This is a genomic window from Citrobacter sp. RHBSTW-00029 (assembly GCF_014104295.1).
Lineage (GTDB): Bacteria > Pseudomonadota > Gammaproteobacteria > Enterobacterales > Enterobacteriaceae > Citrobacter > Citrobacter youngae.
In genome coordinates, this window is sequence record NZ_JABXRT010000004.1 from 1 (window position 1) to 45125 (window position 45125).

Here is a 45125-nt window from a genome sequence, read left to right on the forward strand (position 1 = left end):
TTAGGTTTTTATTCGTTAGATCTCTGATCCAATGTGGGGCGATATCACAAGGCGCCCCTATCCTTTGGCAAAATAACTGAAACTGACGTGCAGTTACTTTTCCAAGAATGCGCCCGACCATATAAAATTTTGAGAATTCATCATCAATACATTCTTTAAAATCATTACAGAAAATTGGGAATGATGCCCTGGACCTTAATGCTGTGAGATGGCTGCGTGGATAATGATAACCATTGTGTACGCGAGCCTGGTTTACATACGAGGCACGCTCCATTAAAGACGATTCTTTTTCAAACAGAGTGACCTTATGTCCTTGGGAAGCTAAATAGTTAGCGATATAAACACCAAAAAAGCCTCCGCCAATAATGATAGAATCATTTGTTATGTTCATCAATTCTCCTATTTTTTATTATTGAATGGATAAAGTTAAGTAGATTGGCCTTATCCATTATTTTATCCCAGTTATATTCTTTAATGTGCGCCCAATACTCGCCATTTGATAAATAGTCCTCAGGTCTAAAATCAATTAGGCTTTCATTGAAAAATTGAATGTTATCAATTTTTTTATTTTTAGCAAAAGACTCAACCCATTCAATTCGAGTTGAGCATACGTTTAGTCCCATCGCTAAATACTCTAGTACCTTTGTTGATGTCTGATATTTATAAGGGTAAATATTAGGGGTGTAATTTATCCCACACTTTGCTTTACAGGCTAATGCTGGTATATCCTTGTAATTTAGCCGACCAGAAAATATTATATTAGGAAAGGCTTTAAAATCATTATATAAGTCATTAGGGCATTCGCCAATCACAAGTAATGTGTACTGATAATATTTTTCACTAAAACACTGCAGTAGTTTTCTTATGTTTCTTTTTGCTGAGAGACTCCCAATGTACACGAAATCATATTCTTTTGTTATATTATTATTTTTCCTAAAGAAGTGTTCGCTAACCCCCATATCTCTATATGTAAATGGGACATGGTCGTTAAAGAATGCCTTTTGTTTTATTGTTTCATTTAAAAACACTCTTCCATCTGGAACGATATTTATTAATCTTTTTATTTTGTCTTTTACAATTCCGTAGGGCGGAGTGGAAAGTGAAGCATATTCATGAATATGCAGTCCTGATACTTTCTTTTTATGTTCCACTCCCATAAAAAACCAATATATATCTGCATTTAATATATCTTCGGGATGTTCTACGATAGATACTTGTAACCCAAGGTTGGAGAAATAATCTTTGTAAATTTCGATCTCAGGTAGATACTCTAAACTATTTTTGATAAAAGCTATTCGAGACATCCTTCCACCTTAAAGATAAAAATATAAAGACTATTATTGCCAGTATGTACATGCTGACAGATGTCAAAGCTACAATGTTATGTAGCTTTATACCTATTACTGAGAGTGTTATATAGAAAATAGGTTTCAATCCATATCTCAATAAATCGATAAAGAAAATTTCCTTTGTAGCAGTAAAAAAAATAGCGCGATTATAACTGGGGGACAGAATTAATATTGCCGCAAGCCAGAAAGATAAACTCTGCAAGTATATAATACTACCACTCCATTTATTGCCAATTAGATAAACAACTGCAGGTAATATAAAGTACGATGATATTATATATATAACGCCTAATATGATGCCGATAATGCCATATTTAAATAATGCTCTTTTTTCTTTATTTGAGAGGCTATAAAGCACTGCGCGACTCATTGCCGAGTTCATTAGCGTGACAAAGACCGTGGTTATTTTTTCTGCGATTGCATACAGTGCTGAGGAATGATAGCCAAAGAAACTGGAAATAAATATTATTGGTAAATGAGTTCCTATAGATGGAATCATCGATGATGTTGTATGGATAATCATATATTTAGTATTTTTTCTGACAATACTTATTGACGCGCCTAACCATTTCTCTTTGCTATTATCAAACTTGATTCTACTAATAATCAGTACAATCGTTGAGCCAATGATTGTCCCGATAATAAGCCCATACTGAAACTTCATTAGTGCTAATTGTGATAAACCAACTAATATAACTCTATTTAGTTGCATTATATTTAGTTTTCGATGGTTACCGGTTGATGTGTGGTAATCATAGAGAATCTCAAATGAGTTGAAGCAAAAAATAAGGATTGGTATAGAAATATAAATAATTGATAAGTTGAAAAATAGAACACTGATAACCACTATTAGCGATGATACTATCGTTGTACTCAACGATAGTATCTGGCAAGCACGAAAGAGCAACCGCTTTTCATAGATATCACTGGTGATTAGCAAAAGATTCAGTCGTAATGCACCGACGTAGGATATCAGGCCTGACCATGCCATAATTGTTGCATAAAGGCCGAAAGCTTCTACTGAATAAAATTTCACAAGAGCCAGCATGATGCCTATTCCAAGCACTTGTGATAACAAACTGCCACTAAAAATTGATATGAAAAATTTCATTTTTTGATAATATGCAATTTACTAGTGCATTGAATAGTCGGTAAGTCTGTTAATATTGAATTCTTACTGTAAATGGCATCAATATTATAGTCGTGAATAAATCTATTGATATTATTTTTGTCAATATTAGTCGGAGACAAAAAATACAATGCTGTACTGGTTATAGCGTCTTCGGATACAGATACTTGTTCAAAGCCATTTTCTGTAATAAACAAAATCCTCTCCAAATTATGCTTTTCAACACATTGCCGTATGTTATCTTTATCTATCAGTGTTATATATTCTTGTGAGCTGTCAATTGATATGCTTTTTTTTACCGTTCTCCCGATAGTCCAGGCTGAACTAATTATAATTGTATAGATCAAACACAGTGTCGTTATCTTATTTTTACTGTAAATTGCAGGCGTTGTATAAAGTAAGAAAAGCGTTATTAATAAGTATAGGTTAAAGAAATATCTACCATCAGTATATCCTGTGAGTCCTACAATAGGCACTACTGAACTAATAGTAACGATCAGGAAAATTAGTTTAGTACCTATATATCCCTTTAACGTGATAAGCATATTTTTCTTATGAGAAATATACTTATAAATCAGATATGCTAATATTATAAATGTAGGTGTTAATGCCCCCCATAGTATAAATGAAGTAAATGTTTTTATTTCTTTTACTATGATATTTGTTATGAAACTTAAAAAACTATTATTTTCAATTGATGGTACATAATCTAGAGCACCAAACTGGGGTGGCATCAACACTAATTTAGAGCTTTCAGTTATCCATAACGTATTGAAATATCGCTCAGAATACGTTATCCATATTACAATAGATATTAGTGGTGGGACTAAGAATAAAATTTTCCCAATTACCTTTTTCTCTTTAAATAACACCCATAATGTGAAAATTATAAATGAGATGAGAAATTCAAAACGTGTCAGTATGGATACTGAAAAAATTAAGCCAATAGTAAATAATTGCTTGGTGCTAAGATATTGCTGCGAGATGAAAATATAGCTAATTAATAATATTTCTAGCGTCGCCAGTGGTATTGATCTTCCATAAGCCACCTCCTGAAAAAAGGGGGGGTATAATAATATAAATGAGATTATTATTAGTCGTTCTTGATTTAAATTTAATTTTTTTAATATTGCTCCTGAAACAATACAACAGGCTATTAATATTAAAATATTTAATACCAGTGAAGAGTAAATTCCGATATTTAAAATGGTGTCTATGAAGTGTATCAGTAAAGGATAGAAAAAAGGAAACGAAGGGCTATGTAACGAATTATATTGATACTGTCTGATGAAAGATGGTTCATATCCAGAAAATATTTGTTTTGATAAGTCATAATATGTCCAGCTATCAACCGTAAACCCTTTAAATAAAATAGCATCTAAAAAAATCTTACCAATAAATATCGCCAAACATAAATAAATGTTTATTTTGAGATTCAAATTTATTACCTCTGGTGTTAAAGGTATTTAATTCAATGTATATCTAATATGGGCTAAAACGAGATAATTCCTATTTGAAAAATTCTCTTTGTGTGATGTATAGATTATAGCAGTAAGCATTTTTGTTAAATTACAAATGAGGCATCAGGAGGTTATTTCTTAGTCTAAATTACAATATATGTGCTAAAAACGAGTTGAGGATGTATGTTCTGCCATCACCGAATGACCAGTATCTGGCATCATTCTGTTGCCTTCATGCTTTTTTTAGGAACGCTACCGCCCTAGCCATGCTTGTACAAGCGATGAAGGCTATAAGATTTTGAACTAAAAGTTAAGTGATGTTTAAACTTAACTTCACAACCGCTATTTTTAAATATGCAGATAGCTTCAGTATTTTAGACCTGTAATGGTCGAAAATCAGCATTTTCTTGCGGATCTTTTCTGTTGTGACTATTGCCATTCAACGTGTTGATTACACACATTTTTTCATGTAGAACTGGATGGCTATATTTTCAGTCAGTTAGGTGAAGTACCGCAGGAAAACCAGGCTGTGGGTTGCTTCAGCATAGTACTACAACCAAAATCAACTCGGGAGTTCTTCAGGAACGATGCCTTCAGATATGTTTTGTGAGTCACCATCTCATTACCTGAGTACGGCAAAATATCAAGTTTTTATATCATTCAACAGGTTACAAAACATGAAATTATACGGGTTTATCACTAAAGCATACCTGTTGTCTGGTAAGATTTTGCTTATTAAAACAAATGATAAATGCTGGAGCATTTTGCCGTTTGGCGGAGATGTTGTCAATACTGCGGCATTTAACCGGTTTGGCTACGTTATTTCACTCTTGATGAGTAAGTTCTTCCTTAGCGCGCAGAGGGGAATGGGGAGATACTATTAATCCTGGCGGTTTTATTAGCGGTTAATACGTGGTAAGTGAGATGTGTATTTTTACAGTTGAGTGAACAATCGGTTAACTAACTTTGAGCAATGTTAATACGCTTTAGCGAAAGGCTGAGGTATAAAACTGCATGAATACAAATCATCAATAGGTTGATTACTTTTATGCATTTACATATAGCTGCTGCGTTCATAAATTTTAAATGACAAAAGCCGCGCAAGCGGCTTTTGTCATTTATGTAAAGGGATTACTTCGCCTTGTTTTCCAGATTCTCAACCTGTGGCAGACCGGTTGCGGAAGAGGCGGTCAACAGGCCAGACTGTGCATAGCCGAACAGCTTTTCACGAGTATCGGTAATATCCAGGTTACGCATGGTCAGTTGACCGATACGATCGTCTGGCGAGAATACGGAATCACCTTTCTCCATGGTCAAACGTTCTGGCTTGTAGGTCAGGTTGTCAGACACGGTGTTAAGGATTGAATAGTCGTTACCGCGACGCAGTTCCAGCGTGACTTCGCCGGTAATCTGGCTGGCTACCCAACGTTGCAGACCATCACGCAGCATCAGCGCCTGTGAGTCGAACCAGCGCCCCTGATACAACAGACGACCGAGCTGGCGACCGTGCGCGTGATATTGCTCAATGGTGTCTTCGTTATGAATACCGGTCAGCAAACGCTCGTAGGCGATGTGCAGCAGCGCCATCCCCGGGGCTTCATAGATACCGCGGCTTTTTGCTTCAATAATACGGTTTTCAATCTGGTCGCTCATACCCAGACCATGACGACCGCCGATACGGTTGGCCTCCAGCATCATCTCAACGTCGTCACTGAAGGTCTTACCGTTCAGCGCAACCGGATGGCCTTGTTCAAAGCGTACGGTCACTTCTTCAGCCGGGATCTTCACGCTCTCATCCCAGAACTTAACGCCCATAATCGGGTTGACGATTTTGACGCTGGAGTTCAGGAATTCCAGATCTTTTGCTTCGTGAGTCGCGCCGAGCATATTGGAGTCGGTGGAATACGCTTTTTCGACAGACATCTTGTAGTCGAAGCCGCAGGCGATCATAAATTCGGACATCTCATGGCGACCACCGAGTTCGTCGATAAAATCGGTATCCAGCCACGGTTTATAAATCTGCAGTTCGGCGTTGGTTAACAGACCATAACGATAGAAACGTTCAATATCGTTGCCTTTATAGGTACTACCGTCACCCCAAATGTTCACGCCATCTTCTTTCATGGCGGCAACCAACATAGTGCCTGTCACTGCGCGGCCCAGTGGGGTGGTATTGAAATAGGTCAGCCCGCCGGTGGTGTTATGGAACGCACCACACTGAATGGCAGCGATCCCTTCGGCAACCAACTGCTTGCGGCAATCAACCAGGCGAGCATTCTCAGCACCATATTCCATTGCACGGCGAGGAATGGCGTCATAGTCATCCTCATCCGGCTGGCCCAAATTCGCAGTATATGCATATGGGACAGCCCCTTTTTGTCGCATCCACAGCAGTGCTGCACTGGTGTCCAGGCCGCCGGAAAAAGCGATACCAATACGTTGACCTACCGGGAGATGCTTGAGAATCGTCGTCATAAAATAAAACCCTGCTTGATAGACTGGTGAAGAGGTCGGCTTTTTATGTTAATTGCATTTTTATGCAAAATAAATGAGTTTTCATTTAATCACCTTTTAACGATGACAGGAAGAGTTTAGTGATAATTTCGTTAAATAACGCTGTAGATGGCGGATTTATCTTTCCTGTCTTCCGCCGTATTTGTGCTGGTTAGCATTCATTGATTTGCATAGTCGTAACAAGGTTGACATAACACATAGTGAATCAATATACTGTGCGCAGATTTTACGTCCCGTCCTCGGTACCAAATCCCAGCAGTATTTGCATTTTTTACCCAAAACAAGTAAAATTTGCCACGTTTCAGGCGCGGGGTGGAGCAGCCTGGTAGCTCGTCGGGCTCATAACCCGAAGGTCGTCGGTTCGAATCCGGCCCCCGCAACCACTTTCCCTTAGAGTTCTTTTTCAAATATACTGTGAAGACTTAGGCCTTCTTAGCTGGATTTGAAAAAAATTCTTTCGGAAGGTTCTCCGAACCGCAGGTGCGGTTATAGGGTTCAGTTATCTAAAACCCCGATTTATCGGGGTTTTTTGTTATCTGACTACAGAATAACTGGGCTTTAGGCCCTTTTTTTATGTCTTGGGGGTGGGCTTGTCCACATTAGAGCAAAAATTAACAGAGATGATTACAGCGCCGGTTGAAGCCCTGGGCTACGAACTGGTCGGCATCGAATTTATTCGCGGTCGCACATCCACACTGCGCATCTATATTGATAGTGAAGATGGCATCAATGTTGATGATTGTGCTGATGTGAGCCATCAGGTAAGCGCCGTGATGGATGTCGAAGACCCGATCACCGTTGCCTATAACCTGGAAGTCTCCTCTCCGGGTCTCGACCGTCCTCTGTTCACAGCTGAACACTACGTGCGTTTCCTGGGTGAAGAAGTCACGCTGGTTCTTCGTATGGCGGTACAAAACCGTCGTAAATGGCAGGGCGTTATCAAAGCGGTGGACGGTGAGATGATCACGGTCACAGTCGACGGTAAAGATGAAGTGTTCGCGCTGAGTAATATCCAGAAGGCGAACCTGGTTCCCCACTTTTAACAGTCTGGATTGAGGTGAAAAGCCCGCGATGAACAAAGAAATTTTGGCTGTTGTTGAAGCCGTATCCAACGAAAAAGCGCTGCCACGCGAGAAAATTTTTGAAGCGCTGGAAAGTGCGCTGGCTACAGCAACAAAGAAAAAATATGAGCAAGAGATCGACGTTCGCGTAGAAATCGATCGTAAAAGCGGTGATTTCGATACCTTCCGTCGTTGGGTAATCGTAGAAGAAGTTACTCAGCCGACCAAAGAAATTACGCTGGAAGCGGCACGTTTCGAAGACGAAAGTCTGAACGTGGGCGAATATGTTGAAGATCAGATTGAATCTGTCACCTTTGACCGTATCACCACTCAGACCGCGAAACAGGTTATCGTACAGAAAGTACGTGAAGCTGAACGTGCAATGGTTGTTGATCAATTCCGCGAGCACGAAGGCGAAATCGTTACTGGCGTGGTGAAGAAAGTAAACCGCGACAACATTTCTCTGGATCTGGGCAGCAATGCTGAAGCCGTGATCCTGCGTGAAGACATGCTCCCGCGTGAAAACTTCCGCCCAGGTGACCGTATTCGTGGCGTTCTGTACTCTGTACGCCCGGAAGCGCGCGGTGCGCAACTGTTCGTAACTCGTTCCAAACCGGAAATGCTGGTTGAACTGTTCCGCATTGAAGTGCCAGAAATTGGCGAAGAAGTGATCGAAATTAAAGCGGCAGCTCGCGATCCAGGATCGCGTGCGAAAATCGCCGTTAAGACCAACGACAAGCGTATTGATCCGGTCGGCGCGTGTGTTGGTATGCGCGGTGCGCGCGTTCAGGCGGTTTCTACCGAACTGGGCGGCGAGCGTATTGATATCGTCCTGTGGGATGATAACCCGGCGCAATTCGTGATTAACGCAATGGCGCCAGCAGACGTCGCTTCTATCGTGGTGGATGAAGACAAACACACCATGGATATCGCGGTTGAAGCCGGTAACCTGGCGCAGGCGATTGGACGTAATGGTCAGAACGTCCGCCTGGCTTCACAACTGAGCGGTTGGGAACTCAACGTGATGACCGTTGATGACCTGCAGGCGAAGCATCAGGCAGAAGCACATGCAGCTATTGACACCTTCACCAAATATCTCGATATCGATGAAGATTTCGCGACCGTTCTGGTGGAAGAAGGTTTTGCGACGCTGGAAGAACTGGCCTACGTGCCAATGAAAGAGCTGCTGGAAATCGACGGCCTGGATGAACAGACTGTTGAAGCGCTGCGCGAGCGTGCTAAAAACGCACTGACCACTCTGGCACTGGCCCAGGAAGAAAGCCTCGGTGATAACAAACCGGCTGACGATCTGCTGAATCTGGAAGGATTGGATCGTGAGATGGCCTTCAAACTGGCTGCCCGTGGTGTTTGTACGCTGGAAGATCTCGCTGAACAGGGCATTGATGATCTGGCTGATATCGAAGGGTTGACCGACGAAAAAGCCGGTGAGCTGATTATGGCTGCCCGTAATATTTGCTGGTTCGGCGACGAAGCGTAATAAACTGTAGCAGGAAGGAACAGTATGACAGATGTAACCGTAAAAACACTGGCTGCAGAGATACAGACCTCCGTGGATCGCCTGGTACAGCAATTTGCTGATGCAGGTATCCCGAAGTCTGCTGACGACTCTGTATCCGCACAAGAGAAACAAACCTTACTGGCGCACCTGAACCGTGAAAACGGCTCTGCGCCGGATAAGTTGACATTGCAGCGTAAAACGCGCAGTACTCTCAATATTCCAGGTACCGGTGGGAAAAGTAAATCGGTACAAATCGAAGTCCGCAAGACACGCACCTTTGTGAAACGCGATCCGCAAGAGGCTGAACGCCTTGCCGCGGAAGAGCAGGCGCAGCGTGAAGCGGAAGAGCAAGCCCGTCGTGAGGCAGAAGAAGCTGCCAAACGCGAGGCGCAACAAAAAGCCGAACGTGAGGCCGCAGAACAAGCTAAGCGTGAAGCCGCTGATAAAGCGAAACGTGAAGCTGCGGAAAAAGACAAAGTGAGCAATCAACAGACCGACGATATGACTAAAACCGCCCAGGCCGAAAAAGCCCGCCGTGAAAATGAAGCCGCTGAACTGAAGCGTAAAGCGGAAGAAGAAGCACGTCGCAAGCTTGAAGAAGAAGCGCGCCGCGTAGCGGAAGAAGCTCGCCGTATGGCGGAAGAAAATGAGAAAAATGGTGTGAATAACGCTGAACCTGTTGAAGATACCAGCGATTATCACGTCACCACTTCCCAGCACGCTCGCCAGGCTGAAGACGAGAACGATCGTGAAGTCGAAGGCGGCCGTGGTCGTACTCGCAGCACGAAAGCAGCGCGTCCGGCGAAGAAAGGCAACAAACACGCTGAATCTAAAGCTGACCGTGAAGAAGCGCGTGCCGCGGTTCGCGGTGGTAAAGGCGGTAAGCAGCGTAAAGGTTCCGCTCTGCAGCAGGGCTTCCAGAAGCCAGCTCAGGCCGTTAACCGTGACGTTGTGATCGGCGAAACCATCACCGTTGGCGATCTGGCGAACAAGATGGCGGTCAAAGGCTCTCAGGTCATCAAAGCAATGATGAAACTGGGCGCAATGGCGACCATTAACCAGGTCATCGACCAGGAAACCGCACAGCTGGTTGCCGAAGAGATGGGCCACAAAGTTATCCTGCGTCGTGAAAACGAGCTGGAAGAAGCAGTAATGAGCGACCGTGACACCGGCGCAGCGGCTGAACCGCGCGCACCGGTAGTCACCATCATGGGTCACGTTGACCACGGTAAAACGTCTCTGCTGGACTACATTCGTTCTACGAAAGTGGCCTCTGGCGAAGCAGGCGGCATTACCCAGCACATCGGTGCGTACCACGTTGAAACTGACAACGGTATGATCACCTTCCTGGATACCCCGGGTCACGCCGCGTTTACCTCCATGCGTGCTCGTGGTGCTCAGGCAACGGATATCGTTGTTCTGGTTGTTGCAGCAGACGACGGCGTGATGCCGCAGACTATCGAAGCAATCCAGCACGCGAAAGCGGCAGGTGTGCCGGTAGTGGTTGCAGTCAACAAGATCGATAAACCAGAAGCGGATCCTGATCGCGTTAAAAACGAACTGTCCCAGTACGGCATCATGCCGGAAGAGTGGGGCGGCGAGAGCCAATTCGTTCACGTTTCTGCGAAAGCGGGTACCGGTATCGACGAGCTGCTGGATGCTATCCTGCTGCAGGCTGAAGTTCTGGAACTGAAGGCTGTTCGTAAAGGTATGGCGAGCGGTGCGGTTATCGAATCCTTCCTGGATAAAGGTCGTGGTCCGGTTGCTACCGTACTGGTGCGTGAAGGTACGCTGCACAAAGGCGACATCGTACTCTGTGGCTTCGAATACGGTCGCGTTCGTGCGATGCGTAACGAATTGGGTCAGGAAGTACTGGAAGCAGGTCCATCCATTCCGGTGGAAATCCTCGGTCTGTCCGGTGTTCCGGCTGCAGGTGACGAAGTTACTGTCGTTCGTGACGAGAAGAAAGCCCGTGAAGTTGCACTGTATCGTCAGGGCAAATTCCGTGAAGTTAAACTGGCTCGTCAGCAGAAATCTAAACTTGAAAACATGTTCGCTAACATGACTGATGGTGAAGTTCACGAAGTGAACATCGTCCTGAAAGCCGACGTGCAGGGTTCTGTCGAAGCGATTTCTGACTCTTTACTGAAACTGTCTACCGACGAAGTAAAAGTGAAGATCATCGGTTCCGGCGTGGGTGGTATCACCGAAACCGACGCGACTCTGGCAGCGGCATCCAACGCGATTCTGGTTGGCTTCAACGTCCGTGCTGATGCCTCTGCACGTAAAGTTATCGAATCTGAAAGCCTGGATCTGCGTTACTACTCCGTCATCTATCATCTGATCGACGAAGTGAAAGCAGCGATGAGCGGCATGCTGTCTCCGGAGCTGAAACAGCAGATCATTGGTCTGGCTGAAGTTCGTGACGTGTTCAAATCACCGAAATTCGGCGCTATCGCAGGCTGTATGGTTACCGAAGGTACGATCAAACGTCACAACCCAATCCGTGTACTGCGCGACAACGTGGTTATCTATGAAGGTGAGCTGGAATCCCTGCGCCGCTTCAAAGATGACGTCAACGAAGTCCGTAACGGCATGGAATGTGGTATCGGCGTGAAGAACTACAACGACGTTCGCGTTGGCGATATGATCGAAGTGTTCGAGATCATCGAGATTAAACGTACCATCGCATAATCTTCGTCGTCTTTTGGGTCGCAACTTGCAGCCCAAAATCCTGAGAAGATGATTAAGCGTAGGCCGGGTAAGCGAAGCGCCACCCGGCAAGAAATTTAAAAAGGGGCTTATTGCCCCTTTTTTGTCTTTATTCTGGAGAATTTATTATGGCGAAAGAATTTGGTCGCCCGCAGCGCGTCGCGCAGGAGATGCAGAAAGAAATCGCACTCATCCTGCAGCGCGAAATCAAAGACCCACGCGTGGGCATGATGACTACCGTGTCTGGTGTTGAGATGTCCCGTGATCTGGCGTATGCCAAAGTATTCGTGACGTTCCTGAACGACCAGGACGAAGCTGCCGTTAAAAATGGTATTAAGGCGCTGCAGGAAGCTTCTGGTTTTATCCGCTCTCTGCTGGGTAAAGCCATGCGTCTGCGTATCGTGCCGGAACTGACCTTCTTCTACGACAACTCACTGGTCGAAGGGATGCGCATGTCCAACCTGGTGACCAGCGTGGTGAAACATGACGATGAGCGTCGTGTGAACCCAGCGGACGACAGCAAGGAGGACTGATGAGTCGTCCTCGTCGTCGTGGTCGCGACATTCACGGTGTTCTGCTGCTGGACAAACCGCAAGGCATGTCCAGCAATGACGTACTGCAAAAAGTAAAGCGCATCTACAATGCCAACCGCGCGGGGCATACCGGCGCGCTGGATCCGCTGGCGACAGGCATGCTGCCGATTTGCCTCGGTGAAGCGACGAAGTTTTCACAGTATTTGCTGGATTCTGATAAACGCTATCGTGTGGTTGCCCGTCTGGGCCAGCGTACTGACACCTCGGATGCTGATGGGCAAATCGTGCAGGAACGTCCGGTAACCTTCACCGCTGAGCAGCTTGCAAGCGCGCTGGAGACTTTCCGCGGCGATATCGAGCAGATCCCGTCAATGTATTCGGCGCTGAAGTATCAGGGTAAGAAGCTGTACGAATATGCGCGTCAGGGTATTGAAGTGCCGCGTGAAGCGCGACCGATTACCGTCTATGAGCTGCTGTTTATCCGTCACGAAGGTAACGAACTGGAGCTGGAAGTTCACTGTTCCAAAGGCACCTATATTCGCACCATTGTTGACGATCTCGGTGAGAAGTTGGGCTGCGGCGCGCACGTCACGTATCTGCGTCGTTTGACGGTCAGCAAGTATCCGGTGGATCGAATGGTGACGCTGGAACATTTGCGTGAGCTGGTTGAACAGGCCGAGCAGCAGAACATTCCGGCAGCACAGCTACTTGATCCTTTGCTGATGCCAATGGACAGTCCAGCATCGGACTATCCTGTTGTTAATTTGCCTTTAACATCCTCGGTTTACTTTAAAAATGGTAACCCGGTACGGACGTCAGGCGCGCCGCTGGAAGGGCTGGTCCGCGTGACGGAAGGCGATGACGGCAAGTTTATCGGCATGGGGGAGATGGACGATGAAGGTCGTGTCGCCCCCCGTCGCCTGGTGGTTGAGTATCCTGCATAGCGCTCTCTGTCTTGCGATAAAAGGGCGCTGCGAGTAGAATACTGCCGCTTAACGTCGCGTGAATTGTTTAACAATCTGCGTGGCGTATACTGGGATAGCTGAATTAGAGATCGGCATCCTTTCATTCTTATCACTTTGGAGTTTTAAAATGTCTCTAAGTACTGAAGCTACCGCTAAAATCGTTTCTGAGTTTGGTCGTGATGCAAACGACACCGGTTCTACCGATGTTCAGGTTGCACTGTTGACTGCACAGATTAACCACCTGCAGGGCCACTTTGCAGAGCACAAAAAAGATCACCACAGCCGTCGTGGTCTGCTGCGCATGGTTTCTCAGCGTCGTAAACTGCTCGACTACCTGAAACGTAAAGATGTTGCACGTTACACCGCGCTGATCGAGCGTCTGGGTCTGCGTCGCTAATTCTTTCGAGTTTCAGAAAGAGGGGGCCTTCATGGCCCCTTTTTTCCAGCAGATGGCAGCAATTCGCTGGAAACTAATGTATTGTTGCTATGAATGATCTTCCGTTGCAGAGGTTCGCGCGGCTAATGAGAGGCTTTACTCATGCTTATGGGTTAGGGTTGTCATTAGTCGCGAGGATGCGCAGAAGATCGGGTATTAACGATGGCGCAAAAATGTGCCGTCAAAAAATAGAGAAAGGATATTATTTTGCTTAATCCGATCGTTCGTAAATTCCAGTACGGTCAGCATACCGTTACGCTGGAAACCGGCATGATGGCGCGTCAGGCGACTGCCGCTGTTATGGTTAGCATGGATGACACCGCGGTATTCGTTACCGTTGTTGGCCAGAAAAAAGCGAAACCAGGCCAGGATTTCTTCCCGCTGACCGTTAACTATCAGGAGCGTACCTACGCTGCTGGCCGTATCCCGGGTAGCTTCTTCCGTCGTGAAGGCCGTCCGAGCGAAGGCGAAACCCTGATTGCGCGTCTGATTGACCGCCCGGTTCGTCCGCTGTTCCCGGAAGGCTTCGTTAACGAAGTTCAGGTTATCGCCACCGTTGTTTCCGTTAACCCGCAGGTTAACCCGGACATCGTGGCCATGATTGGTGCATCTGCTGCGCTGACGCTGTCTGGCATCCCATTTAACGGCCCGATCGGTGCTGCACGTGTTGGTTACATCAATGACCAGTACGTACTGAACCCGACTCAGGACGAACTGAAAGAAAGCAAGCTGGACCTGGTTGTTGCCGGTACAGAAGCTGCCGTACTGATGGTTGAATCCGAAGCTGAACTGCTGAGCGAAGACCAGATGCTGGGTGCTGTGGTCTTCGGTCACGAACAGCAGCAGGTTGTGATTCAGGCTATCAACGAGCTGGCGAAAGAAGCTGGCAAACCGCGTTGGGACTGGCAGCCAGAAGCCGTCAACGAAGCGCTGAACGCACGCGTTGCCGCACTGGCAGAAGCTCGCCTGAGCGATGCTTACCGCATCACCGACAAACAAGAGCGTTATGCTCAGGTTGACGTGATCAAATCTGAAACCATCGCGACCCTGGTGGCTGAAGACGAAACCCTGGACGCTAACGAACTGGGTGAAATCCTGCACGCTATCGAGAAAAACGTTGTTCGTAGCCGCGTACTGGCAGGCGAGCCGCGCATCGATGGCCGTGAAAAAGACATGATCCGTGGTCTGGACGTGCGTACTGGCGTTCTGCCGCGTACCCACGGTTCCGCACTGTTCACCCGTGGCGAAACTCAGGCGCTGGTTACTGCGACCCTGGGCACCACTCGTGATGCACAGAACCTCGACGAACTGATGGGCGAGCGTACTGACAACTTCCTGTTCCACTACAACTTCCCTCCGTACTGCGTAGGTGAAACCGGTATGGTCGGTTCTCCGAAGCGTCGTGAGATTGGTCACGGTCGTCTGGCGAAACGTGGCGTACTGGCAGTGATGCCGGAACTGGATAAATTCCCGTACACCGTGCGTGTGGTTTCTGAAATCACCGAATCTAACGGTTCTTCTTCTATGGCTTCCGTATGTGGCGCTTCCCTGGCGCTGATGGACGCAGGCGTGCCAATCAAAGCCGCCGTTGCGGGTATCGCGATGGGGCTGGTGAAAGAAGGCGACAACTATGTTGTTCTGTCTGACATCCTGGGCGACGAAGACCACCTGGGCGATATGGACTTCAAAGTGGCGGGTTCCCGCGACGGTATCTCTGCACTGCAGATGGATATCAAAATTGAAGGTATCACCAAAGAAATCATGCAGGTTGCTCTGAACCAGGCTAAAGGTGCGCGTCTGCACATCCTGGGTGTGATGGAACAAGCGATCAACGCACCGCGTGGCGATATCTCTGAATTTGCTCCGCGTATCCACACCATCAAGATCAGCCCGGACAAGATCAAAGACGTTATCGGTAAAGGCGGTTCTGTTATCCGTGCTCTGACCGAAGAAACCGGCACCACCATTGAAATCGAAGATGATGGTACCGTGAAGATTGCTGCGACCGACGGCGAAAAAGCGAAATATGCTATCCGCCGTATCGAAGAGATCACCGCAGAGATCGAAGTAGGCCGTATCTACAATGGTAAAGTGACCCGTATCGTTGACTTTGGCGCATTCGTTGCCATCGGTGGCGGTAAAGAAGGCCTGGTACACATCTCTCAGATCGCTGATAAGCGCGTTGAGAAAGTGACCGATTACCTGCAGATGGGTCAGGAAGTACCGGTCAAAGTTCTGGAAGTTGATCGCCAGGGCCGTGTACGTCTGAGCATTAAAGAAGCAACTGAGCAGTCTCAGCCTGCAGGCGAACCGGAAGCTCCGGCAAGCCAGGGCGAGTAAGGTTGCCATTGCCCTCCGTGAGAGCGGAGGGCCTTTAACCCGGCAGGATGCCTTGTTAGCAACCGGGGAACCTGGACGTTCATTCAATCGTTGTCTTCGGGAGTGGGAAATGAAGCCTTTTTTGCGCTGGTGTTTCGTTGCGACAGCACTCACGCTGGCTGGATGCAGTAATTCCACCTGGCGTAAGAGTGAAGTCCTCGCAGTACCATTGCAACCGACTTTGCAGCAGGAAGTGATTCTGGCACGTATGGAACAAATTCTTGCCAGTCGGGCTTTAACCGATGACGAACGCGCACAGCTTTTATATGAGCGCGGAGTGTTGTATGATAGTCTCGGTCTGAGGGCACTGGCGCGAAATGATTTTTCACAAGCGCTGGCAATCCGACCAGATATGCCTGAAGTATTCAATTACTTAGGTATATATTTAACGCAGGCAGGCAATTTTGATGCTGCCTATGAAGCGTTTGATTCTGTACTTGAGCTTGATCCAACTTACAACTACGCGCACTTAAATCGCGGTATCGCATTGTATTACGGCGGTCGCGACAAGTTAGCGCAAGATGATCTGCTAGCGTTTTATCAAGACGATCCCAATGATCCTTTCCGTAGTCTGTGGCTTTATCTCGCCGAGCAGAAGCTCGATGAGAAGCAGGCTAAAGAAGCGTTAAAGCAACGCTTTGAGAAATCGGATAAAGAGCAATGGGGATGGAACATTGTCGAGTTCTACCTGGGCAACATTAGCGAAGCAACGCTGATGGAACGCCTGAAGGCGGACGCAACGGATAACACCTCGCTCGCTGAGCATCTCAGTGAAACCAACTTCTATTTAGGTAAGTACTACCTAAGTCTGGGGGATTTGGACAACGCTACGGCATTGTTCAAACTGGCGGTGGCTAACAACGTTCATAACTTTGTTGAGCACCGATACGCATTGTTGGAATTATCGCTCCTGGGCCAGGACCAAGATGACCTGGCAGAATCGGACCAGCAATAGCTGACGTACACATCAGCCCGTAATCTTTTTTGATTGCCATCACCTTCACGGGTGAGGGCGTTGTTGTTCGTTAATACACCTACTTTGAGCCGGTTCACACTTTTCAATGAAAATTGCAGATCAATTTCATGATGAGTTATGTAGACTGGCCGCCATTAATTTTGAGGCACACGTACTACATGGCTGAATTCGAAACCACTTTTGCAGATCTGGGCCTGAAGGCTCCTATCCTTGAAGCCCTTAACGATCTGGGTTACGAAAAACCATCTCCAATCCAGGCAGAGTGCATTCCGCATCTGCTGGGCGGTCGCGATGTTCTGGGTATGGCCCAGACAGGTAGCGGCAAAACTGCAGCGTTCTCTTTACCGCTGCTCAACAATCTTGATCCTGAGCTGAAGGCACCTCAGATTCTGGTGCTGGCACCGACCCGCGAACTGGCGGTTCAGGTTGCAGAAGCCATGACGGATTTCTCTAAACACATGCGCGGCGTGAACGTGGTTGCCCTGTACGGCGGCCAGCGTTATGACGTGCAATTACGTGCCCTGCGTCAGGGACCACAGATCGTCGTCGGTACGCCGGGCCGTCTGCTGGATCACCTGAAGCGTGGGACTCTGGACCTCTCTAAACTGAGCGGTCTGGTACTGGACGAAGCAGACGAAATGCTGCGTATGGGCTTCATCGAAGACGTTGAAACCATCATGGCGCAGATCCCGGAAGGTCATCAGACCGCTCTGTTCTCCGCGACTATGCCGGAAGCGATTCGTCGTATTACCCGCCGCTTTATGAAAGAGCCGCAGGAAGTACGCATTCAATCCAGCGTTACTACGCGTCCTGACATCAGCCAGAGCTACTGGACTGTATGGGGCATGCGTAAAAATGAAGCGCTGGTGCGTTTCCTGGAAGCAGAAGATTTTGATGCGGCGATTATCTTCGTTCGTACCAAAAATGCGACCCTGGAAGTGGCAGAAGCGCTGGAGCGTAGCGGTTATAGCAGCGCTGCACTGAACGGCGACATGAACCAGTCCCTGCGTGAGCAGACTCTGGAACGTCTGAAAGATGGCCGCCTGGATATTCTGATTGCAACCGACGTTGCGGCCCGTGGCCTGGACGTTGAGCGTATCAGCCTGGTTGTTAACTACGACATCCCGATGGATTCCGAGTCTTACGTTCACCGCATCGGCCGTACTGGTCGTGCGGGTCGTGCTGGCCGTGCGCTGCTGTTCGTTGAGAACCGTGAGCGTCGTCTGCTGCGTAACATCGAACGCACCATGAAGCTGACGATTCCGGAAGTAGAACTGCCGAACGCAGAACTGCTGGGCAAACGCCGTCTGGAAAAATTCGCCGCTAAAGTACAGCAGCAGCTGGAAAGCAGCGATCTGGATCAGTACCGTGCTCTGCTGGCGAAAATGCAGCCGGAAGAAGAGCTGGATATCGAAACGCTGGCAGCCGCACTGCTGAAAATGGCTCAGGGCGAACGTCCGCTGATCCTGCCGCCAGATGCGCCGATGCGTCCGAAACGCGAATTCCGCGACCGTGACGATCGTGGTCCGCGTGACCGCAACGATCGTGGCCCGCGTAATGACCGTGGTGGTGAAGATCGTCCGCGTCGTGAACGTCGTGACGTTGGCGATATGCAGCTGTACCGCATTGAAGTGGGCCGTGATGACGGTGTTGAAGTTCGTCATATCGTTGGCGCGATTGCTAACGAAGGCGATATCAGCAGCCGTTACATCGGTAACATCAAGCTGTTTGCTTCCCACTCCACCATCGAGCTGCCGAAAGGTATGCCGGGCGACGTGCTGCAGCACTTTACCCGTACTCGCATCCTGAACAAGCCGATGAATATGCAGCTGGTTGGCGATGCAGTTCCGCACACCGGTGGTGAGCGTCGTGGCGGTGGCCGTTTCAGCGGCGAGCGTCGTGAAGGCGGTCGTGGCGAAGGTCGTAATTTCAGCGGTGAGCGCCGTGAAGGCGGTCGTGGCGATGGTCGTCGTTTCAGCGGCGAACGTCGTGAAGGCAACCGTGGTCCGCGTCGTGACGATTCTTCTGCTCCGCGTCGTGATGACTCCGCTGGTCGTCGTCGTTTCGGCGGTGACGCATAAGTTTCACTGCGTAAAGTAATATATACAGCCCCGATCTCAACAATCGGGGCTTTTTTTATTTTATTTGTACTCGTGTACTGGTACAGTGCGGCACATTGAGATGTAGTCACAATATAAATGACTGGAGAGATGGCTAAATGGCAACACTAACCACCACCCAAACGTCACCCTCGCTGCTCGGCGGCGTGGTGATTATCGGCGGCACCATTATTGGCGCGGGGATGTTTTCTCTGCCAGTGGTCATGTCCGGGGCGTGGTTTTTCTGGTCAATGGCGGCGCTGATCTTCACCTGGTTCTGTATGCTGCATTCCGGACTGATGATCCTCGAAGCGAACCTCAATTACCGCATTGGTTCCAGCTTTGACACCATCACGAAAGATCTGCTGGGTAAAGGCTGGAACGTGGTGAACGGCATTTCGATCGCCTTCGTTCTCTATATCCTGACCTACGCCTATATTTCAGCGAGCGGGTCGATTCTGCATCACACCTTCTTCGAGATGTCGCTGAATGTTCCGGCGCGCGCGGCGGGTCTTGGCTTTGCGCTGCTGGTGGCATTTGTGGTGTGGTTAAGCACCAAAGCGGTTAGCCGCATGACGGCAATTGTGCTGGGCGCAAAGGTGATTACCTTTTTCCTGACCTTTGGCAGTCTGCTGGGGCATGTTACGCCCACTACGCTGTTTAACGTGGCACAAAGCAACGCTTCATATACACCGTACCTGTTGATGACGCTGCCGTTTTGTCTGGCGTCGTTCGGCTACCACGGTAACGTCCCGAGCCTGATGAAGTACTACGGTAAAGATCCGAAAACCATTGTGAAGTGTCTGGTGTATGGCACGTTGCTGGCGCTGGTACTGTATACCGTATGGTTACTGGGAACGATGGGGAATATTCCACGTCCGGAGTTTATCGGTATTGCGCAGCAGGGCGGTAACATTGATGTGCTGGTACAGGCGCTGAGCGGTGTGCTGAACAGCCGCAGCCTGGATCTACTGTTAGTGGTGTTCTCTAACTTTGCGGTGGCGAGTTCATTCCTCGGCGTCACGCTCGGTCTGTTTGACTATCTGGCGGATCTGTTTGGCTTTGATGACTCGGCGATGGGGCGTTTTAAAACGGCATTGCTGACGTTTGTCCCGCCAATTGTGGGTGGATTGCTGTGGCCGAACGGTTTCCTGTACGCCATTGGCTATGCAGGACTCGCGGCAACCATCTGGGCCGCCATTGTTCCGGCGTTGCTGGCGCGTAAATCCCGCGAGCGTTTCGGTAGCCCGAAATTCCGCGTCTGGGGCGGCAAGCCGATGATTGCGCTGATCCTGGTATTTGGTATTGGCAACGCGATTATCCATATTCTGTCGAGCTTTAATCTGTTACCGGTTTATCAGTAACGTTGTTGTGCCGGATGGCGGCTGTGCCTTATCCGGCCTACTTGATCCTGTAGGCCCGGTAAGCGAAGCGCCACCGGGCAAAACAACGTACTACCCCAGCAACTCTTCTTTCACCTGCATCGCCAAATCAAACGAATGTAGCCGTGCCTGATGATCGAAAATCTGGCCGTTAACCATAATCTCATCGGCCTGGGTTTCACGCAAAATCGCGTCGAGACCGTGCCGCACTTTCGCCTTATCACCGACCAGCGACATGCTCAGCGTCTGTTGTACGCCGTATTGCTCAGAAGCGGACCACAACTGATGCATATTCTCTACCGGCGGCGGTAGCTGGCCAGTTTCGCCACGACGCAGTTTCACAAACGCTTGCTGCATTGAGGTGAAAAGAAATTCGGCGTCGCGATTGCTGTCAGAGGCAATGATGTTGATGCACACCATCGCATACGGCTTTGCCAGCCGCGCTGAGGGTTTGAACTGGGTGCGATACAGATGCAGCGCCTGATGCAGCATATCTGGAGCAAAATGCGACGCGAAGGCAAACGGCAGGCCGAGCTGGGCTGCCAACTGTGCGCTGTACAGGCTGGAGCCCAATAACCAGACCGGGATCTGCTCGCCGTAGCCGGGAACCGGGCGCACATGAGGGTTAGGATCGCGGGCGTCGAACCAGTCCACCAGTTCAGCTACGTCGCGTGGGAAGTTATCGATATCACCGCTCATGTGGCGGCGCAGCGCACGCATCGTTGGCTGATCGCTCCCCGGCGCGCGGCCAAGCCCAAGATCGATGCGTCCCGGATACAGCGTATTCAGGGTACCGAACTGCTCGGCGATCACCAGCGGCGAATGATTAGGCAGCATAACGCCACCGGAACCGAGATGCAGTGTGGTGGTATTGGCAGCCAGATAGCCAATCAGCACTGAAGTTGCGGCGCTGGCGATGCCGGTCATGTTGTGATGTTCTGCCAGCCAGTAGCGGTGGTAGCCGCGCTTTTCGGCCAGTCGGGCGAGATCAAGCGAGTGTGTGAAGGCCTCTTTTGCAGAAGAACCTTCAGGGATCGGTGCCAGATCCAGCACCGAGAACGGAATAGTTTTGTCAGTCATAACGGCTCACTTTGTTACCGGTTAATCTTTTAATACTGCATTAAAATTTGATTACCGTTGTTAACAAAGTGAGCTTTTTTACGCCTGCAGCTCCAGACCAGCCAGTCGCTTCCAGTAGCCGTTGCAGTCACTGTGGGCGGCAAGGGGTAATGGGGCCGTGCCATTTTTATTGGCGCGGAAGGCGTCGAGCATGGCGAATGTTTCAGTGCCTGAAGGGGACAGACGCACAATATCAACCAGACCCTGCATCGATGTCAGCTCGTTGCCGAGGTTGTAGACATAGCCGCTCATGGTCTGGATCCCGTTGAGGACAAAGACCTGCTGATTTTCCTGCGACAGCACATCACGCCCGTTGGGGTATTTGATGCAGCAGGTTTCACATTCGTCTTTTGGCCGATCTTCGGAACGCGCGGTAAAGCAGCGAGCAGAGTACGCCAGCGGCAGATGCCCGTAGCTCAGCACCTCGACTTCAAACTGATTGCGAATACCCAGCTCATCACACTGGTTGAGCAGGTTTACCAGCCAGTCACGGGACAGCTCAACCGGCATACACCAGCGCGTCATGCCCTGCTTGAGCAGCAAACGCAGGGTTACCGCGTTGTAGCAGTTGAGCGCATGCCCGGCGACAAACGGCAGCTTACGCTCGGCGCACATGTTTACCACGCCGAGATCGCTGGCTTCCACCAGGAAGTCGCCATTTTCAACATAGCGCTTCAGTTCTCCCAGCTCAGAGGAAGCTTGCACCAGCGCCAGCGTAGAGAGCACCACCTGTTTACCGCTGCCCGCGAGTGATTTCGCCATATCCAGCCAGTCGCCCACTTTGGTGGCGCGACGTTTACTGCATACCGCTTCGCCAAGATAGATAACGTCGGCCTGGCTTACGGCGGCCTGCTGATAAAAATCTTCCAGCGTTTCTTTCGGCCAGTACCACAGCACCGGCCCTAAGGAATATTTCATTGCTTCTCTCACTGCCATTTACGGTGATACGCGCCAAGCGTGGTCTGCGTGCCTTCGGACATTGAACCGAGCGTTTCCATCCACGCGTCCTGCGGGGCGTAGTTTTGAGGATCGGCCATACAGCGGTCGATCGCCTGACGCCACACTTTCGCCACCTGGCTGACATAAGCCGGGCTGCGCTGACGTCCCTCGATTTTGACCGAAGCAATATTGGCGGCCAGTAAGTCGGGCAGCAGTTCCAGCGTGTTCAGACTGGTGGGCTCTTCCAGTGCATGATAGCGTTCGCCATCAACCAGATAGCGACCTTTACACAGCGTCGGATAACCGGCGTTTTCTCCATCCTGATAGCGATCGATCAGAACTTCGTTTAGACGGGATTCCAGCCCTTGTGGGGTCTGTTGCCAGCGCACAAAGCGAGCAGGGGAGCAGGCACCCACGGTGTTTGGCGATTCGCCTGTCAAATAAGAAGATAAGTAGCAACGACCTTCTGCCATAATGCACAGACTGCCGAAGGCAAACACTTCTAACGGAACTGGGGTTACGCGGGCTAATTGCTTCACCTGATGAATCGACAGCACGCGTGGCAGTACGACCCGCGCAACGTCAAAGTTGCGATGGTAGAAATTAATTGCCTCTTCGTTAGTCGCAGATGCCTGAACGGAGACATGGCGCTCAATATGGGGATAGCGCTCTGCGGCATACTCAAGCATGGCGAGGTCGGCGAGGATCAGCGCATCCGCACCCAGTTGTGCCGCCATATCCACGGCACGTTGCCAGCGTACATACCCATCCGGATGGGCAAAGGTGTTAATCGCAATGTGCAGCTTACGGCGGTGCTGATGAACGAAACTCACCGCTTCCTGCAATTTTTTCTCGGTAAAATTAAGGCCGGCGAAATGACGGGCGTTGGTATCATCTTTCAGCCCGATGTAGACAGCATCAGCGCCGTTCTCGATGGCCGCCTTAAGCGCCGGGAGGTTTCCGGCAGGGCAGAGCAGCTCCATAATTTATCCTGAACGTTGCGCCATGTAGGGCGCAGAAATGTTAACGAAGAGGGATTTTAGTTAACCTTGCTGAGACAATTTTTGATTTGAGGCAGTTAAAGTCGTATTGGTGACACCAATAAAGAGGTAACAATTTCGTAGCGAATTGTTGATTTATGCCGCTATGTCGTTTATTTGATATGGCAAAATAGCAGGACTATTGAAACAGGGAGTAAAGCTCGTGTTGGATAAACTGCGTTCACGCTTAGTACATTTAGGTCCTTCTCTGATCAGTGTACCGGTTAAACTGACGCCCTTTGCGCTGAAGCGCCAGGTTCTGGAACAGGTCCTGAGCTGGCAGTTTAGTCAGGCGCTGGCCGATGGGGAGCTGGAGTTTCTCGAAGGTCGCTGGCTGAGCATTCATGTGCGTGACATTGACCTCAAATGGTATACCTCTGTTGAGAACGATAAACTTATCGTCAGCCAGAATGCAGATGCGGATGTGAGTTTTAGCGCAGATGCCAGCGATCTCCTGATGATCGTGGCCCGCAAGCAGGATCCGGATACGCTTTTCTTCCAGCGTCGCCTGGTGATTGAAGGTGATACAGAATTAGGGCTATACGTAAAAAATCTGATGGATGCCATCGAACTGGAGCAGATGCCTAAAGCGTTGCGCGTCATGCTGATGCAGTTGGCGGATTTTGTTGAGGTGGGTATGAAAACGTCGCCAGAAACCAAACAGACCTCGGTAGGTGAGCCATGCTGATTCGAGTTGAGATTCCCATTGATGCCCCTGGTATTGATGCATTGCTGCGCCGTTCATTTGAGAGCGATGCGGAAGCAAAATTAGTCCACGACCTGCGTGAAGATGGTTTCTTAACGCTGGGTTTGGTTGCTACCGATGATGAAGGTCAGGTAGTGGGTTACGTCGCGTTCAGCCCTGTCGATGTGCAGGGTGAAGATCTGCAATGGGTCGGCATGGCGCCGCTCGCGGTGGATGAAAACTACCGGGGACAGGGCCTGGCGCGTCAACTGGTCTATGAAGGACTCGATTCCCTGAACGAGTTTGGCTACGCCGCGGTGGTTACGCTGGGCGCTCCGGCACTGTACAGCCGCTTTGGCTTTGAGCTGGCAGCGCATCATGACCTGCGTTGTCGCTGGCCGGGCACCGAAAGCGCGTTCCAGGTTCATCGCCTGGCGGATGATGCGCTGGAGGGCGTGACGGGCCTGGTGGAATACCACGACCACTTCAATCGTTTTTAACATGCGGGGCTTGCAGGCTGCTCAGTAGAGCCTCAAGCCCTTCGCCTTCTACAAGGCGCTCTTTCTGACGCTTTGTGAGCTGTTTGACGCGATACTCTATGCGCAGGGCCAGCGAACGGTCGCCAACCTGCGCCGCAAATGCCAACGTGAGTTCCCCCTTTCCACGTAGCGCCTTCGCGCCTTTCCCACTTTGATGCTGCTTATAGCGGCGCTGCACATCGGTGGTTATTCCGGTGTATAAGGCGTTGTCAGCGGTACGGATCAGGTACAGATACCAGGGTGTCATTGTCACCATCGACGTGATAATTTTCAGGCCTACAGTATAAAAGAGAACAGAAATGGAAACACTGACTGCGGTGTCTCGCTGGCTGGCAAAACAGCACGTCGTGACCTGGTGTGTACACCATGAAGGTGAATTGTGGTGCGCCAATGCGTTTTACCTGTTTGATGCGCAGAAGATGGCATTCTATGTGCTGACCGAAGATAAAACGCGCCATGCGCAGATGTCGGGACCGTGTGCACCGATTGCCGGCACGGTAAATGGTCAGCCCAAAACGGTCGCCCTGATTCGTGGCGTGCAGTTTAAGGGGGAAATTCGCCGTCTTGAAGGGCAGGAGAGTGAAACCGCGCGTAACGCCTACAACCGCCGTTTCCCCATCGCCAGAATGTTGCCAGCGCCCGTGTGGGAGATTCGACTGGATGAAGTCAAATTCACTGACAACACGCTGGGCTTCGGTAAAAAGATGCACTGGCTACGTGATCTATAGTTAAAAGAGTGATTGAAGCGTCAGGGGAAAATAAACGATGAGCCAGGTATTAATAACCGGTGCAACGGGTCTGGTGGGTGGACATTTATTACGGATGCTACTGAATGAACCCCGGATCAATGCCATTACGGCGCCGACGCGTCGACCGCTGGCTGATACGGTTGGCATCTATAATCCCCACGATCCGCAGCTAACCGATGCTCTGGCGCAGGTTACCGATCCGGTCGATATTGTCTTTTGTTGTCTGGGAACGACCCGACGTGAAGCGGGCAGCAAAGAAGCATTTATCCACGCTGACTATACGCTGGTAGTGGATACAGCTCTGACGGGACAGCGGCTGGGGGCCCAGCATATGCTGGTAGTGAGTTCGATGGGAGCCAATGCACATTCGCCGTTTTTTTATAATCGGGTGAAAGGGGAAATGGAGCAGGCGCTGATCGCGCAGAAATGGCCCCGGCTGACGATTGCCCGGCCTTCTATGCTACTGGGTGATCGGGATAAACAGCGGGCGAATGAAATGTTTTTAGCGCCGTTGTTCAGGCTGCTGCCGGGTAACTGGAAGTCGATTGAAGCGCGCGATGTTGCGCGGGCAATGTTGGCAGAAGCGCTGGCGCCTGGGCATGAAGGGGTTTCGATCCTGACCTCTTCCGAGTTACGCGAAAGGGCTAAATAAAATGTCGGATGGCGCTGACGCTTATCCGACCTACAAACGATAACGTCCTGTAGGCCGGATAAGACGCCCTGGCGTCGCTATCCGGCATCAGTATTACTTAATAAACGTAAAGGCCGTCGTGACGCGTTTCACGCCGCTTACCCGGCTGGCGATGTCTGCCGCTGCCTTCGCTTCGCGTTCGGTCACCAGACCTAACAGGAACACTTCTCCATTCTCGGTGGTGACTTTCACGTTAGAGGATTTCACCTGATCGCTGGTCAGTAACTGGGAACGTACTTTGGTGGTTATCCAGGTATCGTTGGACGCATCGCCCAGACCGATTGGCTGGCCCTGACGGATCTCATTAAAGACCTCAGTCGTACCTTCTACGCCCATCGCAATCTGTTTTGCTCGTGCAGACAGTTCGCTATTAGGTGACTGGCCGACCAGCAGCACTTTACCCTGATATGCGCTCACGTTGATGCGCGCTTCTTTCTTGATCTGGGCATCTTTCGACAACGCCGTATTGACGCGTAATTCCAGGGTCCCATCATCTACCTGGGTGCCGACACTGCGAGGATCCGTTGCTGCTTTCGTCCCGACAGCTGCTGTTCCGACAACGGCGGCAGCTACACAGCCTTGCAACAGCAATGCTGAGAGAACGACGGCGAGCGGCGAAAATGCCTTCATGTGTACTCCTTAATCATCCTGGTGAGGGAAAAGCGTGTTATCAATGAGATCGCAAAGGCAATTGACCGTCAGCATATGCATTTCCTGAATGCGGGCGCTGTGGTGTGACGGGATGCGGATTTCAACATCCTGTGGCCCCAACAACCCGGCCAGCTCCCCTCCGTCATAACCGGTCAACGCAACGATCGTCATGTCGCGCGTAACGGCTGCTTCAACGGCTTTTACGATATCGCGGCTATTACCACGCGTAGAAATTGCCAATAGAACATCACCTGCATGTCCCAGCGCACGGACTTGTTTTGCATAAACTTCGTCGTGCAGGCGATCGTTGGCAATCGCAGTTAAGACCACATTATCAGTATTTAGTGCAATCGCAGGTAAACTTGGGCGTTCTGTTTCAAAACGGTTGATCATGCTGGCAGCAAAATGCTGTGCGTTGGCAGCGGACGTCCCATTACCACAACAGAGAATTTTGTTGCCATTGAGCAGGGACTGAACCAGCGTCATGGCTGCACGGGAGATCGCATCCGGGAGTGCTTCAGCCGCAGCTATCTGAGTTTGAATGCTTTCAGTAAAGCAGACTTTAATTCTATCTAACACGCTAATCCTTAAGAACCAGGCTCTGAATCTTCAACTATGAGCGGTCGTTGAACGCGTCCTTAAACCACTCAACATCATTTCCGGTGAAGGCTAACACATCGAACCGGCAATCCACAGTATCAAAACTCCCATTGTGGCGCGCAAGCCACAAGCGGGCGGTCTGTAATAATTTGTGTTGTTTGCTCCGGGTCACACTCGCCGCTGCGCCGCCAAACTGGGCCGAGCGCCGATAGCGAACCTCAACAAAGACGGTGGTGTTGCCTTCACGCATTATCAGGTCGATTTCGCCGCCACGTTCACGTACGTTGGCGGCGATAAAACGCAGTCCTTTGCTTTCCAGCCAGTGGCGCGCAGTCGTTTCCCACGTATCACCGGTCTGTTTACTCGTTAACTGGCGGGGACGACCTGTCCTTGCTGGTATTTGAGCCATGATAACTTCCTGTTAATCACGCAATCCTGCGTTGCGGTCAACGCGCCGGTGTTGCCGTTAATTTCGAAGCCCTGTACCTGACGCATTTGCGAGAAGTGGTTGGCAAGTGACCAGGCATCGACGCCCATGGCATACATACGTGCCAGTGAGTAGTCGTTACGAACCGCGCCAAGCGCCTGCTGCATGAGAGGAGCGTTAGCACCTGCCAGCATCGGTATTTCGCTGTACTGCAAGCCTTCCATCTCCAGACGGAAATCCGGGCCAGCAGTTCCCTGCGCGCTACGGGAGCTGGCGTACAGCGTCGCTCCGCTCTGGCTGCCGTTGCGCATAGCGATCATCGGCTTAATAAAGGCAATTTCTTCCGGCGTCGCCAGAATATACACGGCATCAACACGGTCGCTTCCGCCGGTGATCTGTGCATCTGTAGGCGCAGCCGGAATCGTCAGGCCGCCAATCGTCACGCCAGGTTGCGCAGGTACAGAGGAGGCCACCGGGCTGCCAGTCAGGGAAATTCCCGAACCGCCGTTGACGCCCATTTTCAGCTCGGCGGTGGAGCCAAACTTCTGCTGCAACACTACGCCGCCGCCCAGCTTTTGCCATTCCTGTGCAAAGGCGTTGGCAACGCGATCGCCTAATGAACTGCGTGGGATCAACAGCAGCGGCGTCTGTTTGCCCTGGTCGTGGATGTGACGCGCGGCGTCGCGCGCTTCATCTTCTGGCGACAAAGCGAAGTAGCAGACGTTCGGCAAGTTTTTCACCGACTCCGGCTGATTAAGCGCCAGCACGTTTAATGGCGTATTGCTTTTCATCAGCTCTTCAACATTGTTTTTCAACAGCGGACCAACCACGATGCTGGCACCATCCTGCTGAACCTGAGTCAGGATCTGATTCAGCGGCTGTGATGAAGTGTCGTAGATTTTCAGCTCTGCTGATGGATTCGCCGGTGCGCTGGCGGTTGTTGGCTGAGCGGGTGCTGCGGGCTGCGCAGCAGGTGTTTCTGGCTGAGCTGGCGTCTCGTTGGTCAGATCGCTGACTGACGCCTGAGAAGGGCTGGCAACACCGTCAGTCGTTTGCGGCTGTTCCGTGGTCGTCGCAGCTGTTGTATCCACAGCAGGCGCAGCTACAGCAGGGGCCGCTACGGGTTGAGTACCCATATTTTTTGCCGCTTCAAAGCCTTGCTGAATAGTCCGGCCAAATACAGCGGCCTGACCGTTCAGCGGCAGCAGCAGCGCAATTTTGCTGGTGGAGGCGGGCTTAAAGCTCTGGACGTTAACCAACTGCGTTGGCAGCATTTTTGCCCCGGGGTTTTGCGGATAACGTTTCTGCCAGTCTGCAATACCGGCTTTCATCATGTCAGGATCGTTACGGTTATCGAACCAGACGCGCTGGAGATCCAACCAGCCTTGCAGCACGTTTTCATCAGCATTGATGACCAGCGCCTGTGCTTGCTCCTGGGTCATAGATGACAGCGCCTGCCAGGTGGCATCGATGTTTTTCTGCTTAGCATTCGCGGCCAGCAGCGGTTCCTGGGCGATCAGGGAGCGCAATAGCGTTAACGACGGGCGACCCTGGTTGACGTCGATTTGCGCCTGCCAGTATCTGGCCTGCTGGTTTTGATCGAAATCGGCAGGAGTGAGTTTATCCAGCAGGGCCTGAGCGCCAGCGATATCTTTCTGCGCGAGCTTGATCTCGACGGCGAGCAGAGACTGCTCACGACGCTGAGTATCGCTGAGTTTCTGCGGTAGCTGGTTGAACAGTTCGATAGCCTGCTGGCTCTTGCCTTCTTTCAGCAGTGCACGAATGGCGAGTAATTGCCAGTTGGTCTTGCTATCATCTGAGCTTTGCTGCATTTGTTGCAGATAAAAGCCGGAATCAGCCTGCGCAGAGCCCTGCATATGGGCTGCACTCTGGTCTGGCGCCTGGGTGCCACAGCCTGCGAAAATCAGTGCAGCCAGAATGACTGGCAGCGCGCGCGCGGCTTTCAAACGAGAAAATGTTGAGGGTACCATACTGTATCCAGTGATATTTTTTTACTCAATGCTCAATATTAAATCGGCAATACGGACGACACAATGAAACAACACGAATCGGCGGATAATTCTCAAGGCCAACTCTTTATTGTACCTACTCCTATAGGAAATTTGGCTGATATTACCCAACGAGCGCTCGAAGTTTTACAAGCCGTTGATTTGATTGCCGCTGAAGACACCCGTCATACCGGATTATTGTTACAACACTTCGCGATTAACGCCCGTTTGTTTGCGTTACACGATCACAATGAGCAACAAAAAGCGGAAACGCTGGTGGCGAAACTCAAAGAAGGGCAAAACATTGCGCTGGTTTCCGATGCCGGAACGCCGCTGATTAACGATCCTGGCTACCATCTGGTGCGCACCTGCCGCGAAGCGGGGATCCGCGTTGTTCCTCTGCCGGGCCCTTGCGCGGCGATTGCTGCCCTGAGCGCTGCTGGTCTGCCTTCAGACCGTTTCTGCTACGAAGGCTTCTTGCCTGCGAAATCGAAAGGGCGTCGTGATGCGATGAAAGCCATTGAGGCAGAGCCGCGTACGCTTATTTTTTATGAATCTACCCACCGCTTGCTGGATAGCCTGGAAGACATGGTTGCCGTTTGGGGCGAATCCCGTTACGTGGTGCTGGCGCGTGAGTTGACGAAAACCTGGGAAACCATTCACGGCGCACCGGTTGGCGAGCTGCTGGCGTGGGTCAAGGAAGATGAAAATCGTCGCAAAGGAGAAATGGTGCTGATTGTCGAAGGGCATAAAGCGCAGGAAGATGACCTGCCTGCCGATGCGCTGCGTACGTTGGCTTTATTACAGGCAGAACTGCCGCTGAAAAAGGCCGCCGCGCTGGCCGCTGAAATCCACGGCGTGAAAAAGAATGCACTGTATAAGCACGCACTGGAACAGCAGGGAGAGTAAACGTGAGCACCTATCAACCGCCTTTTACCGTTACGCCATTGATCCTCAATCAAGTTATTGAGATTGGTGAACTGATGGGGCATTGGGCGGTGATGGCGGGCAGGGCATCTCCTCTTTTGCGTAAAGAGAATCGTATTCGCACTATTCAGGCCTCTTTAGCGATTGAGCATAATTCGTTGACGACGGATCAGGTTACAGCCCTGATGGACGGTAAGCGTATTTTGGCTCCGGCTAAAGATATACAGGAAGTCAGAAATGCGATTCTGGCATATGAAAAAATGTCGGGGTGGAAAAGTGAAAAACTCTCCGATCTTTTACAGGCACATCAAGTCCTGATGATGGGGCTTGTCGATAACCCGGGCCAATTGCGATCTGGCAATGTCGGTGTTTACAGGGAAAAACAGCTGATTCATATGGCCCCGCCGGTCTCACAAGTTCTTCGCTTGATGAATGACTTACTGGACTGGTTAAAAACGACAGAACTTCACCCGCTTATCGCTGGTGCTGTATTCCATTATGAGTTCGAATTTATTCATCCTTTTGCCGACGGCAATGGACGGATGGGGCGATTGTGGCAGACATTAATCCTGAGTGAGTGGCGTTCAGAATTAGCCTGGTTGCCGGTGGAAACGCTGATCCACTACCAGCAGGATCGCTATTACCAGGTGCTAGGAGTGTGCGATCGGCAAAGCAGCTGCACGCCATTTATAGAATTTATTCTGGAAAACATTATCTCTGCTTTGCAAGAGGGATTAGGACAATCATCGACCCTGTCGGAAGAAATGTCGGAAGAAATGCCGTCTGATTTACTGGATATGGAAAAGCGCATTCTACGAATCTTGTCGAATCAGCCTGGTAGAACTGCCAAAAGTATCGCTGATGAGTGTGAAATTTCACCCCGAACAGTTGAACGCTATCTGAAAGCGTTGCAGCTAAAAGGCAAACTGCAACGCGTTGGCGCGAAGAAAGGCGGGATGTGGCGGGTAAAAAACTAAACGATCAGTAACTCAACGCCTGTTTTAGCCAGCGCTGATTTGTCCTGCTTGCTGATGCTATCGTCGGTTATCACGCAATTAATCTTCTCCATCGGCAATACCTGATTAAAGCCACGGCGATTGAACTTTGTCGCGTCCAGCACCGCGATGACCTTATGTGCGGCAGCTGCCATGACGCTGCTAATGGAGTAGCCTTCGTTAAATGTCGTAATGCCATTTGTGGCATCAATCCCATCGGCACCCACAAACATCAGGTCAGCGCTGATCCCTTGTAGGGAACGTTCAGCGATAGTGCCATGCATTGAATGCGTTTTATGGCGCACGGTTCCACCGCAGACGACCAGCGTAATGTCTTTGTTTTCCGACAACGTGAATGCGGCGGGTAGGCTATTGGTAATAACGGTGATATTACTTTTTCGGTTTAACGCCTCCGCGATAAGCAAGGTGGTGCTTCCGCTATCGAGAATGACGGTCATGCCTTCTTCGACCATTGCGGTCGCGGCCTGGGCGATCCTTTTTTTCGGATCGCTGGCAAGTTGATACCGCTCTTCCAATATCACTTCCTGATTGTCGCCTTCAGCCAGGTGGCTTCCTGGTTTTGCCGCTCCGCCGTGAAAACGGGTGACAAGACCTTTCTCCTCTAATAACCGCAGGTCGGCGCGAATGGTCACTTCAGAAATACCAAAGGTATTCGAAAGGTCCATTACCAGCACGCTGCCTTGCGTATTAATCAGGTCGACAATTTTGTTCCTTCTCTCAAATGAGTTCATATTGATTTACCTGATAATTTAACTATCACTAGTTTAATCGAAGGATTGCGAAAGGTGAACGCTAAATTTCGAAAGGAAATGTGAGCCAGCGCAGGTTGCTGGCTCGTGAGGTCAGGCAAATTTGAGCAGAATTTTTCCCTGCATCGGTGCGCCATTGAGCGATGTTACCGCTTTGGCAAAACTGTCAGCATCGCCGCTATGGGCAATTAACGGCTCCAGCTGTAAACGTTTTTCGGTCAGCAAGCGTGCAGCGGTTTCCCACTCCTCTCCTGGCCATGGGCTGGAGTAGTTCATCCAACTGCCGAGAATCGTTAATTCCTTACGCAGTATTTGGCCAAATACACTGGAAGTCAGCGTCAGGTCCTGATGCAATGTACCCACTAACGCTACCTGTGCGCGAGGGCCTGCAATTTCTACAGACAGGGCTACGGTTTGTGGTGTTCCTGCTGTCTCCAGTACAAGCTGATCGAACTGCATATCGGCCAGTGCAGAATAGATTTCCGCCGCGCCTATCTCCCGGCTATTGAATACGTGAGTGGCTCCCAACTCTTTCGCTAACGTCAATTTTTGTGGGTTGATATCAATTGCCGTGACACTTTTTGCACCGAGTTCGCGGGCACATTGCATCGCCAGCAAACCGATAGTGCCTGCGCCAACGATAATCACGTTTTTGCCTTCGCAGCCCTGGGCCAGATGGAAGGCATGCAAACCGACGGTAATCGGTTCGATGAATGCCCCGTCATCAATCGGCATATCTGATGGCAGTCGGAACAGATTGGCGCGTTTTACGACCACATATTCCGCATTGCCCCCTTCGCTACGCGAACCGACAAACTGATATTGCTTACATAACGAAAAATAACCACGCTCACACTGAGGACAGTGGAAGCAGGGGAGCAGCGGCACACAGGTAACGGCGTCGCCTGGTTGCATATCAGTAACGCCAGTGCCGTAGGATTCAACATAACCGCTAAATTCATGACCCAGCGTTATTGGGTAATAATGCGCACCATGAGAGAAAATACGCGGGATATCAGAACCGCAAAGTCCTGAACTAACCACCCTGACCAATACATCGTTATCGGCTTGCAGTTGGGGCATGGGACGTTCTTCAACGCGTACGTCTCCCTCAGCGTGAATAACCACTGATTTCATAAGAGTCTCCAGAAATGTGAAGGGGAGCAAATGCTCCCCAGAAATTAAGATGTGGGCTGGCTTTCTGAGATAGCGGCTGCTTTTTCGGCGGCGACGAAATTACGTGCCCGGCGCCAGGTCAATAGCACACCTGCGAAGTAAATGATGGCAATAACTGCAAACGCCACGACGTTTTGCCAGGTAAAGAGCTGAATCAGTAACCAGGTGATCGGCGAGCCCCCCTGGTCCAGAGAGGCGACCATTCCACCTGCTTTCAGTGCCCCGGCGTTGGCGGCAAGCTGAGTGTGTAAGCCGATGGTCTGGGTGGCGATCCACAAGGTGATGCCCATGATGATGACGCCAGAGATCAGCGTGCGGAACAGATTCCCCTGATGAACGGCTACCGCCATTGCGACGAAGAAACCAATGGTGGCGAGATCGCCGAAGGGCAGAACCTGATTACCTGGGACCAGGACGGCAATCAGAATGGTCAGCGGAATAAAGATCAGGCTGGCGGAAACCACCGACGTATGGCCGAGCAGCAATGCGGGATCCAGACCAATTAAGAACTCCTGACCGCCAAATCTCGCCTGCAGGCGTTTGCGGGCATGCTTCGCGATAGGTGTTAAGCCATCCATAATCGGTTTAATGACGCGCGGCATGAGCAGCATGACGGCAGCAGTTTTTACCGCCAGTTGCAATACTGCTTTGATGTCATACCCGGCTAACAAGCCGATCACTAAGCCCATAACAAAACCGACGGTGACTGGCTCACCAAAAGGACCGAAGCGTTTCTGTACATCATCTGCACTGAAATGAATGCGATTCAGGCCCGGGATTTTTTCAATGATCGTATCAACCAGGACCGCTATTGGTCCCAGATAGGCTGATGAGCCGTGTGGGATGGCAATACCTTCGAGACCGAAAAAGTCGCGCGTGTCTTTCGCAAACCAGTCGCCAAGTTTGTAGACGAAAGCGGCATGAACAACCACGCCGAGAATGCCCAGCCAGTATGAACCGGTTGCCAGATGCAACATGGCGCCGGTAAACGTCATATGCCAGATATTCCAGATGTCGACGTTCACCACGCGGGTCATGCGGGTAACCAGCATCAGGATATTCACACCAATGGCGACAGGAATCGCAATTAGCGCAATTTGCGAAGCCCAGGTCATTGGTGATGAACCCGGCCAACCAACATCAATGACATGCAGGTTGATTTGAAACTGCTCCGCCATTGCTTTTGCGGCAGGCCCGATAGAATCCAGCATCAGGCCAATAACCAGACCAATGCCGACGAAGCCGATCCCAATATGCAGACCAGATTTAAAACAATCCCCGAGCTTCATCCCCAATAGTTTTGAGAAGATGATGATCACGAGCGGCAACATAACCGTTGGACCTAAATCGAGGATATAACGCATTATTTCGCTAAACATGGCGTTACCCCACGAGGATAGTCAGTATTTTTTGCTGCAACGCTTCGATACCCACGCCTGAAACAAAAGGCATGCCGTGGACCACAGGGATATCGCCAAAAGTACGGTCAACACGGGCGGTGGTACAGATAAGATCTGCTCCATCCATATAGGTTTCGATTTCCGTTACCCGGCACTGAACCAGGTCGAGTTGGATATTGTTGGCTTCACACAATTCTTTAATTTCTTCTGCTGCCATTGTTGAAGTTGCTACAGCACCGCCACAAGCCACAATTACTTTACGTTTCATAGGGTATTCCTTTTATTATCAGTTTTTTATCAAGCCAGGGCGCAAGGCTCAGACTCAAGGATTTTTTCCCGAAAGAGCATTGCCAGTTCAGCATCTGGCGCATTCAATAATGCTTCAATGGTGTTCGGGTTTTGCAGCTCACTAAACAGACGACGCAGGAGCTTCAGCTGCGCCGTCGGGTTCTCAACGATTAAGGCAATAATTAAAGAGACCGCTATCTCTTCATCATCATCTGCCTGCTGAAAGTTGACAGGCGTCTCTGGGCGAATCAGATAGATAGCTGGCGATTTCGCATGAACGGCTTCACAGTGCGGGATCGCAACGGCATGATGTTCCAGCGCGATTCCAGTTGGAAAGGTTGCTTCACGCTCAATCAGGGCCTGCGGGTAGCTTTCATGCACGACCCCTTTGGCCAGCATCTCTTCCCCAATGTGCACCAGCGCATGCTGACACGAGCTAAAGTTAATTCCGGTTCGGACAAAGAGTTGGCTCATATATTCTCCAGATTTCAGGCGATAACTGGCGCGCAGCCAAAGCGATAGGCACGCAGAACGTCCTGGATTTTGTCGATAATCAGATTATGTGGTGTAGCCGTGAGCGTTCCTTCTGACAGGCGCTCAAACTGCACGGGCATAAACTGGCTAATTAGCCCCAGCGGTAATGCCACACCGTTCAGGTTGGCAATTAACTTTTCTACGCTTTGACGAATGCGCGGATGAGGCCAGTAGTAGCGAATACGGTCAGACAAGCTGAAGTGAATATCGACCATCGCCTGGCTCCAGGTTGGACGATAGTATTTTTTCCAGTAGTCCGGCTCATTCAGCATGACTTCATCAATCACCTCCAGCACCCGGCTCCGTTGTTCCGGAGAGATCAGCTCATTTTCCATTTGTGCCAGCGCAAAAATAGCTTCGCGAAGGGCGAAAGTCAGCGCGGGACCGACTTTCAGAATCGCATAGTGGTCACGTACCAGGTCACGATAGGCCTGACGGGTTTGATAATCCGTGGAGTGCGCTTCGTAGACCATCGGCGTCTCTTTGATCCAGGCGGAAAGCGCTTGTGCGGCTTGTGGTTGATAGTGAATGATCTGTGTGTGATCAAACTCTACGCCTGGCTGGACGACAATGGCGATCACACGGGTTAATGCTTCTTCAAGCCCTAATGCGCGAAAAGCGACCTGGTGTGTTTCCAGAGTACGGGCAGCATCTTCTTCGCGGGTAACATGTACGGTACCAATAGTACTGGCTTCTCCGCCAGGTACAGGAACTTCTGTCCCTATAACGTAAGTTAATTGGCGTTTCTGTTCTTCAGTGGCTGTTGCTTCTGCGGCCTGGCATAACACAGCGGCGCGCTCGGCGACAACCATTGGATCTAGCGGTGTGGGATCGTCAGCACAGGACATAGAGGCATCAAGATGGATTTTACTGAATCCAGCGGCGACATAAGCTTTAATTAAATCTACGGATTTCGCCATTGCCTCTGCTGCCGGTTCATTTTGCCAGCAGTTAGGACCGAGGTGATCGCCCCCGAGAATCAGTCTTTCACGAGGGAAACCGACTTGTTCTGCAATGTTATACACAAAGTCACGGAAATCGGCAGGCTTCATCCCGGTATAGCCGCCAAACTGATTTACCTGATTAGATGTCGCTTCGATCAGCACTTTACTGTCTGTATTGAGATCAAAACGTAGTGCGGATTCAATCACCAGCGGGTGGGCTGAACAAACAGAACAAATTCCCAAATGTTCACCCGCTTTATGACGAGAGATTATTTCTTTCACTTCTATCTCCGATATCTTTTGTTTATCTTCATAATATTTTTGGATTGAAGGCAAAGGATAAAAGCATCTTTCGTGATCCAGCTTTAAAAACAAACCTTTGTCAGCACCCGTGCAATTCAAATTAATGAAGGACTTACAGCTTTCCTTCGCAGCCGCAGTCGGCAATGACTTTACGTACCACCTCTTTCATCGCTGTTTTTGCTGGCACCATGTAGTGCCGTGGATCGTTCGCATCGATGTGGGCGCTCAGGTAGTTTTTGAGTGCGTCAGCAAAGGCGATTTTGAGTTCGGTAGCGACGTTGACTTTGCAGATCCCGAGAGTGATTGCGCGTTTAATATCCTGAGGGGGCAGGCCGGAAGCGCCATGTAAAACTAAAGGAATATCAACGCATTGACGAATTTCTGCTAACCGTTCAAAGTCCAGTTTTGGTTCTGCGGTGTACAAGCCATGGGCAGTGCCAATGGCGACTGCCAGTGAGTCGATACCTGTTTTTTCTACGAACTCTCGAGCCTGCTCAGGGTGGGTATAAAGTGCATCCTTGCCATCCACGATCAGATCATCTTCTTGCCCGCCCAGGCGTCCCAGTTCTGCTTCAACGCTGACGTCATAGCGGTGGCAGTAATCCGTCACACGTTTGACTAACGCGATGTTATCGGTAAACGGTAAATGGGAGCCGTCGATCATGACAGAGCGAATCCCTGCGGAGACTTTCGCTTCAATATCGCTGACGCTTTCATGGTGATCGAGATGAATTGCCAGGGGGTGGTTCCAGCTTCTGGCCAGCTCGCTGGCGATAGCGACTATATTACCTACACCAGCGTAGCTAAACGTACCTGGCGTTCCGGCGACGATCAACGGAGAACGTAGCTCGGCAGCCGTTTCCACGACAACCTGTAAGGTCTCGAGATTGTGGATGTTAAACGCGGGGACGGCGTAGCCTTCTTGTTGAGCCTTCTTCAGCATCGTTTTGCTTGAAATGATAAACATACTTCCTCCGAAGTCTTTCGATTTCTTTCTTCGAAATAAAGTATAGGGTTTCGTAATGCTTTTTTGTGATTTCGATCTGAAAAATGAAAGTTTCGAAAGTAATGGGAGGGTTGCGAAAGTTTATGCCAAAAAAAAGAGCATGCCCGTAGACATGCTCCTGAAGAAAAAACAGTGAAAAATCAGGTTACCGGTGCCGGGTTAAATACCGCCAGCTGGTTATGTAATCCCCACTGATCTGAGAAGGTTTTCTTACGACCGCTGGCCACGTCGAGAATGAACTCGAATAGCTTTAACCCTACTTCTTCGATGGTTTCTTCTCCGGTCGCGATGGTGCCTGCGTTGATGTCCATCAGGTCAAACCAACGATTAGCCAGTTCAGTTCGCGTCGCCATTTTTATCACCGGCACGGCCATCAGACCGTACGGCGTACCGCGACCGGTGGTGAACACCTGCACGGTAATGCCGGAAGCAACCTGCTGCGTACCACAGACAAAATCGCTTGCCGGGGTGGCGGCATAAATCAGGCCGCGCCTGGTTGGACGCTGACCCGGCGACAATACTTCGACAATCGCGCTCTTGCCTGACTTGGCAATAGAACCCAGCGCTTTTTCCACCACGTTTGCCAGACCGCCTTTCTTGTTACCCGGAGAGGGGTTAGCGCTGCGGTCAGTTTTTCCCATATCGAGATAGTTGTCGTACCAGGCCATCTCTTCGAGCAGACGCTTGCCCACCTCTTCGTTAACTGCCCGTGGGGTCAGAAGATGGATCGCATCGCGGACTTCGGTCACTTCCGAGAACATCACGGTCGCACCGCAGCGAACTAGCAGGTCGGAGGCATAACCTACCGCCGGGTTGGCCGTTACGCCAGAAAACGCATCGCTGCCGCCGCATTGCATGCCGACAACCAGTTCTGATGCCGGACAGGTTTCACGCTGGCGCTGATTGAGCTTTGCCAGGTGGCGCTCAGCGACCTGCAAAATGTCTTCTACCATGGATTTAAAGCCAACGTGTTTTTCATCCTGCAGGCTGACGATACTGGCGCTGTCTACCGGAATACTTTTCACATCGTGAGTACCTTCCAGCAGGCGCTCAGGCTGGAGTTTTTCGCAGCCAAGGCCGATGACCATTACTTCACCGCCGAAGTTCGGGTTCAACGCAATATTGTGGATTGTACGAATCGGCACGATGGCGGCAGGGGCATTGATCGCCACGCCGCAGCCGTACAAGTGATTGAGCCCCACCACGCCGTCGACGTTCGGATATTTGGGCAGCAGATCGCGCTCAATGATTTTCACTACATAGTCCACCACGCCCGCCACACAGTGCACGCTGGTGGAGATGCCGAGCAGATTCTTGGTGCCGACGCTGCCGTCAGCATTGCGGTACCCTTCGAAGGTACACCCCTCCAGCGGCGGCAGCGGTTCCGGGACTTTGGTTGCCAGCGGTAATGTTTCCAGCGGTGGGGCTTTTGGCAGTTCAACCATCGATTCATCGATCCAACTACCGCGGGGGATATCGCGAACGGCATAGCCTATCACTTCGCCATAACGCACGATTTCGCCGTGAACAGGAATGTCCACGAGCGCCACTTTATGACCCTGGGGAATATGTTCAATTAGCTCCAGTCCATCCGGAAAACGTGTCCCGGCTTTCAGACCATTGTCATTGACAATAATCGCCACATTATCTGTGTCGTGAACTTTAATATAAAACGCCGTTGGCGATTCTTGTCTAATTTCGATGTCGGCCATTGTCCAGTATTCTCCAGCCAGGTGGTGATAATAATTGTATGGGTGTTGTTATATTGCAGCTAATTAAAAGCAATAAAAACTTGGTATTGTGAAATAAGAATGTCAGGAGATTAAATCTGAGAATGTGACCATGATCACTTAAACTCAGGTACATCATGCTGCCAGAGGTGGCAATACGTAAATGTGTGCATTAGCGCCCATGCTTATGTGCATTTGCCCAGGATAATATCCTAACGCATTTTCTTTAGTGAGCATTTGCACAATGATTAACTTTGTCGTGCTGATTATACTAAATCACGGTTTCATAGCACCTGATAAATTATTGCGTATTTTTATTGGTGGTAATTAATTCTTAAAAATGCCTGCCGAATAATAAAAGACATGTGCCCGAGGTAACCTGAGGTAAATAGTATGATACTGGATACGGTGGTAGAGAAAAAGAAAGGTACGCACACTCGTTATTTAATATTGCTGATAATCTTTATTGTTACCGCCGTTAACTACGCGGACCGCGCGACGTTATCTATTGCCGGCACAGAAGTGGCGAAAGAGTTGCAGCTCAGTGCTATCTCAATGGGTTACATTTTTTCCGCCTTCGGTTGGGCTTACCTGTTGATGCAAATCCCTGGCGGCTGGCTGCTGGATAAGTTCGGCTCGAAGAAAGTTTACACTTACAGTCTGTTCTTCTGGTCGCTGTTCACCTTTTTGCAGGGTTTTGTAGATATGTTCCCGCTGGCCTGGGCGGGTATTTCAATGTTCATCATGCGCTTTATGCTGGGCTTCTCGGAAGCGCCGTCCTTCCCGGCGAACGCCCGTATTGTGGCGGCCTGGTTCCCGACGAAAGAGCGCGGTACGGCATCCGCGATTTTTAACTCCGCACAATATTTCTCCCTGGCGCTGTTTTCGCCGCTGCTGGGCTGGCTGACCTTTGCCTGGGGCTGGGAGCACGTCTTTACCGTGATGGGCGTTATCGGTTTTGTGCTCACCGGCCTGTGGGTAAAGTTTATTCATAACCCAACCGATCACCCGCGTATGTCGCAGGAAGAGCTGAAGTTTATCTCTGAAAACGGCGCGGTCGTGGATATGGACCATAAAAAGCCCGGCGATGTGAAATCAGGTGGTCCTAAACTGCATTATATCAAACAGTTGCTGACCAACCGCATGATGCTTGGCGTGTTCTTCGGACAGTATTTTATCAACACCATCACCTGGTTTTTCCTCACCTGGTTCCCGATCTACCTGGTACAGGAAAAAGGCATGTCGATCCTGAAAGTCGGTCTGGTGGCGTCGATTCCTGCGCTGTGCGGATTTGCCGGTGGCGTGCTTGGCGGTGTGTTCTCTGATTATCTGATTAAACGTGGCTTCAGCATCACTTTGGCACGTAAGCTGCCGATTGTGCTCGGAATGTTGCTCGCGTCGACCATTATTCTGTGTAACTACACCGATAACACCACCCTGGTTGTCGCGCTGATGGCGCTGGCGTTCTTCGGCAAAGGCTTCGGCGCGCTGGGTTGGCCGGTGATCTCCGATACTGCACCGAAAGAAATCGTCGGTCTGTGCGGTGGGGTATTTAACGTATTTGGCAACGTAGCCTCTATCGTCACCCCGCTGGTGATTGGTTATCTGGTGAGCGAGCTGCACTCATTTAATGCTGCGCTGATGTTTGTAGGGTGTTCGGCGCTGATGGCAATGGTTTGCTACCTGTTTATTGTCGGTGACATTAAACGTATGGAATTGCAGAAATAAACAAAGGTATAGGCGATGAATAACACGATTTTCCCGAATAAGTTTAAAGCGGCCCTCGCGGCGCAACAGATTCAGATTGGCTGCTGGTCTGCATTGGCCAGCCCAATCAGTACCGAAGTTTTAGGCCTGGCGGGTTTTGACTGGCTGGTACTGGACGGCGAACACGCGCCGAACGATATCTCGACGTTTATCCCGCAATTGATGGCGCTGAAAGGCAGCGCCAGCGCGCCGGTCGTACGCGTGCCGACCAACGAGCCGGTGATTATCAAGCGCCTGCTGGATATTGGGTTTTACAACTTCCTGATCCCGTTCGTTGAGACACAAGAAGAGGCAGTGAACGCCGTGGCGTCGACCCGCTATCCGCCGGAAGGTATTCGCGGCGTGTCCGTCTCCCATCGCGCCAATATGTTTGGCACCGTACCGGACTACTTTGCGCAGTCGAATAAGAACATCACCATCATCGTGCAGATCGAAAGTCAGCAGGGCGTTGATAACGTTGATGCTATCGCGGCGACCGAAGGCGTAGACGGTGTCTTCGTCGGCCCAAGCGATCTGGCTGCGGCGCTAGGCCATCTCGGCAATGCGTCACATCCTGATGTGCAGAAAGCTATCCAGCACATTTTTGCCCGCGCGAAAGCACATGGCAAACCAAGCGGCATTCTGGCGCCGGTAGAGGCGGATGCGCGTCGTTATCTGGAGTGGGGCGCGACCTTTGTTGCTGTTGGCAGCGACCTTGGCGTGTTCCGTTCAGCCACGCAGAAACTGGCTGATTCTTTTAAGAAATAACCACCATCGACAGTAGAGAGAGATAAAGACATGACAATGAAAGTTGGTTTTATTGGCCTCGGTATTATGGGTAAACCAATGAGTAAAAACCTCCTCAAGGCAGGTTACTCGTTGGTGGTTGCTGACCGTAACCCGGAATCCATTGCACAAGTGATTGCCGCAGGTGCAGAAACCGCCGCCACGGCGAAAGATATTGCTGAGCAGTGTGATGTGATCATCACCATGCTGCCGAACTCTCCGCATGTTAAGGAAGTGGCGCTGGGTGAAGGCGGCATTATTGAAGGGGCGAAACCGGGCACAGTGCTTATCGACATGAGCTCCATTGCGCCGTTAGCCAGCCGTGAAATCAGCGAGGCGCTGAAAGCGAAAGGCGTGGATATGCTGGATGCGCCGGTCAGCGGCGGCGAGCCAAAAGCGATTGATGGCACGTTGTCGGTGATGGTTGGCGGTGATAAAGCGATTTTCGACAAGTACTACGATCTGCTGAAAGCGATGGCAGGCTCCGTGGTGCATACCGGTGACATTGGCGCGGGTAACGTCACTAAGCTGGCGAACCAGGTGATTGTGGCGCTGAACATTGCCGCGATGTCTGAAGCGCTGACGCTGGCGACCAAAGCGGGTGTGAACCCGGATCTGGTGTATCAGGCGATCCGTGGCGGGCTGGCGGGAAGCACCGTACTGGACGCGAAAGCGCCGATGGTCATGGACCGCAACTTTAAGCCGGGTTTCCGTATTGACCTGCATATCAAAGATCTGGCCAATGCGCTGGACACTTCTCATGGGGTTGGCGCGCAGTTGCCGCTGACTGCAGCAGTCATGGAGATGATGCAGGCGCTGCGTGCAGATGGGATGGGCACCGCCGATCACAGCGCGCTCGCATGCTACTACGAAAAACTGGCGAAAGTGGAAGTCACACGCTAACAAGAAGGGCGCGGATGTGCGCCCTGTATTTCTTGCCTTGCGCGGCACAGTCAGGCTACATAACTATGAAAATCGTAATTGCCCCAGACTCTTATAAAGAAAGTCTATCTGCCACTGAGGTCGCTCAGGCAATAGAAAAAGGATTTCGGGAAATATTTCCCGATGCGCAATATGTTTCAGTTCCGGTGGCCGACGGCGGCGAAGGAACGGTCGAAGCCATGATTGCCGCCACGCAAGGGAGTGAATATTCCGCGTGGGTGACGGGGCCGCTGGGTGAAAAAGTGAATGCCTGCTGGGGCATGTCCGGTGACGGTAAAACCGCGTTTATTGAAATGGCTGCAGCCAGCGGCCTGGCGTTGGTTCCTCCTGAAAAACGCAATCCATTAGTGACAACGTCTTGTGGTACCGGAGAGTTGATTTTGCAGGCGCTGGAAAGCGGTGCGAAAAGTATCATTATCGGCATTGGCGGTAGCGCGACCAATGACGGCGGCGCGGGTATGGTGCAGGCACTGGGAGCAAAACTCTGTGATGCCAACGGTACTGAAATCGGTTACGGCGGCGGTAGCCTGATTTGCCTCAATACCATCGATGTTTCGGGGCTGGATCCGCGCTTAAAAACCTGTTCAATCCGTGTTGCCTGCGATGTGACCAATCCACTCATTGGCGATTCTGGCGCTTCGCGCATTTTTGGCCCGCAGAAAGGGGCAACTGAGGAACACATTGTCGAGCTGGACCGCAATCTTTCCCACTATGCCGATATCATTAAAAAATCGCTCAGGGTGGATGTGAAAGACGTACCTGGCGCGGGAGCGGCTGGTGGAATGGGGGCCGCGTTAATGGCTTTTTTAGGCGCGGAGCTGCGCAGTGGTATCGAGATTGTGACTCAGGCGCTCAATCTGGAAGAACATATTCACGATTGTACGCTGGTGGTCACCGGTGAGGGACGTATCGACAGCCAGAGTGTGCATGGCAAAGTGCCGATTGGTGTGGCAAATGTAGCGAAGAAGTACCATAAACCAGTAATTGGTATTGCCGGTAGCCTGACACGCGATGTGGACGTGGTACACCAATATGGCATTGATGCGGTGTTTAGCGTATTAACCCGGATCGGCACGCTGGAGGACGCTTTCCGCGGGGCATCGGATAATATTTACCGCGCTTCAAGGAATATCGCTGCCACGCTGGCAATCGGAATGCGTAGTGCGGGGTGACAAAGGCGCACGAACCCTCTATACTGCGCGCCGAAGCTGACCAGACAGTCGCCGCTTCGTCGTCGTCCTCTTCGGGGGAGACGGGCGGAGGGGAGGAAAGTCCGGGCTCCATAGGGCAGGGTGCCAGGTAACGCCTGGGGGGGAAACCCACGACCAGTGCAACAGAGAGCAAACCGCCGATGGCCCACGCAAGTGGGATCAGGTAAGGGTGAAAGGGTGCGGTAAGAGCGCACCGCGCGGCTGGTAACAGTCCGTGGCACGGTAAACTCCACCCGGAGCAAGGCCAAATAGGGGTTCACAAGGTACGGCCCGTACTGAACCCGGGTAGGCTGCTTGAGCCAGTGAGCGATTGCTGGCCTAGATGAATGACTGTCCACGACAGAACCCGGCTTATCGGTCAGCTTCACTCTTTATAGAATCCCGCTTCGGCGGGGTTTTTGCTT

The 45125-nt window shown here is 50.5% G+C and carries 42 protein-coding genes, 1 tRNA gene and 1 other RNA gene; 23 read left to right on the forward strand and 21 right to left on the reverse strand.

The features are described from left to right. From HV041_RS24550 to argG, 5 genes are all read right to left on the reverse strand, one after another. Positions 1 to 391: FAD-dependent oxidoreductase (locus HV041_RS24550; protein WP_182294299.1), on the reverse strand; the 391-nt coding region annotated here is incomplete at its 3' end. Then, positions 375 to 1304 carry a glycosyltransferase gene (locus tag HV041_RS24555; protein WP_048213396.1) on the reverse strand — a complete coding sequence of 310 codons (930 nt, stop codon included), beginning with the start codon at positions 1302 to 1304 and terminating at the stop codon, positions 375 to 377. The genes HV041_RS24555 and HV041_RS24550, both read right to left, overlap by 17 nt. Continuing rightward, positions 1276 to 2460 carry a polysaccharide biosynthesis protein gene (locus HV041_RS24560; RefSeq protein WP_048213395.1) on the reverse strand — a complete coding sequence of 395 codons (1185 nt, stop codon included), beginning with the start codon at positions 2458 to 2460 and terminating at the stop codon, positions 1276 to 1278. Before HV041_RS24560 ends, HV041_RS24555 begins: the two co-directional genes overlap by 29 nt. After that, positions 2457 to 3917, reverse strand: coding sequence for a hypothetical protein (locus HV041_RS24565; protein ID WP_168216434.1), 1461 nt, complete (start codon positions 3915 to 3917; stop codon positions 2457 to 2459). Before HV041_RS24565 ends, HV041_RS24560 begins: the two co-directional genes overlap by 4 nt. Positions 3918 to 5069: 1152 nt before the next feature. Beyond that, on the reverse strand, positions 5070 to 6413 hold the full coding sequence (gene argG / locus HV041_RS24570) for an argininosuccinate synthase (protein ID WP_005131837.1): 1344 nt from the start codon (positions 6411 to 6413) through the stop codon (positions 5070 to 5072). A gap of 345 nt (positions 6414 to 6758) precedes the next feature. Here argG and HV041_RS24575 point away from each other — a divergent pair. The 12 genes from HV041_RS24575 (at position 6759) to mtr (ending at position 20496) form a co-directional block, all read left to right on the forward strand. Continuing rightward, positions 6759 to 6835 (forward strand) — tRNA-Met (locus tag HV041_RS24575). Between the two features lie 207 nt (positions 6836 to 7042). Further along, positions 7043 to 7495, forward strand: coding sequence for a ribosome maturation factor RimP (rimP, locus tag HV041_RS24580; RefSeq protein ID WP_061068860.1), 453 nt, complete (start codon positions 7043 to 7045; stop codon positions 7493 to 7495). A gap of 28 nt (positions 7496 to 7523) precedes the next feature. After that, positions 7524 to 9011 carry a transcription termination factor NusA gene (gene nusA, locus HV041_RS24585; RefSeq protein ID WP_043017784.1) on the forward strand — a complete coding sequence of 496 codons (1488 nt, stop codon included), beginning with the start codon at positions 7524 to 7526 and terminating at the stop codon, positions 9009 to 9011. Between the two features lie 24 nt (positions 9012 to 9035). After that, on the forward strand, positions 9036 to 11726 hold the full coding sequence (gene infB / locus HV041_RS24590) for a translation initiation factor IF-2 (protein WP_048213393.1): 2691 nt from the start codon (positions 9036 to 9038) through the stop codon (positions 11724 to 11726). A 146-nt stretch (positions 11727 to 11872) separates the two neighbouring features. After that, the gene (rbfA, locus tag HV041_RS24595) at positions 11873 to 12277 is read left to right on the forward strand and encodes a 30S ribosome-binding factor RbfA (RefSeq protein ID WP_003024988.1); all 405 of its coding nucleotides are present in this window, start codon (positions 11873 to 11875) and stop codon (positions 12275 to 12277) included. Beyond that, positions 12277 to 13221 (forward strand): tRNA pseudouridine(55) synthase TruB, encoded by a 945-nt coding sequence (gene truB / locus HV041_RS24600; protein WP_003024986.1) that lies wholly within the window; start codon positions 12277 to 12279, stop codon positions 13219 to 13221. The genes rbfA and truB overlap by 1 nt, the downstream gene beginning before the upstream one ends. Positions 13222 to 13369: 148 nt before the next feature. Next, the gene (gene rpsO / locus HV041_RS24605; protein ID WP_000059465.1) at positions 13370 to 13639 is read left to right on the forward strand and encodes a 30S ribosomal protein S15; all 270 of its coding nucleotides are present in this window, start codon (positions 13370 to 13372) and stop codon (positions 13637 to 13639) included. 246 nt (positions 13640 to 13885) lie between these two features. After that, positions 13886 to 16018 (forward strand): polyribonucleotide nucleotidyltransferase, encoded by a 2133-nt coding sequence (pnp, locus tag HV041_RS24610; protein WP_047408353.1) that lies wholly within the window; start codon positions 13886 to 13888, stop codon positions 16016 to 16018. 109 nt (positions 16019 to 16127) lie between these two features. Further along, positions 16128 to 17012 carry a lipoprotein NlpI gene (gene nlpI / locus HV041_RS24615; protein WP_040234121.1) on the forward strand — a complete coding sequence of 295 codons (885 nt, stop codon included), beginning with the start codon at positions 16128 to 16130 and terminating at the stop codon, positions 17010 to 17012. A gap of 106 nt (positions 17013 to 17118) precedes the next feature. Further along, positions 17119 to 17199 (forward strand): protein YrbN, encoded by an 81-nt coding sequence (gene yrbN / locus HV041_RS24620; RefSeq protein WP_010723222.1) that lies wholly within the window; start codon positions 17119 to 17121, stop codon positions 17197 to 17199. Then, the gene (deaD, locus tag HV041_RS24625) at positions 17192 to 19114 is read left to right on the forward strand and encodes an ATP-dependent RNA helicase DeaD (protein ID WP_061068683.1); all 1923 of its coding nucleotides are present in this window, start codon (positions 17192 to 17194) and stop codon (positions 19112 to 19114) included. The genes yrbN and deaD overlap by 8 nt, the downstream gene beginning before the upstream one ends. 137 nt (positions 19115 to 19251) lie before the next feature. Beyond that, a complete protein-coding gene (mtr, locus tag HV041_RS24630) occupies positions 19252 to 20496 on the forward strand; it encodes a tryptophan permease (RefSeq protein ID WP_121585103.1) in 1245 nt (414 codons plus the stop codon). Between the two features lie 90 nt (positions 20497 to 20586). Here the strand turns inward: mtr and HV041_RS24635 are convergent, their stop codons facing one another. The 3 genes from HV041_RS24635 to HV041_RS24645 all read right to left on the reverse strand — a co-directional run bounded on the left by HV041_RS24635 (position 20587) and on the right by HV041_RS24645 (position 23555). Next, entirely contained in the window at positions 20587 to 21594 is a 1008-nt protein-coding gene (locus tag HV041_RS24635; RefSeq protein ID WP_182294300.1) for a luciferase-like monooxygenase, read from the reverse strand. A 78-nt stretch (positions 21595 to 21672) separates the two neighbouring features. Continuing rightward, entirely contained in the window at positions 21673 to 22569 is an 897-nt protein-coding gene (locus HV041_RS24640; protein ID WP_048213388.1) for a U32 family peptidase, read from the reverse strand. After that, a complete protein-coding gene (locus tag HV041_RS24645) occupies positions 22560 to 23555 on the reverse strand; it encodes a peptidase U32 family protein (RefSeq protein ID WP_115642792.1) in 996 nt (331 codons plus the stop codon). The genes HV041_RS24640 and HV041_RS24645 overlap by 10 nt, the downstream gene beginning before the upstream one ends. A 220-nt stretch (positions 23556 to 23775) precedes the next feature. Between HV041_RS24645 and HV041_RS24650 the strand changes: the two genes are divergently transcribed. After that, on the forward strand, positions 23776 to 24300 hold the full coding sequence (locus HV041_RS24650) for an SCP2 domain-containing protein (protein ID WP_182294301.1): 525 nt from the start codon (positions 23776 to 23778) through the stop codon (positions 24298 to 24300). Next, complete coding sequence (locus HV041_RS24655; protein WP_121585100.1) at positions 24294 to 24797, forward strand: N-acetyltransferase; 504 nt, start codon at positions 24294 to 24296, stop codon at positions 24795 to 24797. Before HV041_RS24650 ends, HV041_RS24655 begins: the two co-directional genes overlap by 7 nt. Here HV041_RS24655 and HV041_RS24660 read toward each other — a convergent pair. Next, positions 24784 to 25092, reverse strand: coding sequence for a GIY-YIG nuclease family protein (locus tag HV041_RS24660; protein ID WP_269149339.1), 309 nt, complete (start codon positions 25090 to 25092; stop codon positions 24784 to 24786). The two genes, HV041_RS24655 and HV041_RS24660, sit on opposite strands and share 14 nt — an antisense overlap. 43 nt (positions 25093 to 25135) lie before the next feature. Here HV041_RS24660 and HV041_RS24665 point away from each other — a divergent pair, with 43 nt between their 5' ends. Both HV041_RS24665 and HV041_RS24670 read left to right on the forward strand, forming a co-directional pair. Beyond that, positions 25136 to 25564, forward strand: coding sequence for a YhbP family protein (locus tag HV041_RS24665; protein WP_048213383.1), 429 nt, complete (start codon positions 25136 to 25138; stop codon positions 25562 to 25564). Positions 25565 to 25601: 37 nt separating this feature from the next. After that, positions 25602 to 26237 carry an NAD(P)H-binding protein gene (locus HV041_RS24670; RefSeq protein ID WP_121585099.1) on the forward strand — a complete coding sequence of 212 codons (636 nt, stop codon included), beginning with the start codon at positions 25602 to 25604 and terminating at the stop codon, positions 26235 to 26237. Positions 26238 to 26330: 93 nt separating this feature from the next. Here the strand turns inward: HV041_RS24670 and dolP are convergent, their stop codons facing one another. From dolP to HV041_RS24690, 4 genes are read right to left on the reverse strand one after another with little or no spacing between them, the layout of a single operon-like run. Further along, positions 26331 to 26906, reverse strand: a complete 576-nt coding sequence (gene dolP / locus HV041_RS24675) for a division/outer membrane stress-associated lipid-binding lipoprotein (protein ID WP_048213381.1) — start codon at positions 26904 to 26906, stop codon at positions 26331 to 26333. Positions 26907 to 26915: 9 nt separating this feature from the next. Next, positions 26916 to 27506: a DnaA initiator-associating protein DiaA gene (gene diaA, locus HV041_RS24680; protein ID WP_048213380.1), complete on the reverse strand. Its 591-nt coding sequence runs from the start codon at positions 27504 to 27506 to the stop codon at positions 26916 to 26918. 34 nt (positions 27507 to 27540) lie between these two features. Further along, the gene (locus HV041_RS24685; protein WP_121585098.1) at positions 27541 to 27936 is read right to left on the reverse strand and encodes a YraN family protein; all 396 of its coding nucleotides are present in this window, start codon (positions 27934 to 27936) and stop codon (positions 27541 to 27543) included. Continuing rightward, positions 27894 to 29945, reverse strand: a complete 2052-nt coding sequence (locus tag HV041_RS24690) for a penicillin-binding protein activator (protein ID WP_121585097.1) — start codon at positions 29943 to 29945, stop codon at positions 27894 to 27896. Before HV041_RS24690 ends, HV041_RS24685 begins: the two co-directional genes overlap by 43 nt. Positions 29946 to 30008: 63 nt before the next feature. Here HV041_RS24690 and rsmI point away from each other — a divergent pair, with 63 nt between their 5' ends. Next, positions 30009 to 30872, forward strand: a complete 864-nt coding sequence (rsmI, locus tag HV041_RS24695) for a 16S rRNA (cytidine(1402)-2'-O)-methyltransferase (RefSeq protein WP_003024942.1) — start codon at positions 30009 to 30011, stop codon at positions 30870 to 30872. A 2-nt stretch (positions 30873 to 30874) separates the two neighbouring features. Beyond that, on the forward strand, positions 30875 to 31867 hold the full coding sequence (locus HV041_RS24700; RefSeq protein ID WP_121585096.1) for a Fic family protein: 993 nt from the start codon (positions 30875 to 30877) through the stop codon (positions 31865 to 31867). On the opposite strand, the gene HV041_RS24705 is transcribed toward HV041_RS24700, so the two are convergent. From HV041_RS24705 to garD, 8 genes are all read right to left on the reverse strand, one after another. After that, positions 31864 to 32637, reverse strand: a complete 774-nt coding sequence (locus tag HV041_RS24705; RefSeq protein ID WP_048213375.1) for a DeoR/GlpR family DNA-binding transcription regulator — start codon at positions 32635 to 32637, stop codon at positions 31864 to 31866. The genes HV041_RS24700 and HV041_RS24705 overlap by 4 nt on opposite strands. A gap of 111 nt (positions 32638 to 32748) precedes the next feature. Next, a complete protein-coding gene (gene gatD, locus HV041_RS24710; protein ID WP_121585095.1) occupies positions 32749 to 33792 on the reverse strand; it encodes a galactitol-1-phosphate 5-dehydrogenase in 1044 nt (347 codons plus the stop codon). Between the two features lie 44 nt (positions 33793 to 33836). Beyond that, complete coding sequence (locus HV041_RS24715; protein ID WP_121585094.1) at positions 33837 to 35210, reverse strand: PTS galactitol transporter subunit IIC; 1374 nt, start codon at positions 35208 to 35210, stop codon at positions 33837 to 33839. A gap of 4 nt (positions 35211 to 35214) precedes the next feature. Next, positions 35215 to 35499, reverse strand: a complete 285-nt coding sequence (gene gatB / locus HV041_RS24720) for a PTS galactitol transporter subunit IIB (protein WP_003828616.1) — start codon at positions 35497 to 35499, stop codon at positions 35215 to 35217. A 29-nt stretch (positions 35500 to 35528) separates the two neighbouring features. Continuing rightward, positions 35529 to 35993 (reverse strand): PTS galactitol transporter subunit IIA, encoded by a 465-nt coding sequence (gene gatA, locus HV041_RS24725; RefSeq protein WP_121585093.1) that lies wholly within the window; start codon positions 35991 to 35993, stop codon positions 35529 to 35531. A 14-nt stretch (positions 35994 to 36007) separates the two neighbouring features. Beyond that, positions 36008 to 37279: a tagatose-bisphosphate aldolase subunit GatZ gene (gatZ, locus tag HV041_RS24730; protein ID WP_061068671.1), complete on the reverse strand. Its 1272-nt coding sequence runs from the start codon at positions 37277 to 37279 to the stop codon at positions 36008 to 36010. 133 nt (positions 37280 to 37412) lie between these two features. Next, positions 37413 to 38267, reverse strand: coding sequence for a tagatose bisphosphate family class II aldolase (locus tag HV041_RS24735; RefSeq protein ID WP_061068670.1), 855 nt, complete (start codon positions 38265 to 38267; stop codon positions 37413 to 37415). A 179-nt stretch (positions 38268 to 38446) separates the two neighbouring features. Continuing rightward, complete coding sequence (garD, locus tag HV041_RS24740; RefSeq protein WP_121585092.1) at positions 38447 to 40018, reverse strand: galactarate dehydratase; 1572 nt, start codon at positions 40016 to 40018, stop codon at positions 38447 to 38449. Between the two features lie 411 nt (positions 40019 to 40429). Between garD and garP the strand changes: the two genes are divergently transcribed. The 5 genes from garP (at position 40430) to rnpB (ending at position 45091) form a co-directional block, all read left to right on the forward strand. After that, on the forward strand, positions 40430 to 41764 hold the full coding sequence (gene garP, locus HV041_RS24745) for a galactarate/glucarate/glycerate transporter GarP (protein ID WP_003024898.1): 1335 nt from the start codon (positions 40430 to 40432) through the stop codon (positions 41762 to 41764). Positions 41765 to 41779: 15 nt separating this feature from the next. Beyond that, the gene (gene garL, locus HV041_RS24750) at positions 41780 to 42550 is read left to right on the forward strand and encodes a 2-dehydro-3-deoxyglucarate aldolase (protein ID WP_003840018.1); all 771 of its coding nucleotides are present in this window, start codon (positions 41780 to 41782) and stop codon (positions 42548 to 42550) included. A 30-nt stretch (positions 42551 to 42580) separates the two neighbouring features. Beyond that, positions 42581 to 43471, forward strand: a complete 891-nt coding sequence (garR, locus tag HV041_RS24755; protein ID WP_115642797.1) for a 2-hydroxy-3-oxopropionate reductase — start codon at positions 42581 to 42583, stop codon at positions 43469 to 43471. A gap of 65 nt (positions 43472 to 43536) precedes the next feature. Further along, positions 43537 to 44682 carry a glycerate 2-kinase gene (gene garK, locus HV041_RS24760; RefSeq protein WP_121585090.1) on the forward strand — a complete coding sequence of 382 codons (1146 nt, stop codon included), beginning with the start codon at positions 43537 to 43539 and terminating at the stop codon, positions 44680 to 44682. A 32-nt stretch (positions 44683 to 44714) separates the two neighbouring features. Next, positions 44715 to 45091: RNase P RNA component class A (gene rnpB / locus HV041_RS24765), an RNA gene on the forward strand. Positions 45092 to 45125 lie beyond the last annotated feature (34 nt).

Coding starts and splice junctions, on each gene's coding strand:
- HV041_RS24555 (WP_048213396.1), bottom strand. CDS start 1,304: ATGTCTCGAATAGCTTTTATCAAAAATAGTTTAGAGTATCTACCTGAG.
- HV041_RS24560 (WP_048213395.1), bottom strand. CDS start 2,460: ATGAAATTTTTCATATCAATTTTTAGTGGCAGTTTGTTATCACAAGTG.
- argG (WP_005131837.1), bottom strand. CDS start 6,413: ATGACGACGATTCTCAAGCATCTCCCGGTAGGTCAACGTATTGGTATC.
- nusA (WP_043017784.1), top strand. CDS start 7,524: ATGAACAAAGAAATTTTGGCTGTTGTTGAAGCCGTATCCAACGAAAAA.
- infB (WP_048213393.1), top strand. CDS start 9,036: ATGACAGATGTAACCGTAAAAACACTGGCTGCAGAGATACAGACCTCC.
- rbfA (WP_003024988.1), top strand. CDS start 11,873: ATGGCGAAAGAATTTGGTCGCCCGCAGCGCGTCGCGCAGGAGATGCAG.
- truB (WP_003024986.1), top strand. CDS start 12,277: ATGAGTCGTCCTCGTCGTCGTGGTCGCGACATTCACGGTGTTCTGCTG.
- rpsO (WP_000059465.1), top strand. CDS start 13,370: ATGTCTCTAAGTACTGAAGCTACCGCTAAAATCGTTTCTGAGTTTGGT.
- nlpI (WP_040234121.1), top strand. CDS start 16,128: ATGAAGCCTTTTTTGCGCTGGTGTTTCGTTGCGACAGCACTCACGCTG.
- yrbN (WP_010723222.1), top strand. CDS start 17,119: ATGAAAATTGCAGATCAATTTCATGATGAGTTATGTAGACTGGCCGCC.
- deaD (WP_061068683.1), top strand. CDS start 17,192: ATGGCTGAATTCGAAACCACTTTTGCAGATCTGGGCCTGAAGGCTCCT.
- mtr (WP_121585103.1), top strand. CDS start 19,252: ATGGCAACACTAACCACCACCCAAACGTCACCCTCGCTGCTCGGCGGC.
- HV041_RS24635 (WP_182294300.1), bottom strand. CDS start 21,594: ATGACTGACAAAACTATTCCGTTCTCGGTGCTGGATCTGGCACCGATC.
- HV041_RS24640 (WP_048213388.1), bottom strand. CDS start 22,569: ATGGCAGTGAGAGAAGCAATGAAATATTCCTTAGGGCCGGTGCTGTGG.
- HV041_RS24645 (WP_115642792.1), bottom strand. CDS start 23,555: ATGGAGCTGCTCTGCCCTGCCGGAAACCTCCCGGCGCTTAAGGCGGCC.
- HV041_RS24655 (WP_121585100.1), top strand. CDS start 24,294: ATGCTGATTCGAGTTGAGATTCCCATTGATGCCCCTGGTATTGATGCA.
- HV041_RS24660 (WP_269149339.1), bottom strand. CDS start 25,092: ATGGTGACAATGACACCCTGGTATCTGTACCTGATCCGTACCGCTGAC.
- HV041_RS24665 (WP_048213383.1), top strand. CDS start 25,136: ATGGAAACACTGACTGCGGTGTCTCGCTGGCTGGCAAAACAGCACGTC.
- HV041_RS24670 (WP_121585099.1), top strand. CDS start 25,602: ATGAGCCAGGTATTAATAACCGGTGCAACGGGTCTGGTGGGTGGACAT.
- dolP (WP_048213381.1), bottom strand. CDS start 26,906: ATGAAGGCATTTTCGCCGCTCGCCGTCGTTCTCTCAGCATTGCTGTTG.
- HV041_RS24685 (WP_121585098.1), bottom strand. CDS start 27,936: ATGGCTCAAATACCAGCAAGGACAGGTCGTCCCCGCCAGTTAACGAGT.
- HV041_RS24690 (WP_121585097.1), bottom strand. CDS start 29,945: ATGGTACCCTCAACATTTTCTCGTTTGAAAGCCGCGCGCGCGCTGCCA.
- rsmI (WP_003024942.1), top strand. CDS start 30,009: ATGAAACAACACGAATCGGCGGATAATTCTCAAGGCCAACTCTTTATT.
- HV041_RS24705 (WP_048213375.1), bottom strand. CDS start 32,637: ATGAACTCATTTGAGAGAAGGAACAAAATTGTCGACCTGATTAATACG.
- gatD (WP_121585095.1), bottom strand. CDS start 33,792: ATGAAATCAGTGGTTATTCACGCTGAGGGAGACGTACGCGTTGAAGAA.
- HV041_RS24715 (WP_121585094.1), bottom strand. CDS start 35,210: ATGTTTAGCGAAATAATGCGTTATATCCTCGATTTAGGTCCAACGGTT.
- gatB (WP_003828616.1), bottom strand. CDS start 35,499: ATGAAACGTAAAGTAATTGTGGCTTGTGGCGGTGCTGTAGCAACTTCA.
- gatA (WP_121585093.1), bottom strand. CDS start 35,993: ATGAGCCAACTCTTTGTCCGAACCGGAATTAACTTTAGCTCGTGTCAG.
- HV041_RS24735 (WP_061068670.1), bottom strand. CDS start 38,267: ATGTTTATCATTTCAAGCAAAACGATGCTGAAGAAGGCTCAACAAGAA.
- garD (WP_121585092.1), bottom strand. CDS start 40,018: ATGGCCGACATCGAAATTAGACAAGAATCGCCAACGGCGTTTTATATT.
- garP (WP_003024898.1), top strand. CDS start 40,430: ATGATACTGGATACGGTGGTAGAGAAAAAGAAAGGTACGCACACTCGT.
- garL (WP_003840018.1), top strand. CDS start 41,780: ATGAATAACACGATTTTCCCGAATAAGTTTAAAGCGGCCCTCGCGGCG.
- garR (WP_115642797.1), top strand. CDS start 42,581: ATGACAATGAAAGTTGGTTTTATTGGCCTCGGTATTATGGGTAAACCA.
- garK (WP_121585090.1), top strand. CDS start 43,537: ATGAAAATCGTAATTGCCCCAGACTCTTATAAAGAAAGTCTATCTGCC.